Raw genomic sequence first — 51,150 nt, forward strand, 5'->3', positions numbered from 1 at the left:
GGCGATCGGCCTGCTCGAGGCGGCGCCGCCGGTGCGCGAGTGCGCGGAGGAGGCGTGCACCCGGCTGTTCGTCGACCGCTCCCGGGCCGGCAACCGCGCCTGGTGCGGCATGGAGGAGTGCGGCAACAAGGCCAAGGCCCGCTCGTACCGCGCCCGCCGCCGGCTCAGCAGTCCTTGAGCCGCTGCCCGCAGCGGGCCGCCGCGGCCGGCGCGGCGCTCGCGGCCAGGCCAGCCGGGCTGGTGCCGATGGCGGTGTCGTTGAGCCAGATGACGTAGTCGTGGCGGCGCACGGCGATGATGTCGGCGCCCACGCTGATGCCGATGTCGGTCGTGCCGGTCATCCGCAGCCCGGCGGCGTCGTCGCCGAGCCCGGCCGGCGGGTCCGCCGCCGCCACGGTGAACCTGACCGTGATGCCGGCCAGTTGCTGCTCGAAGGACCTGCACGACGCCGTGGTGCTGCGCAGCCGCGCCATGGCGTCCTGCGCCCCGCCCGCGGGGAAGCGCACGATCGCGTGCGTCAGGTACGGCCCGACCGCCCCGGCCGCGTAGGTGACCGCGGCCGACGTCGTCTCGTCGGTCGTCATCGGCTCCAGCGCCGGGCACCCCGGGAAGCTGCCGCCCCCGATGCTCACCTTGCCGGTGCGGGTGGACGCCATCGCCACCGGGGTCATCCCGCTCGGCACGTCGGCGTCGCCGAGCAGCGCGGCGCGCAGGTCCTCGTCCGTGGCCGCGGGGCTCGCGGAGACGGCCGGCGCGGCGGTCCCGGCGGCCGGCCGGACGTCGGCCACCCCGTGCCAGCGGGGCGCCGGGCCGGCATTGGCCGCGTAGCCGGTCATCGCGAAGGTCCCGAGGAGCAGCAGTGCCGCCCCGTGTTTGAGCTTCACCGCTCGTCTCCCGTCCGTCGCCGTGGCTGTCAAGGCCGACGCTACGGACCTCGGCCGCCCGATGTGCCGGAAATTCCGGTTTCAGGCCACGTTCGTGCGAAATCCACGCATGCGCCCATCGGCCGCGGCCGGGCATATCCGATCGCCCCGCCCGGCCTGGACGCGGGCCGTCGAGCTGATCCTCGGCCTCGACCACTGGCTGCGCCGCCTCCCGGTCGAGCTGCGCCTGGACGGTTGGGCCCCGGCCGGTGCGGTACGGTCCGGGCATGCATGCGCGCGCGGAGCACACCCTGCGGCGGCTGGCCGAGTTCTACGCCGCCCCGGCCGGCCCGATCGGCGGCGACCCGGCCGCGCGGGCGCTGGAGCTGTTCCGCGAGGTGGCCGGGTCGGTGCCGGCGTACCGGGCGTTCCTGGCCGAGCACGGCGTCGACCCGGCGGCCGTCGACGGGCCGGCGGCGTTCGCCCGGCTGCCGCTGGTCACCAAGGAGTCGTACCTGCGGCGCTACCCGCTCGAGCAGCGCTGCCGGGGCGGGCGCCTCGACGCCAACGACACCGTCGCGGTCTCCTCGGGCTCGTCGGGGCGCCCGACCATCTGGCCGCGGGCGGTGGCCGACGAGCTGGCGGTGGCCCGGCGCTTCGAGGACGCGCTCGTGCACAGCTTCGACGGGCAACGGCGCAGCACCCTCGTCGTGGTCTGCTTCGCCCTCGGCAGCTGGGTCGGCGGCATGTACACCGCGGCCGCCTGCCGGCACCTGGCCGCCAAGGGCTACCCGGTCACGGTCGCCACGCCGGGCAACAGCGTGGAGGAGATCCTCCGCGTCGCCGGCGAGCTCGCGCCCGGCTTCGAGCAGACCGTGCTCGCCGGGTATCCGCCGTTCGTGAAGAACGTGGTCGACGAGGGGGTCCGCCGCGGGGTGGACTGGGCGGCGTACGGCATCCGGCTCCTGCTGGCCGGCGAGGTCTTCAGCGAGCAGTGGCGCGACCTCATGGGGCAGCGGGCCGGGCTCGGCGACCCGGACCGCGGCTCGGTGTCGCTGTACGGCACCGCGGACGCCGGCGTGCTGGGCAACGAGACGCCGCTGAGCGTGCGGATCCGCCGGTTCCTGGCGGCGCACCCGGCCGCGGCCCGCGAGCTGTTCGGCGACGCGCGGCTGCCGACGCTGGTGCAGTACGACCCCATGACCCGGTTCTTCGAGACCGTCGACGGGACGCTGCTGTTCACCGGGGACGGCGGGGTGCCCCTGATCCGCTACCACATCGCCGACGAGGGCGGGATCGTCGCGCACGCCGACCTGGTCGCCTTCTGCCGCCGCCACGGTTTCGACCCCGGCGAGGGCGACGGGCGCCCGTTCGTCTACGTGTTCGGGCGGTCGCTGTTCACGGTGTCGTACTTCGGCGCCAACATCTACCCGGAGCACGTCGCCGCCGCCCTCGACGAGCCCGGCCTGGCCGACGACATCACCGGCCGGTTCGTGATGGAGGTCCGCACCGAGGCCGACGAGGAGCGGCGCTTCGCGGTCACCGTCGAGCGGGCCCCCGGCCGCCCGGCCCCCGACCCGGGCACGCTCGCCGCCGCCGTCCGCGCCACCCTGCTGCGGCTCAACAGCGAGTACGCCAACTACGTCCCGGCCGCCTACCAGGAGCCGCTCGTGCGGCTGCGCGACCCCGGCGACCCGGACTACTTCCCGGCCGGCGTGAAGCACCGCTACAGCCGATGACCCGCGCGGTCGTGTGGGGCGACGAGCCGCTCCCGCCCGGCGCCCGGGTGCTGCTGCGCCTGGCGCTGCTGGCCCAGCGCCTCGACGACCCGGCCACCCTGGCCGCGTGCGCCGCGATCGCCACCGGACCGGCGCCCGGCTACGACATCGTCCGCTGGCGCGACCGCGCGCCGGACCGGTATGCCGGCGACCTCGGCGCGGTGCTGGACCGCCTGCTCGACGCGCCCGGCGCCCATCTGCAGATGCCGGCCCGGGACTGGGGCGCGGCCGAGGTGCGCGCGTGGGAGGCCGGGCATGCCGGCGCCCTGCTGGTCACCGCGGCCGTCCACGGCGGGCGGCTCGTCGCGGCGACGGTGGCCGTGGTGCCCGGCGGCGCCGAGGAGGCCGAGCAGCACGACACCGCGGTCCTGCCGGAGCACCGCGGCCGCGGCCTGGCCCGGCGCGTCAAGGCCGCCCAGGCGCTCTGGCTGCGTGAGCAGTTCCCGGCGGTACGGCAGGTCACCGTCACGGTGAACCAGGAGAACCTGCCGATGCTGGCGGTCAACCGCGCCATCGGCTACCGCACCGTCCGCGAGCGCCTGCTGGTCGAGTGGGACTGACTACAGCGCGCGGCCGCCCAGCGTCTCCGCCAGCAGCTGCTGCATCCTGGTGAGCAGGCGGTCCAGGGCCTCGCTGGTCCAGCCCGGCCGGTGCACCCGCACGATGAGGTCGAGGCTGGTCAGCCCGCGGGCGATGACGTAGAAGCCGGGGCCGGTCACGCGGGCCGGCGGGTACCGCTCGAGGCTCGGGTCGGTGAGCTCGTCGCCGGACGGGAAGCCGGCCGGGGCCAGGATCGGGTTGTAGTAGTAGCCCGGGTCGCCGCCGTCGCGCTCGTGGGCCTCGCGGATGGCCAGGATCGCGTCCGGCGAGCACACGCCGTGCTTGAGGGCGGCGAAGCTGCGCCAGTGCACCCGCCCCAGCCGCTGCGGGAACGGCTCGTCGAGCTCCAGCAGCAGCGGCGCCCACTGGTTGAGGCTGGTGACGACGGCCGCGTGGTCGTCGTCGAAGCGGTTGGCCGACATCGGGTAGAACAGGTGCACGGGCGCGCCGGTCACCTCGCACAGGGCCGTGTAGTAGACGCCGAGGATGAGGCTCGCGAGGGTCACCTCGTGCCGCGCGGCGCCCTCGTTGGCCTGCGGCATCGGGATGCCGGTGTGCAGCGTCGCGCCCAGCGGCGGCCCCTGCGGCGCGTCCGGGGCCAGGCGCGGGGCCGCGGCGAGCGTGCGCCGCCAGTGCTTCTCCGCCGCCCGTAGCCGCCCGGATCCGGCGCCCTCCTGGTCGAGGGCCATCTCGAGGGGCCCCCGCGCGGGCGGCAGCGTCTCGCCGCGCAGCAGCCGCTCGAAGTCCTCCCGCATGAGCAGCATCGCGGCGCCGTCGGCGGCCATGTGGTTCACCACGAGGAGCACCTGCCGCGGGGCGCCGTCCTCGGTGAGGATCCACGCCCGCCACGGCAGTTCGGCCGTGGCGTCGATCTCGCGCTGCAGCTCGGCGGCCTCCATCGCGGCCCGCTCGGCGCAGTCGGCGGTGCCCTGCCGGACCCGGTCGCGGACCTCGGCCGCGGTGTCGGCGGCGAGGCGCTGGCGGGGCATCCCGTCATCGCCGATCACGTAGCTGGTCCGCAGCGATCCGTGTCGCATTCCCAGCCCGCCGATCGCTTCCCAGATGTCGTTTTCCGGCCACTGCCCGGCGGGCAGGTCCCAGACGAAAACGAGGTTGGCCTCCCAGCGCCGCTCGGGCGGCATCTTCTCGATGTCGCGCCAGACGGAAAGCTGACCGACGGTCGCCGGGAAGGTCTCGGCGATCGGTGTCGGAAACATGACGGCCTCCACGGGATTCGGGGCTGCGAAATGGTGCGCGGGCGGCCGGCGCTGATCGCCGGCCGCCCGCCAGTTCCGCACCGTGCGCCGCACGGTGCGGGTTCGCTGGTTCAGCCGGAGACGACGCTGCGACCCGACACGACACGACCCGACACGACGCGGCCCGACACGACGCGACCCGAGACAACGGCCTTCGACATTGTTCACCTCCTGTGTCTGCGAATGCGGGAAGAGACCATTTTCCAACGAGTGGGTTCAATGGCCGCCAAAAGCATTACTCGCACGGCAAAGGACTGTCAACCGCTCGCGAAATTCAGTGGCACCATTCAATGCGTATCGTGCGTAGGCGAGAAATCGGGCAAAAACTCAGATTTAATATGATCAATGCAGAGATCTTTCGGGTGACCGTTTGGCGGGTTAGACTGGCGGCGGCTCCGACCGTCAGTCTCCAAACGAACCAGGCCCGTGACAACCGTCGATGCACCCTTTCCCGGACCCTAGTCCCGGGTGGCGTGCACCGGAGGGTAGCCGGTCGGGCCGAACGACACGTTGTCGCCCGGCGTGACGGTGACCGCGTCGCCGTCGAAGTGGCAGCGGTACGTGCGCACGAACGGCCCGTCGGTGTGGGCGACCTTGAAGGTGTACTCGCCGGGCCCGGTCCACGCCCCGGTGCTGGCCCGCCACCCGTCGCCGTGCCACTCGCCCGGCCGGCACACGTGCTCGTGTGTCCCGGTCTCGTCCACGATGCTCACCCGTTCGGGTCCAAACGTGATCGACCGGATCGTCGGCGGCTGCTCGTAGCTGGGCCGCCAGTCCCCGGGCCGCGAGCGGCGCGGCCGCGCGACCACGAAGGTGCCCAGCTCCTCCCGGGCCGGCTCGCCCTGCACCCCGGGCATCGCCAGGTCCGGCAGGTCCACCGGCTCGAGCTCGCCCAGCAGGTGCTCCCACACCAGGTCGAGCACGGCCGCCAGGTCGGCGGTGCCGGAGGTCAGCGCGAGCACCGTGTCCTGCTCCGGCATGACGACGCAGAACTGCCCGAACGCCCCGTCGCCGCGGAACGTGCCGTGGCGGCCGCGCCAGAACTGGAAGCCGTAGCCCTCCTGCCAGTCCGGATTCTGTGCGGCCGCGCGGTTGTCGACCTGGGCCCGGGTCGCCTGCTCGGCCCAGCCGTCGGGCAGGATGCCGCGCTCGTCGCGGAGGTACAGCTGGCCGAACCTCGCGATCTCCGTGGTCCGCGCGCTCATCCCGAACCCGCCCACGTCGAGGCCGGCCGGGCACTGCTCCCACGTCACCTCGCCGAAGCCGAGCGGGTCGAACAGCCGCGGGCGCAGGTAGTCGACCAGCCGCCGGCCGGTGACCCGCTGCACGATCGCCGCGGCCATGTAGGTGGCGCCGGTGTTGTACACGAAATGCGTGCCCGGCTCGCGTTCGACCGGCAGGTCCAGGAACCCGGCGGCCCAGTCCTCGCCGCGGCTCATGGGCGACATCGTGTCCTCGACGTGCCCGGTGGTCATCGTGAGCAGGTGCCGCACGAGCAGCCGCGGGTCGCCGTGGCCGCCGAAGTACCCGGCGACCGGGTCGTCCAGCCCGACCAGCCCCTCCGCCACCGCGAACCCGACCGCTGTGCTGGTGAAGCTCTTGCTGAGCGAGAACAACTGGTGCGGCGCGTCCTTGCGGTACGGCCGCCAGTATCCCTCGGCGACGGTCTCGCCGCCGCGCAGCAGGACCATCCCGTGCAGGGCGTCGATGTCCCGCCCCGCCGCCTCCACGAACGAACGCACGCTCACGAACGATCAGCTTAGCGGGCCGCTACCATGTCGGGATTATGGCGAGAATTCTGGTCACCGGCTCAACCGACGGGATCGGTCTGGAGACGGCGCGGACGCTGCAGGCCCAGGGGCACGAGGTGGCCTTCCACGCGCGCAGCGCCGAGCGCGCCGCGGGGCTCGGCGGCGAGGAGGTCCTGGTCGGCGACCTCGCGTCGCTGGAGCAGACCAAGGCGCTCGCCGCGGCGGCCGGGAAGTTCGACGTGGTCGTGCACAACGCCGGGATCGGCGGGCAGGACGAGCGGGCGATGACCGGCGACGGGATCGAGCGGACCTTCCAGGTCAACGTGCTCGCCCCCTACGTGCTGACCGCGCTCATGCCGCGGCCGCAGCGCCTGGTCTACCTCACCTCGGGGCTGGAGTCGGTCGGGGTGGCCGACCTCGCGGACCTGCAGTACGAGCGCAAGCCCTGGCACGGGATGCAGGCGTACAGCGACTCGAAGCTGCACGACGTGGCGCTCGCCTTCGCCGTGGCGCGGCTGTGGCCGGAGGTGTACAGCAACGCCGTCGACCCCGGCTGGATCAAGACGAAGCTCGGCGGGGCCAACGCGACCGACGAGCTGCCGATCGGCGCCGCCACGCAGGTGTGGCTGGCCACCGGCGCCGGCGACGCGCTCGTCACCGGCCGGTACTTCAAGTGGCGCCAGCAGCTGCGGCCCAACCCCGCGGTCAACGACCGCGCCTACCAGGACGGGCTGCTGCGCGCCTGCGCCGACCTGTCCGGCGTCGAACTGCCGTTGTGAGCCGCTGGGGCAGCGGGCGGTAACAAGCGGGCGACCGCGGGGCAACACCGCGTCGCCAGCATGGCAGGGGTCACCTGACGAAGGGAACCCGCCGTGCGCAGCACCCCCCGTTTCCTGCAAGGCGTCTTCAGCTTCGAGGGCAAGGGCCTCGACCGGCCGGTGCCGCTGGACCCCGCGCTCGCCTACGTGGTGCCCGGCGGCGCGGTCACCCAGCCGGTGTACTTCCGCGGCTGATCCTCGCCTCCAGCACCGCGGCGAGACCTACGGCCTGGTCGCCCCGCTGTGGGAGCAGGCCAAGGTCCTCGCCGGCCACGTCACCGGGGCCGACCCGGCCGCGGCCTACCACGGCACCCGCACCGCCACCCGGCTCAAGGTGGCCGGCGTCGACGTCGCCTCGATGGGCCTGCGCGAGGCCGAGCGCGACGGCGACGAGACCGTCGTCTTCGCCGAGCCGGCCCGCGGGGTCTACCGCAGCGCCGTGGTCCGCGACGGCCGCCTGGCCGGCGCCACCCTCGTCGGCGACGTGCGCCGGGCCGCGCTGCTCACGCGCCTGTACCACGAGGGCGTCGCACTGCCCGACGACCGGGCCGCCCTCCTCTTCGACGCGCCGGGGGACGAGGACGACCCCGCGGCGCTCCCCGGCGACCTCCAGGTGTGCAACTGCAACGGCGTGACCAAGGCCGCCCTGACCGAGGCCGTCCACAGTGGATGCCGGACCGTGGGCGCCGCGATGGAGGCCACCCGGGCGGGCAAGGGCTGCGGCTCGTGCAAGCCCCTGGTGACCCGGATCGTCGAGCGGGCCGCCGGCGGCAAGGCCGACGAGGACCCCGCGGCGGACTGGTACGTGCCCGGCGTACCGATGACCAAGCAGCAGCTCATGGAGGCGGTCCGGCGCCTCGGACTGCGGTCCGTCTCGGCCGTCTTCGCCGCGCTGGCCCCCGCCGGCCGCGAGGACGCGAGGAGCAAGATGGGCCTGGCGTCGCTGCTGCGGATGATGTGGGGCGGCGAGTACGTTGACGAACGCGACGCCCGCTTCATCAACGACCGCGTCCACGCCAACATCCAGAAGGACGGAACCTTCTCGGTGGTACCGCAGCTGAAGGGCGGCGTCACCACCCCGGCCCAGCTGCGGCGCATCGCCGACGTGGCCGACAAGTACGAGGTGCCGATGGTGAAGCTGACCGGCGGCCAGCGCATCGACCTGCTCGGCGTGCGCAAGGAGGACCTCCCCGCGATGTGGGCCGACCTGGGCATGCCGTCGGGCTGGGCCTACGGCAAGTCGTTCCGCACCGTGAAGACCTGCGTCGGCGCCGACTTCTGCCGCTTCGGCCTCGGCGACTCGACCGCCCTGGGCATCGCGCTGGAGGAGCGCTACCAGGGCATCGAGGGCCCCGGCAAGATGAAGCTCGCCGTGACCGGCTGCCCCCGCAACTGCGCCGAGGCCTACGTGAAGGACCTCGGCGTGGTCGCCATCGAGGGCGGCCGCTGGGAACTGTACGTCGGCGGCGCGGCCGGCGCCCACGTGCGCAAGGGCGACCTGCTCGCCACGGTGTCCACTTCGGACGAGGTCGTCGTGCTGACGGGGCGCTTCCTGCAGTACTACCGGGAGACCGCGAACTGGCTGGAGCGCACCTACGCGTGGGTGCCGCGCCTGGGCATCGACCACATCCGCGCGGTCGTGGTCGACGACTCGGAGGACATCGCCGCCCGCTTGGACGCGTCCATGGCGGCCTCGGTCGCCGCGTACCGCGACCCGTGGCTGGAACGCGTCGAGGCCGCCACCCCCGGCCAGTTCCGCGCCTCCCTTCCGGGGCAGCCATGATCGTGCAGACCATCCTCGGCCCGCTCACCGACATCCCGATGGGCGAGGGCCGCGCCTACCTTGTCGACGGGCATCCGGTCGCGGTCTTCCACCTGCGCGACGGCTCGGTGCGCGCGGTCTCCGCCGTCTGCCCGCACGCGGGCGGACCCATCGCCGACGGCCTGACCGACCTGTCGTGCGTGGTGTGCCCGCTGCACCAGCACGCCTTCGACCTGGCGACGGGCCGCTCGACCACGGGCGCCTACACCCTGACCGTCTACCCCGCCACCGTCTCGACCGAGGGCCAGGTGATCATCGGCACCCCACTATGACCAGGCCAACTCCCGCAACCGCTCGAACGCCACGGCATCCTTCCCTTCGAACATCTCCTGGGCGCGCGATGCGACATATCCGGCCACCAGCGAGGATTCGAACTCCCCGCGATCTTCGAGGATTTGGGCCGCGGCCAGCATCGTCGTGGGACGGACCTGGGACCAGGCAAGACTGCCGAACCCGGCGAGACCCACGAGGACCTGCTGGACCAGTGACGGCATCTCGTGCATGTGGGCGAGCATCGAGGGCGTAACAAGCGGGCCGAAGCCGAGCGGTGCCTCTGTGGAAAGACCTGCTCGTAGCCTGTCCGCGTACGCCGCAAGATCGCCGTTGGCGTCGGCCAGCGACGCGGTACTGTAGACGAAGAACTGATAGTCCTTCGGCAAGCTCTTGACCAGTGCTGGGAACCGGTCGAGCAGCCAGGGCGCTCGCACAGCGAGTAGCGCAGAAAGTGGCTGGACGGCGAGGATGTCGTTGGTATTGACGAGGATCTGGACCAGCGTCTCCAACAATGCCGGTTCCAGCTCGTCTGCGTCACGGACGAGACACAAGGCGAGCAGTTTTGCGGTCGCCCAATGCAGGCGTGCCCCCGTCTCCATGACGGAATCTGCCCAGCGCCGGTAGTTGCGCTCGTCGTAGGGCATCATGCGGCCCGGCACGGGCGTTGGCCAGCGGTCTAGGAAGTGGTCGAGGAGCTCGGCGTGCCGCTGGCCGTCGAGGGCGGTCGCGTCGTCGGGAATGAGGGCCCCCCAGGTGCGACGGCCGGCGCTCAAGGCTGCCTCGGTGAAGGTGTCGCCGGCGAGGTTGGCCTCGCGTTCGGGCAGCCAGGTGTCGCCGACCTCCACGGCGGCGATCCGGCCCTCCCGGCGCTGCAGGTTGCCGAACAGGCCGTTCTGGGCTCCTGCGTCGAGGCCGCTTCGCCAGAGTCGCACCGTTGACTCGAAGGAGGGGGCGTCGGGCGCGCCGCACAGGGCGTCCACCGAGACGCCGTCCTCGTCACACAACGCGGCCAGCAGGACCAGGTTCGCCGTGTAGGCGGCCAGCCGGTTGACCGCGTCGAAAGGGGTGGGGCGGTAGTCGCCGTCGTTGACGCGCTTCCTGGCGGTGCGGAACACGTCGAGCAGCGTCACCTGCAGGTTCTCGCGAGCCGCGACGGGCATGCGGTCGATCAGGGCGGTCAGGAAAGGGACGATCTGCTCGCCGTTGGTCAGGGGCTGGTGGGAGAGCAGGTTGCGCAGGGCGGTGTCGTCGACGCCGGTGCCGTAGGCGCGCCGGCGGGGTCGGCGGTGGTCCTCGGCGATCTCTTCGAGGAGCTCGACGGTGTGCTCGGCCACGAGGTACTCGGCGAAGGTGGCGTGCAGGAACTCGTACGTGCGGCGGCCGGGGGAGCGGGCGTCGTCGTCGGCCTGGGCGACGTGGACGAAGAAGAAGGCGGCGACGGTGCTCTTGGCGCGGGTCAGCGGCTCGCCGAGGCGGGGCTCCGGGGCGTCGGCCAGCGGGCGCAGGGCGTCCAGGTCGCGGCCGAGGTCGTCCTCGCGCACGTGCTGCAGGCCGCGGTTGAACATGGCGAAGGCGGCCACCGCCAGGTTGTGCCGGGCCTCGACCTCCAGCTCGGCCAGCCTCGGCTCGGCGAGGTCGTCCGCGCCCTTCTCGCGGACCTGGCGGCGGATGAACGTGTCGAGGAGGCGCCGGTACAGCTCGTGGGCGGCCAGGTCCTCGCGGTCGAGCCGGGCGCTGCTCTCGGCCGCGTACACGGCCAGCATCAGCAGCAACAACGGCTGGCCGGCCAGCTCCTCGTGGGGGAGCAGCTCGGCGGCGGTCAGCGGGCGGAACTTCGGGTCGTGGGCGTTGGCGGCGTTCCAGGCGGCCGTCCAGCGGCCGATCTGCTCGTCGTCGAAGGGTTCGAGCTTCATCACGACGGTGCCGTCCGGGACGACCGTGCGGTCCATGACCAGGGTGCGGGAGGTGACGATGACGACCACGGGCCGGCCGTTGACCCACTCGTCCTGCTGGAAGCTCGCGATGCGCTCGATGTAGTGGGACTGGGCGATGCCGGTGGCCTGGACCAGCTCGTCGAAGCCGTCGAGCAGGATGACCTTGGTGGTGTCCGAGGCGCGGCACAGCTGGCCCCAGGAGATCGGCTCCTTGACGAGCCGCTCGACGGTGGCCTCGACCTGCTTGTGGATCTGCGCGTCGGGGTCGACGCTGCGCAGCGGCACCCGGATCGTGGTGAAGGCCTCCGTGGGCAGGCGCGCGGCGAGGACCTCGGTGAGCAGCGACTTGCCGGCGCCCGGGTGGCCGAGGACGACCAGCGGCCGTTCGGTGAAGATCGGGTCGCTGAGGCAGGCGGCGAGGAACTCGGAGAGGTCGCTGCGCTCCGGCGTGCCCTCCCACCAGGACTCGTCGCCGAGCGGTGCGGCGTTGGCGGCGCGCACGATGCGGAAGCGCGGGCTGACGAAGCCCTGCGCGACGGTCGGGAACGACAGGTCGCCGGCCTCGGTCGTGCGCCACAGCGGCCGGTCCAGGACCCGGCGGGCCTGGGCGGCCAGGCGCTGCTCGGCCTCGGCGGCCGGGTCGCCGGCCTGCACGACCGTGGACAGGAGGTCGGCGAGGCGGGTCAGGGTCTCGGTCTGGCCGCGTACGGTGGTCCGGGTGGCGGCGTGCTCGTTGAGCTGGGCCCAGATCAGGAACTCGGGGACGTCGGCGGCCAGTCGGGCGTAGCGCTCCGCGTACAGATCGAGCGCCCGCCGGACCACGGCGTCGGCCGGTGGCAGGATCTGGCGGCGGGCCACCGTCAGCCCGGCGGCGAAGTCGATCAGGGAGGCGTGGATGCCCCGCATGACCGGGTCCATGGCCGCAAGGGTCTCGGCGGCGCCCCGGGTCGCGCCCGGCAGCGGCGGGGCCCCGAGGTTGAGCGGGCCGTAGTCGGCGATGCGGCGCCGTTCGTCGTCGGTGAGGTCCAGGGACTGGGCCAGGGGCGCCGCCAGCTCGGTCAGGGCGTCGAAGTACGACGAGATGACCAGGACGGTGTGGGCGGCCTCGATCAGCTCGTAGTGTGACCTGCCGCGGCTGGCCCTGATCCGGCCGGGTGCGCGGTCCAGCAGGCCGCGCAGCAGGGCGTTGGCCTCGCCCTTGGCGTCGACCAGCGACAGCGCGACGCCGGCGGCGAAGGGGGCGGCCAGCAGCAGGACGCCGCCGGCCAGGCGGTTCAGGAGGTCGAGCTTGTCCGGGCCGCCGTTGAGGAGCTTGACGGCCTCGGCGTAGGTCAGGCGGGATCGGGCCACGCACGCACAGTAACGGAGCGCATCAACGCTCGTGGACCAGTGCGCCGTCGATGAAGACCAGGTCGGCCTTGACGTCGTGCAGCGGGATGTCCGGGGTGAAGGGGTCGCGGTCCAGGACGACCAGGTCCGCCGCCTTGCCCGGGGCCAGGGTGCCGATCTCGTGGTCGAGGTGGCTCACGTAGGCCGAGCCGGCCGTGTACGCCGTCAGGGCCTGCCGCAGGGTCAGGGCCTGCTCCGGCAGCATCGGGGTCCGGGCGGCCGGCCACGAGGACTCGGCCGAGTCCGGGGGCTCGGTGCGGTGCACGGCCACGTGGATGGCCTGCCACGGGTCCGGGGTGCTCACCGGCCAGTCGCTGCCCGCCGCCAGCCGGCCGCCCGCGCGGGCGATCGCGCCGAAGGGGTACTGGTGGCCGGATCGTTCGGGGCCGAAGAACGGGACGCACAGGGTGTCGTTCTGCTCGTGGTGGGTGGCCCACAGCGCCTGGATGTTGGCGGTGACGTTCAGGGCGGCGAAGCGCGGGACGTCCGACGGGTCGACCACGTGCAGGTGGGCGATGTGGTGGCGGCCGGTCCGCGGGCCGGCGGCCACGGCGTCCAGGCACTCGCGGACGGCCCGGTCGCCGATGGCGTGGAAGTGCACCGAGAAGCCGGAACGGTCCAATGCGGACACGTAGTCGCGCAGGCGGGCGGGGTCCACGTTGGACGTACCGCAGAAGTCCTTGCCGACATAGGGATCCAGCATGGCGGCGGTGAAGTTCTCGGCCACGCCGTCCTGCATGATCTTCACGATGCCGGCGCGGAAGCGGGGGGAGGACGCGGCCGCGGCGCGGCGGGCCAGCAGGTCGTCGAGCTGCTCGGGGCCCCGGTGGCGGTCCCACCACAGGGCGCCGGCCACGCGGGCCCGCAGGCGGCCCGCCGCGTCGGCGCGCAGGTAGGTGCCGAGCTGGTCGCGGGAGCCCGCGTAGGCGCCGACGATGGCGTCCTGCCAGCCGGTGATGCCCAGCGAGAACAGGTACCGCTGCGCCTCCATCAGCGCCTTGTCGTAGTCCTCGTCGGTGTCCTCCGGCAGCAGGGGAGCGACGAGGTCCATGGCGGACTCGTGCAGTACACCCGTCGGCACACCATCGGCGTCGCGCTCGATGCGGCCGTTCGGCGGGTCCGGGGTGTGCGCGTCGATGCCCGCCAGGGCCAGGGCGGCCGAGCTGACCCACGCCGAGTGGTGGTCGCGGTTGGGCAGGAAGACCGGGCGGCCCGGGGCGGCGGCGTCGAGGTCCTCGCGGCGGGGCAGGCCGCCGGGGAACGCCGACATCGACCAGCCGCCGCCGGTGACCCAGCCGTCACCGGGGTGGGCGGACACGGCGGCCAGGTAGGACCCGCGGTCGTGCAGGTGCGACAGGTCGCAGCGCAGGCGCTCCAGGGCGCCGCTCACCGGGTGCACGTGGGCGTCGTGGAAGCCGGGCATGAGCATCCGCCCGGCCAGGTCGACCACCTCGTATCTCGTGCCCTCCAACGTGGAAGGGGGCACGACGCGGCCGTCGCGCACGGCGAGCGTGTCGGTGCGGGGGCCGGTGCCGGTCCACACCGGGCCACCGGTGAAGAGCAGTGCGCTCATGCCTGCCTCCTGCGGACCATGGCGGCCGCGGCCATCAGGGCCGTCGCGGTCACCGCGAGCAGCCGGGCGGACAGCACGGCCGGGCGGGGCAGCGGCGGCAGGAAGGGCACGATGTGGTCCCGGTCGGCGGGCGCCATCGCGGCTGCCGCGGTGCCCGCCGCGGCGGTGACGGCGGCGGTACCCCAGAACAGCCCCGGCCGCCGGCGAACCACCGGCGCGGGGCCGTGCCACGCCCGGATGCTGCCGCGGCGGGTCATCCGGGCGGTGAGGGCGAGGGCGCCGGCCGCCCCGGCGGCGCTGGAGGCCAGGTGCAGCGGCATCCACGCCGGCACGCCGGGCAGCACCTCGCGGGACAGGACGGGCAGCCCGACCCTGGTGCCGGGGACCGACGCGTGCGTGACGTGGTCCCAGGCGACGTGGCTGGCCGCGCCCAGCAGCGCCGAGCCCGCCGTGACCCACCACGGATGGCGCACCCCGCCCAGCGCGCCGAAGTCGGCGGCGCCCGGCAGGTGCGCGGCGACCTGCGGGGCGGCCCGGCGCACGAGGGCGGTCGCGGCCATCGTGGCCGGCACCGAGGCGAGGACGCCCCACCACGAGTGGCCGTAGGTGTACGGCGGGCGGCATCCGCCCAGCGCGTACGGCAGGTCGGGCGCGGCCGCCCCGATGACGAGCGCCACCCCGTCGAAGGCCCGCGGCCGCCATGCCTTGAGGGGCAGGACGGCCGCGGCGTGCGACGGGAACGTGGCCGGCATGATCGACAGGCTACGGCACCGCGGGCGGCGCCGCGACGGGCTCAGACCCGGCTCAGCTCGCGATCGCGCCAGGCGGCCCGCCACGAGGTGCGGCCGTTGGTGCGCAGCAGCGAGCCCTCGTAGAGCCGCGCACCGGCCAGCAGCGCGCCGGCGGTCGCGGCGGCCAGCAGCACCAGGGCCACGAGCGGCTCCCAGGCGGCGGCGTCGCCGGTGAACACCCGCACGGGCATCGCGGTGGGGGCGGACAGCGGGACGTACGACAGGACCCGCATCACCGCGGCGTTGTCCCGCAGGAACATGACCGCGAAGAACGGCAGCATCACCGCCAGCTGCACCGGCATGCCCGCGTTGCCGACGTCCTCGAGCCGGTTGACCAGGGCACCCACGGCCGCCCACAGCGAGGCCAGCATGACGAAGCCGAGCACGAAGAACGGGATGAACCAGGTCATCGCCGGGCCGATCAGCGGCAGCAGGCTGGTGGCGTCGTCGGTGAACTGGGCGCCGGCCACGCTCACCGCCGAGATCAGCGCGACCTGCGCGAGGGCCAGGATGCCGCCGGCGGCGACCTTGCCGATGAGCAGCGCCCGCACCGGGACCGCGGCGACCAGGATCTCCACCATTCTGGTCTGTTTCTCCTCGGCCACGCTCTGCGCGATCTGGATGCCGAAGGTCAGCGACGTGAAGAAGAAGACCAGCGCGAACATGAACGGCACGAGGAACGACGCCAGTTCGCCGGCCGCAGCAGGATTGAGCAGCCGTACCTCGGGAGCCGTCGACAACGCGTTGACCACGTCGCTCGGGGCGCTCTTCATCGCGAGCACCTCGGGCTTGCCGCCCTTGTCCACGACCGCGGCGTCGGCGTCCCCGTCCCGCACGACCCGCTCCGGGTCGGCGGCGACCTTCACGTGCAGCCCGGCCTCGCGCAGCCGCCCCTCGTACGGGGAGGCCTGGGCCACCGCCACGCTCGACGGCCCGTCCGCGAGCAGGGCCGGCAGCACCGTCGAGACGGCCGCGAAGAGCAGGAAGAACAGGGTGCTGAACAGGAACGTCTTGTCCCGCAGCTTCACCTTCAGCTCGCGCGCGGCGACGAGCCGGACCGCCTCGACCAGGTTCATCGGGTCACCTCTCGGAAGATCTCGGCGAGCGACGGCACGACCGGCCCGAAGGCGCGCACCGGGCCGCGGGACAGGGCGGCGTGCAGGGCCGACTGCTCGTCGGTCGCGGGGTCGAGGTCGAACACGGCGCGGTCCCCGTCGAGGTCGAGCAGCGCGACGCCGTCCTGGTCGCGCAGCCAGCCGGCGTCGCCGTCGACGCGGATCTCGTACCGCGGCTGCGCGAACGAGGCGCGCAGCTCGGACCGCGTGCCGGCGGCCCGGATCTGCCCTGCGGCGATGATGACGAGGTCGTCGCAGAGCCGCTCCACCACGTCGAGCTGGTGGCTGGAGAACAGCACCGGCACCCCCGCCGCGGTGCGCTCCCGCAGCACCCCGACGACCACGTCCACGGCGAGGGGGTCCAGCCCGGAGAACGGCTCGTCGAGCACGAGCAGCACCGGGTCGTGCACCAGCGCGGCGGCGATCTGCGCGCGCTGCTGGTTGCCGAGCGACAGCTGCTGCAACGGGTCGTCCGCCCGCTCCCCGAGCCCGAGCCGATCGAGCAGGTCGGCGGCGTTGCGCCGCACCCGGTCGGCGGACAGGCCGTGCAGCCGGCCGAGGTAGATCAGCTGCTCGCGGACGCTCATCTTGGGGTACAGCCCGCGCTCCTCGGGCATGTAGCCGACCCGCCGCCGGTCGTCCCGGGTCAGCGGGGCCCCGCACCAGCTCACGGTCCCGGAGTCGGCGGCCAGCACCCCGAGGATGATCCGCATGGTGGTCGTCTTGCCGGCCCCGTTGGCCCCGACGAACCCGGTCATCCGCCCGGCCCCGACCTCGAACGTGACATCCGTCAGGACCTGCCGGTCGCCGAAGCGCCGGTTGACCTGCTCAAGTTGCAGCGCGTCGTTCACCCCCTTCACGCTAGGCGGTGTCCGGCGCCCGCGAGTCCGGCGCGAGATCTACCTCCGCCATCCGTCTCGCGACGGACCCGGCGTCACGACCCCCTGCTCATAGGCGTAGACCACGGCGGCCGTGCGGTCGCGCAGCCCCAGCTTGGCGAGGATCCGGCTGACGTGCGTCTTGACCGTAGCCTCGCCGAGGTGCAGCCGCTGCGCGATCTCCGCGTTGGTCGCCCCGCCGGCCAGCTCGACGAGCACCTCCCGCTCCCGCGGCGTGAGCTCCTCCGTCTTCGCGCCCGGGACCGGGGCCTTCGGCCGGGCGAACGCCGCGATGACCCGCCGCGTGATCTCGGGCGCGAGCAGCGCGTCCCCGCGGGCCACCACCCGCACCGCCTCGATCAGCGCCTCGGGCGTGCCGTTCTTGAGCAGGAACCCGCTGGCCCCCGCCTCGAGCGCCGCGAACAGGTAGTCGTCCCGGTCGAACGTGGTGAGGATGAGCACCGCCGGCGCCGGCCCGGCCGCCGTGATCTCCCGCGTCGCCGCCAGCCCGTCGAGCCCGGGCATCTCGACGTCCATCAGCAGCACGTCCGCCTCGGTGCACAGGGCCAGCTCGACCGCCCGCCGCCCGTCGGCCGCCTCCCCGACCACGCGCAGGTCGTCCTCCGTCTCGAGGATGACCCGGAACCCGGTCCGCACGAGCTGATGGTCGTCCGCGAGCAGTACCCGAATCACGGCCCGAGTTTGGCAGACTGGCCCGATGCCCCGACCGCCCGCCCCGCCGTACCGCGGCGAGCCCGAGCACGCCATGTGGCACTACAGCGAGGATCCGTCGCTGTCCCGGTTCGAACCGCACGTCCCCGCCACGAACCCGACCGCCCCGCCGCTCGTCTGGGCCGTCGACACCCGCCACGCCCCGATGTTCTGGTTCCCGCGCGACTGCCCCCGCGGCTGCGTCTGGCCCTCTCCCGCCACGACCCCCGCCGACCGGGAGCGGTTCTTCGGGCAGACGGCCGCCACCCGGCTGCACGTCATGGAGTCGTCGTGGCTGTCCAGGATGCAATCCTGCCGCCTGTACGCGTACGAGCTGCCGCCGGCCACGTTCCGCCCGCACGAGGTCGGCGGCTACTGGGTCTCCGAGGAACCGGTCGAGGCCACCGGCCGCGTGCAGCTCGACGACCTGCTGACCCGGCACGCGGAGGCCGGCTTCGAGCTGCGCGTCACCCCGTCCATCTGGCCCTTCTGGCACCAGGTGACCCGCTCGACCCTGGACTTCAGCGGCTCCCGCCTGCACAACGCCACCCCCGTGCCGGAGCGCCCCGAGCCGTGACGCGTCGCGGCGCCGCTCACGCGGACCGCTGGCGCTGCAGGGGGAAGCGGGCGCGGACGCGGAAGCCCGGGCCCGTGGTGCGGGGTCCGGTCTCCAGCGTGCCGGCGTGGGCGGCGACGCGTTCGCGCATGCCGATCAGGCCGAGGCCGCCGGGCTTGCGGCGGGCCGGGCCGTGGCCGTCGTCGGCGACGTCGAGCTCGAGCTCGTCGGCGTGGTAGCGGATGCGGACGTCGAGCTTGGTGGCGCCGGCGTGTTTCAGGGTGTTGGTCGCGGCCTCCTGGACGATCCGGTAGCCGGCCAGCGAGAGCGACTCGGGGAGGTCGACGGCTTCGCCGTACACCCCGAGGGAAGTTTGCAGACCGGCGTTGCGGACGGAGTCCAGCAGCTCCTGGACCCGCTCCAGGCCGACGGCGGCCTCGGGGGAGTCCTCGGCGCCGCCGGGCTGCAGGCGCAGCAGGCCGAGCATGCGGTGCAGCTCGTCGACGGCGGTGCGGGCGCTCTGCTCGACGGCGGTGAGGGCCTCGCGGGCGCGGGCCGGGTCGCGGTCCAGGACGCGGCGGGCGGCGGAGGCCTGCACCCCCATGACCGACACGTGGTGGGCGACGACGTCGTGCAGCTCGCGGGCGATGCGCAGGCGCTCGTGCAGGACCGTGCGGGCCGACTCCTCCTCCTTGGCCGCCAGCAGCTCCGCGGACTGCTCCTCGACCCGGTGCCGGCGGTACTCGGCGATCCAGGACACCTCGCCGAAGAAGTACGCGAAGCCGAAGATCAGCAGGTTGACCAGGACGCCGTTGACGGCGGCGGCCAGGATCGGGGAGACCGGGCCGTCGGCGCCAGCGAACTCGGCGGCGGACAGGGCGGGCAGGGCGATGAGGTACGACACGCCGAGCCACACGAACATCGCGGCGATGATGCCGCCGCGGATCCAGGCGGCCCGGCGGTGGTCGCGGCCCCACGCGCCGAGGGTGTAGATGGCGGCGAAGAGGGCGCCGGAGGTGAGCTGCTGCTCGGGGGCGTGGCGGATCTGCCCGGCGATGAAGGTGGCCGAGACGAAGATCGCCACGGCGTCGGGCCAGCGGCGGCGCACGCACAGCGGCAGGGTGCCGAGCACGGCCCACATGATCTGCTCGGCCAGCGACGGCGGCCGGCCGAAGGCGAAGTAGCCGAGGCTGCGGGTCAGGGTCAGGCTCAGCAGCGTCACGGCGGTGACGACCACGCCGATGCCGACGTCGATGCGCAGGCGGCGCGCGTCCGGCCTTGCCCGTTGCCAGCCCTCGTGCATGGGGTGGCAGTGTACGGGGTCAGCCGCCGGGCCGGCGCCGGCGCATGTAGTGCTCGATGGCGCCACCTGGATAGGCGTCGGCGACGGCGGACTGCACGGCGTCGCGCAGCCAGTTGGGCAGCACGCCGCCGAGGCTCAGGCCGTTCTCCACCCGCCAGCCCTTCTCGCCGAGCTCGTTGAGCAGGGCGACCTTGCCCGCGATGCGCTGGGAGCGGACGCTGTCGCCGTCGACCACGACGGCGGCCAGGCCGTACTCGAGGGCCCGCTGGTCCCGGTCGGGGTGATTGCGCAGCTTGCGTTGCTCGTCGGACTGGGTGGAGACGAAATAGACGTAGCCGTACTCCCACTGCTCGCTCACTCGCCGAATGCTGCCCGACGGGCGGGGGAGGGGGCGGGCGATGTGCAAGGAAGTCACCCCCGGCGGGTCGGCCGTCCACACGGAAACCGGCGAACGGCCCGACGGGCGAAATATCCGAAATGTAGGGCAATGGGCGCCCGGTATTCCGGTCAAACCGCCGCATAGTGCCGGGCGAACCCGCGGCGACGGCGCGCCGCACCAGGCGGGCCCGCGGCGTGTTTACCAGGCGGGCGCGAGCGCGCGCCAGCACCGCCGCGGCCGTGAGCCCCCGGCGCCTCGCGCTCGCCCTGGCCCCGGGCGCCGTCGCCGTGTGGCGGGGCTACTGGCCGGTGCGACCGGCGCGGCGCGTGGAAACGGACGAATGCCCCGCCCCCTGGAAACCACCGTCGGGCGATAAGTCCGAAAAGTCGTGGCGCGCCAGCGCCCGACTTTTCGCGCCCCGGCGTCACGCTATGCGACGGTCCAGGCGGCTCAGGAGGAGGCGCTGCTGGCGGGCGTAGGCGCGCTGGCCCAGCGCCCGCAGCTGCTCCCGCGTGCGGGCGCCCCGCAGGAAGTGCTCGAGGGGCTCGGTCGAGGTGCCGAGGGCGTCCTCGACCGGCGGGAGCTCCGCGTGCGCCGCCAGCCGGTAGGCGCCGGCCCGTCCGGGCACCGCCTCGATGGGCAGCCCGGCCGCGGTCAGCAGGTCGATGTCCAGGTAGATGGTGCGTACGTCGACGCCGAACCGGCAGGACAGCGCGGCCGCCGAGACCCATGGGCGGGAGCGCAGCTGCAGCAAAATGCCGACGTGGCGGGCGTGCCGGGCGTTCACGCTGTCCTACCTTTACTGGGAAGAGCCGGGACAAGAGCGCAGCAAGCTTGCGCGGTTGCCCTACCTATATTCGGAAGAACCAGGGCAGGAGCGCAGCATGCCCGCCTCCGCTTCGCTCCGGCGGTCATGCTGCTACCAGCAGGGCGGACAGGGCCGAGGCCTGGGTGCGCCAGTCCGGTGGCGAGGCGGGCGAGGCCCACCGGGAGCCGGCCTGGTTCAGCGGATCGCGGATCGCCCACAGGCTCGCGGCCTGCGTGTTGGCGAAGGACTGGAACTGTGTGCCGGCTTCGGCGAGGTACCGCATGAAGATGCCCTTGAATTGTTTCTGGTTGTCGTCGCAGGTCTGCGAGGGGTCGCAGGACTCGGTGAGGACGCCGCCCTGCACGAGCGGCGAGGCGAGCGCGGCGGTGCCGAGACGGCGGGCCGCGTCGGAGTAGGTGGCGTTGCCGGTGGCCCGGTAGAGCTCCATGGCGGCGCCGATGGCCAGGCCCTGGTTGTACGTCCACACGGTCTGCCCGTTGTTCTGGCACGTGCTCGTCAGGCCGTCGTTGACCAGGCCGGACGCGTTGATCAGGCCGCTGGTGCTGAACCAGTTCCAGCCGGTGACCGCCTTGCCCAGCCACGCCGTGTCGCCGGCGATGCGGTTGTGCAGGGCGGCGGTGAGGCGCAGGTACAGCCCGATGGTGACGGCGTTCTTGTAGGTGCGCTCGCGGTCCCACCACACGCCGCCGCCGCAGGTGGACGTGTCCCAGAAGCCGGCGACGTAGTTCGCGATGGTGACGGCCTCGTCGAGGTAGGTCCGGTCGCCGGTGAGGTCGTAGGCGTCGATCCAGGTCAGGCCCCACCAGGCGGTGTCGTCGATCGAGCGGCTGATGAAGTGGCCGTCGACGGCGTCGGAGGAGCGGGCGCCGGCCGGGAAGGCGACCCGGTTGACGTCGAAGGTGCGCCGGACGGCCCAGGCGTACGTCTGGTCGCCCGTCCTGCGCGTGTAGCCGATCAGCGTGCTGAGCGCGACGGCGGAGTTCCACCAGCTGGAGGGCCACCACGACGGGTAGGGGTCGTAGCTGTACATCAGGGCGTCGGCCGCGCCGTGGAGGCGGTCGGCCGACGGGCGGGCCCACGGGGTGCACGCCCCGTTCTGGCCCTCGACGGCCCGGCCGCAGGCGCGCACCGCCCCGCCGTAGAGCAGCGAGGTGGGGTCGGTGGCGTTGAAGCGGGTGGTGCGGCCGCTGGTGGTGCGGCCCAGCGAGGAGCCGCCGGGCCAGCTGGCCCCGCCGTCGAAGGAGCGGTCCAGCCACACCTCGTCGCCGGCCTTGTTGTTCGTGATGGTGCCCCAGGCCAGGCCGGCGGCGTCGAAGTGCAGCGAGATCGAGCGGCCGGACAGGGTCACCGTGCTGACCGGCTGGGCGTCGGTGCCGCCGCTCGCGTTGTCGCAGGTGGCGGTGCAGACCGACGCGCGCACCCAGGCGGTGCAGGCCACGGCGTGGGCGTCGCCGCAGGCGCGGACCATGCCCCGGCGGTGGTGCGAGGGGTCCGAGAGGTTGTACATCAGGGTCCGGGTCCCAGTCCAGGTCGACGGGATGGACGCCTTGCCCAGCAGCCCGTCCCAGGTGGCGCCGCCGTCCCAGGACCGGTCCAGCCACACCGACTCGCCGACCGTGCCGGCGTCGATGCTGCCCCAGGCCATGCCGTCGGCGTCGGACAGGTGCAGCACGATGCGGCGGTTGTTGATGAGCAGGGTGCCGACGGGGAAGGTCTCCTGGCGGGCCAGGGACGGGTCGCGGGTGTCGCAGTACTGGGCGCAGACGGCCGTCGCCGCGGCGGCGGGGGTCGCGCAGACGACGAGTCCGGCGGCGATCAGCAGCAGGGCGGCGAGCAAGCGGTGGATGGCGGCCACGGGAAACTTCCTTTACAGAAAGCGCTCTCACAACGTTGTACGTCGACCCCTGACCCCCGTCAACAGGCAGTCCTCCTGCCAGATGATCCTCAGCCGATCAGTTCGGACTTCGGCTCCGGTCGATGCGGCCGGGGAAGTGGCCGGCGTCGCCGCCGTGCCACTCGCCCCGGCCGATCGTGAACGCGCCGCCGGCGGCCCACGCCGGGCCCGCGGCCACGTCAGCCGTGAGCGCGCCGTCGACGTGGCGCCGAAGCCGTCCGCTGGACGCGTCCCGCACCCCCACGGGACGCGTGCAGCCGTCGGCGCGCGGCGGGAACGGCGACACCGCCCGGGTCGCCGCCGCGTCCGTCTGGCCGGCGGTGGCGGGCGCGGACGCCCGTGCGCCTCCCGCCGCCGCCCACCGTACGGAGGAACTGCTCCGCGGGGCGCCGTCCTGCCCCGCCACCGTGGCGCAGTCCGACGCCACCCGGAGCCGCAGCGGCACCGCGGGACCGGTGCCGCGTTGCCCGCCGCCGGACGACGCGTCGCCGGTGCGTGTCGGCGCCGCGTCGAACTGCGTCGCCGCGACCCGGCTCGTGGCCGGGCCCGCGACGGCGGAGATCCACGGCCCCCGGCCGGGCCGCGAGCCGAGTGAGCGCGCGATCGAGGCCGTGCGGAGTGGGTACTTTCGCGCGTTCACGCCACGTAGCAAACATTTTCCGACGCGAACTGTCAACGACCGTCATGGATTTTCAACGGTACCTGTGTGAAGTTGTTCGTTCCGCGAAAGTTCCACGAGACTTCTGCCAACCATTGACAGATTCAACTTTCGCACAACTCGATGCCTCTGTCTCCTGCCGCGGCGGCTGCTCGGTGCGTCCGGCATCTCCGCGCCCGGGGTAGTGCCGCATGGCCGGGAACCCGCCGGTGGCGCCGCGCTTGTCCTCGTCGTGACCGTCGGTGACGCCGCCGGCCGACCGGCAAGGGGCACCTCCGGGCGTCAACGCCGCCGGGGCGGCCGCACGAGGGGTGTCGCGGACGGCCGGGGCGGCGTGCGCGACCGCGATCGTGATCGATGTCGAGGCCGCTGTGGCGGTGCCGCGGAGAGGTCAGGCCCCTGACCTGCGGTCGTATTGACAAATGTTGACCAAACGTGGATCAGGGACTATGAATGTCCATCGAGAGCGCTCTCCCGTCCTCACCGCCACCGAACGGGAGACACCATGTCCCGACCCCGAAAGGTCGACCGGCTGCTCGCCGGCGCGGGGGCCGCCCTGCTGGGCAGCACCCTCGCGGTCGTGCAGTTCGCGGCCCCCGCCCAGGCCGCCGACCTCAACCTGACCCAATACGTGAACCCCCTCATCGGCACGGACGACAGCAACTCGCCCAACCCGGTCGGCGGCGGCGCCGGCGGTAGCACCTTCCCGGGTGCCACCGTGCCCTTCGGCATGCTCCAGTTCAGCCCGGACACGCCGACCGCGTCCCCGTCGGGCTACCGCGACTCCGACCGCACGATCGAGGAGTTCAGCCTCACCCACTTCAACGGGGCGGGCTGCGGCAACAACGAGGACATCGGGCTGCTGCCGGTCACCGGCGCGCTCGGCTCCTCGCCGGGCTCCTCGTGGTCGAGCTACTCCTCGGCGTACACGAAGACCAACGAGGTGGCCCAGGCCGGCTACTACAAGAACCGGCTCGACAAGTACTCCACCAACGTCGAGGTCACCTCGACCACCCGCACCGGGGTCATGCGGCTGACGTTCCCGTCGTCCACGCAGTCCCGGCTGCTCATCAACACCAGCAAGAGCGCGACGGGCAACCGCAGCGGCAGTATCAGCATCTCCGGCAGCAACGTGACCGGCAACGTCACCGCCGGCGGGTTCTGCGGCTCGTCGAAGACGTACCCGATCTACTTCTCCATCCACTTCGACCGGGCCCCGTCGTCGTTCGGCACCTGGAGCGGCTCGACCATCTCCAACGGCTCGGCGAGCACCAGCGGCACCAACACCGGCGGCTTCGTCACCTGGGACACCTCGTCCAACGCGACCGTCAACGCCCAGATCGGCGTGTCGTTCGTGAGCGTCGCGAACGCCACGGCCAACCTCAACGCCGAGACCGCGGCCTTCGACACCGCGCGGACCAACGCCAACAACGCCTGGAACAGCGCCCTGAACCGCATCCAGGCCACCGGCGGCAGCGCCACCGACCTGCAGAAGTTCTACACGGCGCTGTACCACGTGATGGAGAACCCCAACATCTCCAGCGACGTCAACGGCCAGTACCGCGGCTTCGACAACGCGATCCACACCGCGACGCACAACGTGTACCAGAACTACTCGGGCTGGGACATCTACCGCTCGTGGGCCGCGCTCGTCGCGTTCATCGCCCCGGACATCACCTCCGACATCATGAAGTCGATGGTCCTCGACGGCCAGCAGGGCGGCCTGCTGCCCAAGTGGTCGCAGCAGACCAACGAGGACTTCGTGATGACCGGCGACCCGGGCCCGATCATCGTGGACGAGGCGTACCAGTTCGGCGCGCGCGACTTCGACACGGCCGCCGCGCTGCAGCTGATGAAGAACGCGATCGCCGGCGCCGGCGCGCAGGGCTCGCCGATCCGCGGCCGCGAGGCCGAGTACGAGTCGAAGAAGTACATTCCGGGCGCGCCGTCGGACTCGATGGAGTACTCGGCGTCGGACTTCGCCGTGGCCCAGTTCGCCAAGTCGCTCGGTGACACGACGACGTACAACTCGGCGATGACCCGGGCCCAGTACTGGCGCAACACGTTCAACACCGAGTCGGGCTACATCCACCCGCGCAACAGCGACGGGACGTGGCCGTGGCCGCTCAACCCGGCCCAGGAGAGCCCGTTCACCGAGGGCAACGCCGCGCAGTACACCTGGATGGTCACCTACAACTTCGCCGCGCTCATCAACCTCATGGGCGGCCCGCAGACGGCCAAGCAGCGGCTCGACCACCACTTCACCGAGCTCAACGCCGGCCTGTCCCGCCCGTACTTCTACCTCGGCAACGAGCCCGAGCACGGCGTGCCGTGGGCGTACAACTTCGCCCAGTACCCGGCCGGCGCCTCCTCGGCGGTGCGGCGCGTCATGACCGAGCAGTTCACCACGGGCGCCGGCGGCCTGCCCGGCAACGACGACCTCGGCGCCACCTCGGCGTGGTACGTCTGGTCCGCGATGGGCATGTACCCGGCCACCCCGGGCGCGGACACCCTCGCGATCAACGGCCCGTCGTTCCCGTCGATCCTCGTCCAGCGCTCGGCCGGCAACATCCAGATCAACGGCGGCAGCGCCTCGTCGCAGTACGTGCAGGGCCTGACCCTCAACGGCTCCTCGGTGTCGCACAACTACCTGCGCTACCCGGACCTGGCCGCGGGCGGCACCCTGCAGTACACGATGGGCACCAGCCCGTCGTCCTGGGGCACCGGCGCCGGTGACGTCCCGCCGTCCTTCACCGACGGCGCGACCCAGCCGGCCGCCCCGCCGAACCTGGGCACCAACCTCGCCCAGGGCAAGACCGCCACGGGCTCGGCCAGCTGCGCCGCCGCCGAGTCGGCCGACAAGGCCGTCGACGGCACCCTGATGAACAACAGCAAGTTCTGCACGCAGGCGGCGACCAAGTTCCTGCAGGTCGACCTCGGCTCCAACCAGAGCGTCGGCGCGGTCGTGCTCAAGCACGCCGGCCTCGGCGGCGAGCAGACCGGCTGGAACACCGGCGCGTACACCATCTCGACCAGCACCGACGGCACCAACTGGAGCGTGGCGGCGACGGTCACGGGCAACCGGTCCAGCCGCACCCTCAACCAGTTCACGGCGCGGACCGCCCGCTACGTGAAGCTCGACATCAGCACGCCGGCCAACGACGGCAACGGCGCGGCCCGCATCTACGAGTTCGAGGTGTACGGCGCCGCCACCGGCGGCAACCTCCTGCTCAACAAGCCCGCCACCGCCGACTCCTCCTGCGCCACCACCGAGGGCCCGGAGAAGGCGGTCAACGGCAGCGTCTCCGGCGGCAACTCCGACAAGTGGTGCTCCGGCGGGGCCAGCAAGTGGCTGCAGGTCGACATGGGCGGCTCGAACCACCTGAGCTCCATCGTCGTGCGCCACGCGGGCGCCGGCGGCGAGTCGGCGTCGTGGGACACCCGCGACTTCGACCTGCAGGTGTCCGCCGACGCCAGCACCTGGACCACCGTGGCGTCGGTGCGCGGCAACACCGCGGACGTGACCACCTCGGCGGTCAACGCGACCGGGCGGTACGTGCGGCTGAACGTCATCACGCCGACGCAGACCACGGACACCGCGGCCCGCATCTACGAGATCGAGGCGTACGCCTAACTGGTTCGCCGAAGGGGGCGGCACGGTTCGCCGTGCCGCCCCCTGCGCATCGCGTAGGCGTCACCTGCCGGTAGGAGGCTGCACGCGCCCGTTCGAATATCGAGGAGCGCGTATGTCCCCTGTGAGTCGGCGTACCCTGCTGGGCGCCGCGGCGGCCGGTGGGGCCGCCGCCGGTTCCGGCCTGCTCGGCGCGGCCCAGCTGGCCGCCGCCGCACCCGCGTCCGGTGGGAGCCTGGACCAGGTTCGGCACGTCATCATCTTCATGCAGGAGAACCGGTCGTTCGATCACTACTTCGGCATGCTCCGGGGCGTGCGCGGGTTCGGCGACACGAGCCCGCTGCGGTTCCCGTCCTCCTCCGACGTCTGGCACCAGAAGCGGCTGCTCGGCTCCGTGCTGCTGCCGTGGCGCCTGGACACCACGAAGACCGACGCGCAGCGGGTGACCGACCTGGACCACTCGTGGTCGGGCACGCACAGCGCCTGGAACAGCGGGAAGTACGACAACTGGATCCCCGCGAAGACCGACAAGACGATGGGGTACTACACCCGCGCGGACATCCCGTGGCAGTACGCCCTCGCCGACGCGTTCACGGTGTGCGACCAGTACTTCTGTTCCGTGCAGGGGCCGACGAACCCGAACCGGCTGTACCAGTGGACCGGCACGATCGACCCGAACGGCACCGGCGGTGGGCCGGTGACCGACAACAGCGAGAAGGGGTACAGCTGGACGACGTACCCCGAGCGGCTGCAGGCGGCCGGCGTGAGCTGGAAGGTGTACCAGGAGCAGGACAACTACGACGACAACCCGCTCGCCTGGTTCAACCAGTTCAAGAGCGCGGCCCACGACTCGCAGCTGTGGCTGCGCGGCATGGTCCGGGCCGCCTCCGCGCTCGACGCGTTCAAGGCCGACCTGACGGCGGGCACGCTGCCGCAGGTGTCGTGGATCGTGGCGCCGGCGGCGAAGTCGGAGCACCCGTCGTACCCGCCCGCGTACGGCGCGGACTTCGCCGGGGGCTTCCTGTCCGCGCTCGCCGCGCACCCCGACGTGTGGGCGGGCACCGTGCTGTTCCTGAACTTCGACGAGAACGACGGGTTCTTCGACCACGTCGCGCCGCCGGTGCCGCCGAGCGGCACCGCCGACGAGTTCGTGGGCGGCAAGCCGATCGGCCTCGGCCCGCGGGTGCCGATGACGGTCGTGTCGCCGTGGAGCACCGGCGGGCGGGTGTGCTCGGAGGTGTTCGACCACACGTCGCCGATCCGCTTCGTCGAGCTGTGGACCGGCGTGCGGGAGCCGAACATCTCGGCCTGGCGGCGCACGGTGTGCGGCGACCTCACGTCCGCGCTGAACTTCGCCTCGACGGTGACCACGTTCCCGGGCCTGCCCGACACGAAGGCCCTCGTGGCCGCGGCCGACGGCCAGGACGGGCTGCCGAACGCGAGCGCCCCGTCGAGCTCGACGATGCCGGCGCCGGAGCCGGGCGACCGCCCGGCGAACCCGATCGGGTACCGCTTCGACACGACGTCGTGGACCGATACCAGCACGAACCGCATCTGGTTCAAGGTCGTCAACGCGGGCACCCTCGGCGCCGGCTTCACCGCCTACACGGTGAACTACCGCAGCTACCAGGCGTGGCAGTACACGTGCCCGGCCGGCGGCAGCGCGTCGGACTACTTCAGCGCCCTGACCTACGGCGGCGGCCCGTACGACATCGACCTGCACGGCCCCGACGGCTACCTGCGCGGCTTCACCGGCGACGTGCGCACCTGGACGAACGCGTCGAAGGCGCACCCGGAGGCGTCCGCCGCCGACAACGGCGGCCTGACATTGCGGCTGACCCTGACCAACCAGGGCTCGGCGCCGGCCGTCTTCACCATCGGCCGCAACCTGGCCACCGGCGCCTCGGGCGGCTCGGCCGCCACGGTGACGTCCGCGGCCGGCGGCACCTGGACCGGCACCCTGGCGGCGACCGCGGCGGGTCGCTACGACTACACGGTGACCGCCAACGTCGGCGACGGCTTCGGCCGCCGCTTCGCCGGTCGCCTGTACTCCTGACCGTCCCGGCCCGGCACCGGCGCTCAGCCGTTGGTGCCGGGCCAGTGGCGGCTGCCCAGGGCGATCAGGCGCAGCTGGCGGGTGGCCAGGTCCAGGGTGTCGGCCGCGGCGCCGGGGTCGTCCGCCGGGGCCTCCAACAGGGCGGCGGCGGTCAGCACCATGTGGTTCACGATCAGCTCGGCGAGCATGCGCAGGTCCTGCGGTTGCCAGGCGTCGAGGCGGGCGGCGTGCGGCAGCCGGTAGGTCAGCAGGTCGGTGGCCAGCTCGGCGGCGGACAGGTCGAGCTGCTCGCGGATCGCCCGGCGCACCGCGGCCACGCCGCCGTGGCGTTCCCTGGCGATGAAGCGGAACTGGTCGCGGTGGGTGTGGACCTGGCGGGCCAGGACCTCGAGGGAGCGGCCGATGACGGCGTCGCTGTCGGCGATGCCGTCGCGCACGGCCCGGACCGCCTCGCGCAGGCCGCCCAGGCACTGCTCGACGAGGGCCACGCCGAGGCTCGGCACGTCCGGGAAGTGCCGGTAGAAGGCCGTCGGGACGATGCCCACCTCGCGGGTGATCTCGCGCAGCGGCAGGCTGTCGAGGCTGCGCTCCTCGAGCAGGCGCAGGGCGGTGTCGAGCAGGGCCTGGCGGGTCTGCGCCTTCTGCTGCTGGCGGATATGGGCCACGTCACTCAGTAAACACCTGTGCACCGAGTTGCCGCTCGCCGTACCCTCCGAATGAGTGCACAACTGTCCACTGAAATGAGGGTTGGCTATGGCCATGCTGATCGGGGCGGTGCTGGTCGCGCTGCTCGTCGTCGGGCCGGCCGCGTTGACCGGCCAGCCGGTGCTCCTGGTCGCCGGGGTCGTCGCGGCCGCGGTGGTGCTGCTGCTCGCCCGCCGCTGGGCGGCCCGCCGGCTGGGGGACCGGTGAAGGGGGCCGCCGTGGTCGGTTCCCGCCGGCGGCCCGACGACCGGATCGTCGCGTCGCTGGCGTTCGGGGCGGCGGGGCTGTTCTTCTTCAACGTCGTGTTCGGGCCGCTCGCCGTCGTGCTCGGGTTGTGGGCGCTGCGCCGGCCCGCCGTCACGGGGCGCGGCCGGTTCTTCGCCGGGCTCGGGGTCGTGCTGGGCCTGGCCGACCTCGTCGTGCTCGCCGTCCTGGTGGTCGCGAGCGCGCGCGGCGGTGGCCTGCTCCACGTCCGGGCAGCCTGAAACGCCGTTCCAGCAAACTGTCCACCGCGTCCGGGCGGCCTGAAACACCGTTCTAGCAAAGTGCCCACCGCAGGTCAAGGCCATGTTCGGCATGCGGAGGGATGCCTGTTCGCATTGACGCCCGTCGTCGTCCTGTGCGACCTTGCTTGGGTCCGAAACCACCAGGAGACGGGGGGTAGCGCGGATGATCGGCAGACACCGGCTCTCGCGACGCTCACTCATCGCACGCTCGGCCGTCGTGGCCGCGGGCGCCGCCGGGGCGGCGGCGCTCGTCAACGAAACCGCGGCGCAGGCGGCCCCCAGCGGCGGCAAGGCCCGCGTCGCGCGGGTCGTGCGCCAGACCGGCACCACCGCCGAAGTCAGCGTCGAAGGGACCACCCGGACGGCGCCGCTCTTCGGCTTCCCGGACGGCTGGCGGATGCGCGAGGGCGACCGCGTCCTGCTCACCGCGACCGCCGGCGGCGCGCTCGTCATGCCGCTGGTCGAGCCGATCCGGGGCCGCCTCGAGGGCGGCAGCCAGAGCTCGGCCCGCATCGCCGGCCGGGCCGTCGTGGCCCGTTCGGCCGGGACCATCGAGCAGGGCGCGGACGCCGGCGACTCGGTCGCCTTCTGCGTGCGCAACGACGCCGACGGCACGCTGTCCGCGGTGGCCGTGCGCCCGGCCTCGTCCTTCGCGGTCAACCCCGAGTAGAGGGACGCCGCCCAGCCCACACCGAACGGGGTGCCCATGACCGTGTCCGAACTCGCGCCAACGCTCAGCACCACGACGGCGCCCCGCCGGGGCGTCATGCGGTTCCTCGGCCGCGGCGGCGTGGCGATGGTGGCCGGCCTCGCCGGCATCCTCGCCACCGCCCGCCCGGCCGCCGCCGGACTCGCCTCGCCCTGCTGCCACCTGGCCAGCAACACCAAGTGCGGCGGCAGCTGCGAGAACTACACCTGCCCGTCGGGCAAGTACAAGCGGTACTGGTGGTGCCAGGCCGGCCTCCGCATCATCGGCTGCGGCGAATGCCAGAGCGGCAGCGGTGACTGCTGGTCCGGCGGGACCTACGCCTGCTCCATCTGGTGGGACGACGGTGCCTGCTGAGCGATGGTGATCCTGTCCTGGCTCATCGCCTGTGCCGTGGCGGCGGTCTTCGTCGTCGGCGGGGTCGAGAAGCTCCGGGTGAGGTCCGCGTTCGCGCGGACCTTGTCCGAGCTCGGACTGCCCGCCCCGCTGGTGCCCGTCCTGTCCCTCCTGGTGCCGATCGCCGAACTGGCCACGTCGGCCGGCCTCATGCTCGCCCCGGCCGCCGCCTGGCCGGCCGCCGGCGTGGCCGCCCTCGGCGCCGCGTTCGCGCTCGCCGGGCTGCTCGGGCTGCGCGCCCGCCAGCCGGTCGCCTGCTCGTGCCTGGGCGCGGCCACCAACGCCTACCTGGGCCGCCGCCAGCTCGTGCTGCTGCCCGGCTGGCTCGCCGCGGCCGCGGTGCTGCGCCTCGCCCCGCCGCGCTGGAGCGTGCTGGAGGGGCTGCAACTGCTCGCGCTCGTCGTCGTCGCCTCGTCCTCGCTGCACGCCGTCAAGGTCGTCAAGGCCTGGCGGACGGACTCGGCGTACCGGCGGGCGATCGAGGAATCGTCCGAGGTGCGCGCCGACATGGTCGTCGGCCTGCACACGATCAAGGGGACGTCATGACCATCGCCCTGTCCGCGGCCGTGATCGTGCTCGGCGTGCTCCTGCTGCTCCTGCTGGGTTCGCAGGTCGAGATGTACCGCACGGTCGAGCAACTGCGTGAGTACAGCGGCCTGATCGACCAGCCGGTGCCGCTCGACCTGCCGTCCGAGCGCCTGCCCAGCCGGGTCGGCCTGCCGGCCGCGCTCGACGACGCCGTGCGCGGCGCGGTGCTGCTGCTGTCCGATCGCTGCGGCACGTGCCGCTCGCTCGCCGCCGCGCTCGACGGGGCCGTCAACCCCGACCTGGTGCTCGTGGTGGAGCCGGGGCATGGGGCCGACGGGGCGGGGGAGCTGGCCCTGACGTACCGCCTGGACCCCGACCGCACCGTGGTCGACCGCGACGGCCGGATCGCGAGCGCCCTGGGCATCCGCGTCACGCCCGCCGCGCTCGTCATCGAGCACGGGCGCATCGCCCGGGCCACGACGGTCCCGTCCACCCGCCAGCTCGACATGATTCTCAGCAACCTGCGCGCGGGGCGCTCCCGGGGCGCCCGGGTCGGCAGCGAGGCCGTATGAGCACGGCGCTGGTCCTGCTGGCGCTGACCGCCGGGTTCGCCCAGCTCTTCAGCCCTTGAGGCGTGTCCTTCGTGGGCATGCTGCGGCCGCTGGCCGTCGGTGGCCTGTCCCGCCCTCCTGGTCAGGGGGGTCTCGCCCTCACCGCCCGGGTCCGCGGCGCGGGAGTCCCGACCGCGGCGCTGTGCGGCGGGTTCCTGTTCTCGGCGACCCTCGTCTTCGGCGTGGCCGCGTTCGCCGGGCGGGCGCTCGGGGTGACGCTGCTGCCGCAGCCAGTGCGGCTGGCGGCCGCCCTGGCCTGCTTCGCCGTCCTGCTCGCGCTGGACGTCCTCGCGCTGCGGCGCAAGACGATGTGCCCCGTGACGTTGCGGCGCCAGACGCCGAAGAACCTGGTCCTGCGCTACGGCGAGACCCGCGGCGCGCTGATCTGGGGCCTGGACACGGGGCTGGGCATCACCACGTTCCGGGTCTCGGCGGCGACGTGGGCGCTGCTGGCCCTCGGGCTGTTCGGCGTCGCACCGTGGTGGCAGGGGGCGGCGTACGGCATCGGCTTCACCGCCCCGATCGCCGCGGCCATCCTGCTCGTCCCGCGCCGGCCCGACGGCCCGGACGGCGCCACCCGCGAGCCGCACTGGATCTCGCGGACGCTCACCCGCTACCGCTGGGTCGCCCAGATCTGTGCCCTGATCACGGCCGTGGCCGCCACCACGGCCGCCGTTACGGCCCTCGCGCCGTAACGGCGAAGGCCGGCCGCCCGGATGGGCGGCCGGCCTGGCCAGGGGCTGACCGCTAGCAACGCGCTGCCGGCACGGCTCAGCCGGCCGCGGTGCCCAGGTGGCCCTCGCCGCCGTGGTACTCGGTGCCCTCGGCGAAGGCGGCGTCGAAGCGCTGCTGCAGCGCGTCGAGCTCGCCGAACGAGGCCTGGTGCGCGTTCTCGCTGCCCTCGGCGGCGAAGACGTGGTCGTCGACCGAGCCGCTGTGGCTGTAGCTGGTCTGGTCGTCGGCCTCGTAGTGCACGGCCGGCGCCTGGTCGTACTCGACGTGGGTGCCGTGCTCGTAGTTGGTCGCGGTGTCGGCGTGGTGGTCGTTCTCGTAGACGGACTGCTGGTTGTTGTAGTCCGCCTCGGAGCCGTGGGCCTGGTGCAGCTGGTCCAGGGCGTCGTGCTGCTGGCCGGCCTCGTAGTGGCCGTAGTCCACGTCGCCGTGGCCGCCGTCGTAGCCGCTGCCGTCGGTGACGAATTCGTCGCTCATCTGGCTGTTCTCCCCCTCGGTCGGTGCTGACAAGGAATACGGTACGGGGCCCGCTACCTCCTTGAATCCCCGAAACGTGCCACCGGCGAGGCCCGCACCACGGCTCGGACCAGGTCCTCGAGCCCGGCCCGCGACCGCAGGCCGGGGAAGGCGTCGAGCAGGTCGACCAGCACGTCCAGCACGATCTCGTCCTCCAGCGCGGCCGGGTCGTCCGGCCCGGCCTTGGAGCGGGCGCTCGCCACCCGCGGCGGGTTGACCAGCGCCGCGGCCAGGGCGGGGACGTCGGCCGCGGCGACGTGCGGCGACCACGGCCGGGACTCGCCGAACCGGGTCTCGTCGAACTCGGCGATCTTGTGCTTGACGATGGGGCGGCCGGCGAGGGGCAGGCGGGCGTCGGGCCGCAGGACGACCCCCTCGGCGAGGTTGCCGTCGAGCTCCGGCAGGCCGTGCAGCGCCGGCACCCGGGTCGCGAAGCGCACCGGCACGGCGTCGACCTCCCGGCGCGGGCCCCTGGCCAGCAGCGGTACGACATCCACCCCACCGGCGGCGGCCAGCCCGGCGATCTCGGCGTAGGGGCACAGCACCCCGGGGTCGCCCAGCAGCACGTCGAAGAGCGCGAACCGGATGTCCGGGGCGTACCAGACGCCGGTCTGCACCGCGCTCGCGCCGGGGACCGCCGGGACGTCCGGGTGCGGGTAGTGGCCGCCGTACAGCTCGCCGTACAGGCGCACGACCGGCCCGCCGAGCCGCAGGGCGGCGCGGGCGGTGCGCTCCAGGGCCGGGCGCAGCAGCTGCCAGCCGAAGAAGGGCTCGTCGTCGCGCAGCCACGCCTTGCGCTTGCCGACTCGCAGCGCCGCGCCGTCGTGGGCGATCACCAGCTGCGCGCCGTGCACCTTCTCGGTCGCGATCCACGGGCCGGCGGCGTGCGCCCCGGCGAGCACGGCCGGGATCTTCGGGTACGGCAGGTGATCCACCCGGACATTCTGCCGCGCGCCCGGACGTTGCTCCCGGGCGCGCGGCCGGCCGGCTCAGGCGAAGTCGGGAACCGCCCGGCGGGCGTCCGCGACCCGGTCCTTCGGCTCCTCCCACTCCTCCTGCCGCCCCAGCGCGGTGAGATCGAGCAGCGCATAGGCGCCGCCGAAGTCGTTGCCGCGGGCGTACGTCGAGTAGGTGTGGAAGACGTCGTCGCCGTCGGCCAGGAAGCAGCTCATCCCCGGCAGCTCCGGCGACTCGATCACCGGCAGCGACCGGTAGTTGTACACCGGCGGCTTCACCGACTCGTCGAACGACACGTCGTAGTCGAAGTTGAAGTCGTCGCCGTAGGACGAGTACCACGGCACGAACCAGCCCTTGCGCTGCTGGTAGTCGGCGATCTTGGCGTACGGCGCCCGGGACACCAGCGCGAACGTCGTGTTGCGCGCCTCCAGGTGCCGCAGCAGCGCCGGGGCGACCTCGTCGATCGACGCGGTGCAGCTCGGGCACGCGTCGTCCCAGCTCGGGTCGAACATCACGTGCTGCACGATGAGCTGCTGACGCCCCTCGAACAGCGCGTCCAGCCCCACGTCCCCGGACGGCCCGTGGAACCGGTACGGCTTGTCGACGCGCACCATCGGCAGCCGCCGCCGCTGCGCGTTGAGCCGGTCGAGCAGCCGCCGCGCCTCCTTCTCCTGCGCCAGCAGCTCCCGCCGCGCCTCGAGCCACTCCTCGCGCCCCACGATCTCGGGCAGTGCCATCCCGGCCTCCTCACGTCGTCACAGACAGCTTTCCCCAACAACGACGTTTCAGACGGGCGAAACCAGACGGTCGACGCCGGACGAGTTTTCGTGGCTCCCGCCGCCCCGGCCGGTCATCCGGCCAGGGCGGTCATGATGCGGCCGAACGTCAGGGTCATGCCGCGGCCAGGGCGGCGTAGTGCGGGTTGTACATGACGCCGAGCAGGTTGCCGAAGGGGTCGACGACCGTGGCGGTGACGAAGCCGTGGCCGCGGTCCTGGGCCGGCTCGTGGACGGTCGCGCCCATCGACACCAGGCGGTCGAGGACCTCGGAGACGGAGTCGACGTGCCAGTACAGGACGGCGCCGACCGGCCCCGCCGGGGTGCCCGCGGGGCGGAAGCGGGCGTCGATCAGGCCCAGCTCGGCCTCGCGGTCGCCGAGGCGCCACTCGGCGTAGCCATCGCGCAGGAAGTAGGGCTCGATGCCGGTCAGCTCGGTGTACCAGGCCTTGGCGGCGGCCCAGTCGGCGGCGAAGTAGTTCACGGTGGCCATGCCTCGCAATGTCATGACCGCCACGCTAGAAGCAATTGCGGCACGTTACATTCCTCAAATGCTCGAGACTTCGGTACGCCTGCTCCGGCTCCTCGCCGTGCTGCAGCAGCGCCGGGAGTGGGGCGGGGCCGCGCTGGCCGAGCGCCTCGAGGTGAGTGCGCGGACCGTGCGCAACGACGTCGACCGGCTGCGCAGGCTCGGGTACCGCATCGAGTCCGTGCCGGGGCCAGGCGGCGGGTACCGGCTCGGGCCCGGCAACGCCCTCCCGCCGCTGCTGCTCGACGACGACGAGGCCGTGGCCGTGGCGGTCGGGCTGCGGGCGGCGGCGGCCGGCAGCGTGGCCGGGATCGAGGACGCCTCGCTGCGGGCGCTGACCAAGCTGGAGCGGACCCTGCCGGGGCGGCTGCGGCCGCGGGTCGACGCGCTGCGGTCGGCGACGGTCTCGGCCGCCGGCGGCGGTCCGGCCGTCGACCTGGAGACGCTCACCCGGATCGCGTCGGCCGCCCACGCCCACGAGCGGCTGCGGTTCACCTACGCGGCGCACGACGGGCAGGGCAGCGAGCGCGACGTCGAGCCGCACACCCTCGTCTACACCGGCCGCCGCTGGTACCTGCTCGCCTGGGACACCGGCCGGGACGACTGGCGCACCTTCCGGGCCGACCGGATCAGGCCGCACCCGCCCGGCGCCCATGCGCCCCGGTTCCTGCCGCGGGAGCCGCCCGGCGGCGACGTGGCCGCCCACGTGCTGCGGGGCGTGACCGCGGCCCCCTTCCGCTACAAGGTGCGGATCCGGTTCGCCGCCCCGGCCGCGGTCATCGCCGAGCGCAGCACCCCGACGTCGGGCCGGATCACCGACCTCGGCGCCGAGGGCTGCGAGCTGGCCACGGGTAGCGACTCGCTGCACGACCTGGCGATCTACCTGAGCAAGTTCGACGTGCCCTTCACCGTGCTCGACCCGCCGGAGCTGCGCGAGTTCCTGCACGGGCTGGCCCGGCGCTACCTCAGGGCCTGAACGCCGGGCCGTGGCCGGGGACGATCAGGTCGGCGACGGCCAGCACCCGGGCCCGGCCGGCGTGCAGGGCGTCGATGTCGGCCGCGAGCGGGTCGCCCTCGGAGTCCTCCTTCCACCACAGGTGCGTCAGGGCCACGACCCCCTCGGCCGTGCCGACCAGGGTGGTGATGTCCTCGGCGGTGTGGCCCGGGGTACGGATGAGGCGGATCGACGGCGTCAGCTCGAAGCCCTCCGCCTCGCGGTCCTCCCACACGTCGCCCTGGTAGATCGCCCAGTGGTCGTGGAAGCGGGCATTGGGGAACAGTGCGGCGTTGAGCGTGTGGTCGGGGTGGTGGTGGCTGAACACGACGTCGGTCACCGCCTCCGGCGCCACGCCGAGCTCGCGCAGCGGGCCGAGGATGAGCTCCCGGTCGCGGACCATGCCCGGGTCGGTGACGAGCACGACGTCGCCGTCGCGGACGAGGGCCACGGTGCTGGCGACGGTGTCGCCGACGTAGCCGGCGTGCAGGAGATCGAAGGTGGCCGTTGCGGCGGCCGGGTGGTCGGTCGGCATGGTCTCGTACACTCCATCGGCATGCGGGGACGGTTGGACAATCTTCGGCGCATCGAGCGTATGGATCCACGGCGGGATGCTCTGCACATTCACCAGCTGACCGTGTGCGAGGAGTTCGCCTGGGACATGCGGATGGCGTTCAACCTCGCGTTCAACCGCTCGTTCGCGCTGCCCCGGGTGGCCCGGCTGCTCGTGCGGACCGGCGAGATCCTGCGCGACCCGCGCAAGCGCGCCGACGACACCGGCATCATCATGTACGAGATCCTGCTCAACGGGGCCGACTCCGAGCGCGGCCGGGTCGCCCTGCGCCGGCTCAACGAGGCCCACCGCCGGTTCGAGCTGGACAACGGCGACAGCGTCTACGTCATCGCCGCCCTGGTCGTCATCCCGATGCGGTGGCTGGCGCGGTACGGCTGGCGGCGTCCCCACGAGCACGAGCGGGCCGCCGCCGCGGTCTTCTACCGCGAGGTCGGCCGGCGCATGGGCGTGCGGGACCTGCCCGAGGACTACGACGCCTTCGCCGCCTACCTCGACGCATACGACGCCGCGCACCTGCGCCACACCCCGGAAGCGGAGCGGATCGAACGGGCCACCCGCGGGCTGCTGCGCGGGCGCATCCCCGGACCGCTGCGCGGCGCCGCCGACGCCCTCATCGCCGCCCTCTACGACCCGCCGCTGCGCGCCGCCTACGCCGTGCCGGCCCCGCCGTGGTGGGCCCGCGCCGCGCTGCACCTGACCCTGCGGGTGCGCGCGCTCGTGCTGCGCCTCGGCCGGCCGCGCCAGGAGCCGCTGTTCGCCGCCGGGATCCGCACCACGACCTACCCGGACGGCTACGACCTGGCCCGGGTCGGGCCGGGCTACACCGGGCGGTCGACCCGGTAGACGTGGTGGCGGCGGTCGTCGACCGGGTTGTCCGGCTCGATCTCCCCGCTGGCCGCCCGGGACAGGCCGGCCTTCTCCAGCGCCCGCCACGACGGCACGTTGTCCGCGTGCACCGCGACGAGCACGCACTCGGCGTCGGCGAACTCGGCCCAGATGCGCCCCAGCGCGGAGCGGATCATGGCCGGGCCGAGCCCGCGCCCGACGTCGCCGGGGTCCCCGATGAGATAGTCGATGGTCATGGCCCGCAGCGGTACGTCGACCAGCGGCGCGAGGTCCGCGACGTACTCGGGGTAGTCGTGCACGAACGAGCGCTGCAGCAGCCCCAGCGGCGCCCCGTCGAGGTGGGCCAGGAGGTCCTCGTTCGGCTCCTCGCGCCGCAGCGACGGCCCGAAGTCGCGGGCCACCGCCTCCGCCGAGCACTCGTGGTTCCACCAGCGGGCCACGTGCGGCTCGGCCAGCCAGCGGGCCAGCAGCGGGAAGTCGTCCTCGGTGACGTGCCGCCAGGTCAGCATGCCGCGAACGGTAACCGCCCGGGCACACCCGGTCCACCGCGTTACGCGCCCACCCCGGTCGGCGCGTCCAGGTTCAGGGCGGCCTCGACCACGACCGCCTCGACGCCGCGCAGCAGCGCCTCCGCGTCGGCCGGGGCGACGACGTGGGTGTCCATGAACACGATCGCCTGGGTGCCGCCCTCGACCTCGTCGACGTGCACGATGAGCGGCTCGAAGGGCACGTCCTGGCGGATCGTCCAGGTGAACTCGCCGCGGCCGGCCGCCGCGGTGATCGCCTCGGGCGAGGGCACCGGCGTGTTCGCCACGGCCGCGTCGTCGCGGCGGTCGTTGAAGTAGCTCGGCAGCTGCAGGCCGGGCCGCTCCTCGACGACCCGGGCGAGCAGCTCGTCGAGGGCGGCCGGGTCGTAGTAGGCGTGCTTGTAGGTGCTCATCGCGGCCCGCCGGGCCCGGTCGAGCACCTCGGCGAAGGTCACGCCGGCGACGTCGAGGCGGGTCAGGCCGTACTGCGCGAGCATGCACACGACCCGCTCCAGCCCCGGCCGGAAGCGGTTGTTCACCATCGTGCGCAGCACCGTGGTGCCCTCCCCGGTCATCCGCGCGAGGGCCACGGCGTAGAGGCCGAGCAGCACGGTCGAGGAGGCGATCCCGGTGGCGGCCGACAGCGAGCGCAGCGCCAGCGACAGGGCGGGGGAGCGGAACTGTCCCCGCCAGTGCCGCGGCTGCCGCGGGTCGCGCGACGGGGCGTACCGGTGCAGCGGGGCCTGGCGCAGGATGGAGTCCCAGTGCCGCATGGCGGTCGCGTGCTGCCGCACGCCGCTGGGCGAGGCCTGCCAGCGGGCCTGTTCCAGGGGCTGCAGGTCGGGCACCGGCGTCTCCGGCCGCTTGTCCAGGTCCTCCACCATGATCATCGCGCCGAGCCCGTCGGCGACCAGGTGGCACAGCACCACGACGAGGTGGCTGAGCTCGCCGCCGTGGCGGACCGCGGCCATGCGCACCGGCCAGTCCCGCTCGTAGTCGTAGGGCTCGTCCTGCAGGCGCACCCGGACCTTGTCGGCCACCGCGGCCGGGTCCTCGTCGCCGGCCTCGACGATCTCCAGTACGGTCTCGCCCCCGGCCGCCACGACCTGCCGCACCTCGCCGGCCGGGCCGAAGCGCAGCCGGGTGCGGGCGGTGGGGAAGCGGCTCATGAGGTACCGCAGCCGGTCCGTCACGTCGTCGACCGTCGTGCCCGGGGGCAGCGGCCCCCAGGCGCCGTTGGGCAGCCACGTCTGCTGGCGGACCATCGCCAGCCAGATGTCGCGCTGCCCCCAGGACAGCTCGCCCTCGCCCGCCCCGTCCCCGGCGAACGCCACCACGACCCGCTCGGCCACCAGCTTCCCCCAGCCCTGTCAGTCGGTGCCGGTCGATGGTACGGCGTGCGCGATCTTGACCACATCGGTTCGCCGACCGATTTTCTTCCTGTGCATGCGGACCGCCGCTCACCAGTCCCCGGCCCGCTCCAGCAGGTCGTCGAGGATGTCGCCGAAGCGGGCCAGCAGCGAGATGTGCCCGTGCTCCGCCAGCAGCCGGGCGCGGGCCCCGGGCACGCCGCGGGCCAGCCACTGCCCGTGCGCGAAGGGGACCATCCGGTCGTGGCCGCCCTGCCACACGGTGACCGGCGCCTGCACCGCGGCGACCGGGAAGCCCCACGGCCGGACGAAGGCGAGGTCGTCGTCGCGCCAGCCCGCCACCCCGGCCGACACGGCGTGCCGGAACGACGCGGCCATGCTCTCGGCGAGCTCGCCGGTGAGCGCGGCCCGGTCGACCTCGTCGATGAGCCCGCCCAGCGCCGCCGCGACCTGCCCGCCGGTGACCCCGGCCAGCTCGGCCTGCCGCGCCTGCACGAACCCGGTCAGGTCCGCCGGCCCGCGCACGGCGGCGGCGAACTCCTCGACGTTCTCCGGGCCCATCCCGGCCAGCCAGTCCAGGCCCTCGGCGTCGAACGGCGCCACGCCGGCCAGGGTGGCCGCGGCGGCGCACGCCCCGGGCAGGGCGGCCGCGCAGGCCAGCGCGTGCGGGCCGCCGCCGGACCAGCCGGCCGTCACGAACCGGTCGTGGCCCAGGTGCTCGAGGATCGCCCGGACGTCCCCGGCGGCGTCGAGCACCGTGCGGCCCGGGTGCGGGGTGGAGCCCCCGTAGCCGGGCCGGGCGTAGCTGATCGTGCGCAGGCCGCGCTCGGCCGCGGGCCCGGCGATGCCGCCGCGCTCGGCCAGCCCGGCCGGGGTGCCGGGGTGCAGGACGAACGCCCGCCCGCCGGCCGGCCCCTCGACGCTCACCTCGAGCACGCGCCCGTCGGCGGTGCGCACCTGCCGCAAGTCCACCGGCCCATGATGCCGCCTGCTGTCCACGTGAGCGCCGCTGCGAAGGTGAGTGAACGCCGTCCATGGCCGCGCTGCTCATGGCTCGGGCTCGGTGACGTCCCCGGCCATGTACGGCCGAACTCCTGCCCGATGTAGTCGGTGAGATCCACGCCGTAGTAGATGATGTCGGTCTGCCACATCGACAGCACGGGATGGCCGAACGTTCCTCGCCCTGCGGGTAGGGAGGCCTGGGTCGATCGCGCACACCGACCTGAGCCGAAGCCGGCGCATGGCCTCCTGCCCGAGACGACGGCCATCTCCACCGTGCGGATCAAGGTCTCTGCCCACGCCGGTGGACTCCAGCCTCGCGGGCTTGTCACAGCCCACCATTTCCGCGCGCGGTCGGCGGCATCAGCGTGCACCTGCGAGGCGCGTCTCCGATACGGTTGGCGGATGCGGCGAGTCACCGATGCAGCGGTTCTGGCAGTCGGCAGGCTGACGTTGGCTGCGACAGAGCTCGAGTATGTGCTGGCGTGGATCGGAGCTGATCAGGCGGGCGGCGACCAGGCGGCGGTGTTCGCCGCTCCCGGGGAGCCATTGCGAGCCGCGCGCGGGTCGGTCCAGTTCGCGTCACCGCACAACAGGGACGAGTTCATCGGACTGGTTGACGCTGCGGGATCGTACTTGGCGCAGAGTCAGGCCGCGGTGCGGGCGATGTGGTTCGACAACAGCACGGTCGATGCGGCGACCTTCGATGAGATCGCCGGGCTGTTGCTGCGCTGCCGGGATCGGCTGCAGGTGCTCCTCGACGAAGCGGGGCGCGCACCCAGCGTGTAGCCCATGGCCCGGAGCACGCGGTCGGGCAGTCGCGCCTCCCAGACGCGTGGACACCGGCAGAGTCGAGCGCGCTGGCTCCGTGCTGGAGGCCAGGTAGACGGCCAGGATGTAGTTGGGGTGCCGTAGTCGATCGCGAGTTGTGCGCCTACCGGAGCAGCGTATTGATCGACCGCGCCGCGGCCCTCCCACAGACGGACGGGGATGAGCGCGACGCTACGGTCGAAACGGGCGCGGGGCCTACACGTCTGTTCCGGTGGTGAACATCGCGGCCATGGCGGCGAACATCCGGGTGTGCGCTTGTTCGGCTTCGGTGGCCACGAGCCGCCGCAGCGGCCATGGTGCGTGGATAGTCAGCGTTTCCCGGATGGTGGTCGCGTCGCCGGTCGGGACGAACGTCACCTGCCCGACCAGCCTGATTCGCGGCGCCTGACGCGCGAGCGTGGCGATCGGACCGTCGGGTGGCGCGGACATCCGTACCCGGTAGGTGAAGCGGATCCGCAGGCCCGCCACGACCATCCGGTCGGTGACAAGGTAATCGGTGATCACCGTACCGTCCGCTGCGAGGGCGGTGCCGACCTGGCGCACTGCGACGATCAGCGGGTGGACCCGGCGCAGGTTGGTCAGGTCCAGGTACCAGGCGCGGACCGCCGCCGGCCGGCCCGGGATGGTGGCGGTGATGACACGAGACACGATGCGCGACATGGCGCTTACACTGCCATCGAGGGCGTGGCGGTGGAACGGTGCAGCGACCAGCTCATGATCGCACACGCTCATCGGCTTCTCCGGACGCCGGGCAGGCGCCCCAACTGGGACTGAAACCTACGCTGAGCGACCGTCTGCGGTCGGGCCGGCGCGCACGGACAGCGGCTCGAGCGGATGCCGGGTAGCGTCCCCGCCATGCCTTCAGCTCCCGATTCGATAGTCCTTGAAGGCCGCTCTGTACGTCTTGAGCCGCTCGCCGAGTCGCACGTGCCTGCCCTGTTCGGCGCAGGCGGCCGGGACGACGAAGTGTGGCGCTGGCTGAGCGCACCCACTCCGCGTACCGAAGCGGAACTCCGGGAGATCGTGTCCAGACGCATCAAGGACGTCAACGACGGGAAGCGGGTCGCGTTCGCCGTGCTGGCTCGCGACGAGGGAACAGCGATCGGCACCACGAATCTGCACAGCTGGCATCGTGCCGACGGACGCATCGAGATCGGCGGCACGTGGTTCGGCAGGAGGTGGTGGCGTACCGCGGCGAATACCGAGACGAAGCTCCTGACGATGACCTATGCCTTCGACACGCTCGGCTACGCAGCCGTCGTATGGCGCATCAGACCGGAGAACGTCCGCTCCCAGGAAGCGATCACCCGCATCGGTGCCAACCTCGACGGCCGCGAACCGCAGGTCATCGGCGAGCCGGGCCTGCTGGTCTACACGATGCTCCGAACCGAATGGCCGGCGGCGAAGGCGCGTCTGTCCGAACGCCTGGCGAGGGCTTAGACACCCTCCCGGTGTCCGCTCAGGTCGGCCCGATGTCTCACACAACGGCGTTGGACGCGCGCCCGGGCGCTTGAGGCCGCCGCTTAGACTCCTGCGCACGGACGTCGATGGAGGTGATCGGTTGGTGCGGCGGGGCATCTGCGCGGCGGTGCCGATCGTGCTCGCCCCGGTCGCCGTGCTGCTGCTGGGCCACGCGGACCTGGGCCAGACCTGGTTCGAGGTCTGGGGCTGGGTGATCGGGCTCGCCGGCGTCAGCACGCTGCTGTTCGGCACCGTCATGTACATGGAGGACGACGCCAGCGACAGCCCCGGGCCGTGGGCGGCGATCGGCACCGTCCTCGCGGCCGGCCTGCTGGTCATGCTGGCCACCGGGCCGGCCTCCGTCGAGGCGAGCACCTGGACGTGGGTGCCGGCGACCGTGCAGGAGACGCGGTGCCCACGCGGCGACGACGGCGGGCGGTGCGACCCGCCGTACCACCTCACCGCCGTCGCCACCGAGCAGGACCTCGGCTGGCTCGGCTGCTCTGGCACCGACGAGACGGCCCCCGCCTACCGGCCGGGCGACACGGTCCGGGTGCACGTCAGCCCGTCCGGGGCGCGGATGAAGATCGAGCCGTGCGCGGCGACGAGCCGGTGGAAGTACGCCGCCTGGTTCTGGTCCCTGACCGGGCTGTTCGGCGTGGCCCTGGCGTGGGTCGCGGGGACCACCGTGGCCCGCCGCCGGGGCATCCGCGGGAGGCTGGGCGAGTGGCTGGTCCGCTGACCCGCGGCGCGATCGCGCCGGCCCGCCCAGGCCGAGCCTGAGCGGGCCGGCTGAGGCTCACGCCCCGGAGGTGTAGAGGTCGCGGATCTCCGCGGCGCTCAGCGCCCGGTCGTACAGGTGCACCTGGTCGACCGTGCCGCGGAGGTAGTCCACGGGGTTGCCGCCGTACTTGCCGCGGCCGATGACCGTGTGCCCGGTCGGCCCGCCCTGCGGCATGCAGGCGCTCGCGGTGCCGGCCAGCTCGCCGTCGACGTACAGGCGCAGCTCGCCCTTCACCGTGTCCCGGACCCCGACCAGGTGGTACCACTGGCCCGGGTTCGGCTTGACCGGCGCGAGGGCGCGCACGCCCGCGAAGCTCATCGCGAAGCGCTGGTCGGCGCCGGAGTACTGCAGGAAGAAGTCGCTGTTCGTCGGCCCGTCCTGGCTGACCACGGTCTGGAACGCCCCGTCGGCCCGGTCCAGCTTGACCCACGCGGCGGCGGTGTAGTCCGTCGCCGTGTTCAGCACCGGGGCGCCCGCGTCGAGGTAGCCGGTGCCGTCGAACTGCACGCCGTCGCCGTTCTTGCCGGCGACGAACGCGGCGCCGCCGACCAGGGAGGCGTCGTGGCTGCCGGCGGCGTCCGCGGCCGTGCCGTCCAGGGGCCAGAACGCCACGCCGGTGAGGCCCGGCGTGCCGGGCGGCGGCTGCGGGAGGTTCGCCGCCGAGCCGTCGGCCTGCGCGATGATCTTCTGGTTGATCGCCTTGACCTGCTTGAGGTCCATCTTGGCGACCTGCCGGTCATAGGTGTAGAAGCCGTTGAGCTCGCCCTCGACGTCGGTGATCTGGGTGTAGATCGAGGCGCTGATCCCGCACGCCTTGGCCGAGGTGATGACGTCCTGCTGGTTCTGCACGTACTTGGCGGTGAGCGTCGCCTTGTCCGGCTCCATCTCGTAGGCCTGGCCGTCGCCGAACCACATGTGGTTGGACGTCTTGAGCCCGAAGCCGCCGTGCTCGCCGTCGATCGCCACCCGGTCGCCGCTCGGGGCGGGGGAGGCCGGGCCGAGGTACTGGTGGAAGTCGATCACGTCGCCGCGGCCGGAGTCGCCGTGGGAGTTGCAGCAGTTGACGCCGCTGTGCGCGTCGACGAGCCGGGTCGGGTCCTGGGCCTTGACGTCGTCGGCGATGCGCCCGGTCGCGGCGCGGTCCCACTCGCCCCAGCCCTCGTTGAACGGCACCCACGCCACGATCGAGGTGAAGCTGCTGTGCTCGCGGATCATCTCGTGCAGCTCGGCCTCGAACTGCCCGCGCCACGCCTCCGGGATCGGCCCGGTGTTGGCGGCCGGCATGTCCTGCCACACCATGAGGCCGAGCTTGTCGGCCCAGTAGTACCAGCGGTCCGGCTCCACCTTGATGTGCTTGCGCACCGCGTTGAAGCCCATCGCCTTGTCCTGCTCGAGGTCGAACTTCAGCGCGTTGTCGGTCGGCGCCGTGTTGAGCCCGTCGGGCCAGAAGCCCTGGTCGAGGTTGGCCAGGTTGAACAGGATCTTGCCGTTGAGCGCGATGCGCAGCTTGCCGTCGGCGCCGCGGGCGGTGCCGATCTGGCGCATGCCGAAGTAGGAGCCGACGCTGTCCACGGTCTTGGTGCCGTCCAGCAGGCTGACCTGCAGGTCGTAGAGGTACGGCGAGTCCGGCGACCACAGCTTCGCGTCGGGCACCGGCACCCGCAGCTCGGTCCCGGCCGTGCCCGTCGCCTGTCCGACCACCTTGTTGCCGGCCTTGGCGACCGCCTTCACGGTCAGGCCCGCGCCCCCGGCGACGGTGACCTTGACGACCCCGGCGGCGACGTCGGGCGTGGTCGTGAGGCCGTCGATGGAGGCGGTGGGCACCGGCTCCATCCACACCGTGCGCCAGATGCCGGAGCTGCCCTGGTAGAAGATGCCGTGGTCGGAGGTGCGCCGCTGCTTGCCGATCGGCTGGCCGGTGGCGTCGGTGAGGTCCTCGGCCCACACGATGAGCTCCTGCGGCCCGGTGCCGCTCAGCGCGTCGGTGACGTCGGCGTCGAAGCCGTCGTAGCCGCCGCGGTGCGTGGCCACGAGCGTGCCGTTGACGTACACCTTGGCGTCGTAGTCGACCGCGCCGAAGTGCAGCTGCAGCCGCTGGCCCGACCCGACGCCCCAGTTCTTGGGGACGGTGAAGGTCCGGCGGTACCACATCCGGTCCTCGTGCCGCTGGATGCCCGACAGTGCCGACTCGATCGGGTAGGGCACCAGCACGCGCTCGGCGAGGCTCGTCCCGGCGGGCACGGCCTGGCCGGCGGAGGCGCGGGCGAACTCCCAGACGCCGTTGAGGTTCTGCCACTTGTCCCGGGTGAGCTGGGGGCGCGGGTACTCCGGCAGCGCGTTGTCCGGCCCGACGTTGCCCGTCCATTTGGTGGCCAGTGGCGGGATTCCGACGTGCCAGGCGGGTGCGTCGGCCGGTGGCGGTGCGGCCGCGCTCGGCCCGGTCGCCCCGACGAGCGCGGCCAGGACCGCGGCCCCCGAGGCGACGAGCATCCGCCTGAGTCTGGTGTGTGTTCGCATCCGTGCATCCTTTTCTGCGTAGCGGAACCGCAAGAGCGCACTCATCTCAACAAATGCGATCACCAAGCGTCAAGAGAAGTACACAAATATGAACAGGCTTCGTTTCCTGGTGCACACAAAACGAACCCCCCGCGCCTCGGCGCAGGGGGTTCGTGACGGTGCTCGTTGTCCGGCCGTCAGTCGGTCGGCCGCCGCGCCTCGGCGCGGGGGTTCGTGCGGTCAGTCGGTCGGCCGCCGCGCCTCGGGCGCAGGGGGTTCGTGCGGTCAGTCGGTCGGCGGGTCGGCGAGGGGCCAGCCGCCGGCGGCGAGGTGCGCGGACACCCGCACGATGTCCTCCGGGCTGGCGTCCTGCAGCATCGAGTCGCTGATCAGCGCCTCGATGTCCTCGGTGGTGATGGGGTCCCCGCCGCCGTCGGACTGCGCGGCCAGGTCGCGGGCGATCCCGCGGATCTCGTCCTCGGTCAGCTTGCGCCGCAGCAGTCCCAGCAGGGCGACGTAGTCCTGCCGGGGGACGCCCTTCGGGTAGCCGGCGCGCAGCCAGTCGATGCTGCGGGTGAGGAAGTTGGACCGGGACTCGCTCACTGCTCCCCCTACTTCTTGTTGACGATCGTCGGGTAGACGTGCTCGAAGCTCAGTACCTTGCCGAAGCCGCTGGCCACGATGAAGGTGATGCCCAGAGCCACGCCGAGCAGCACCACGACGAAGCACACCCAGCCGAGCACGGTGCCGAACGGCTGCGCCTTCGGGCCCGGGGTGCCGTCCGCGTGGACCTCGGCCTCGCCGCCGGTGCCCCAGGCGAGGGAGCGTACGCCGAGCGCGAACAGGGCCGGAAGACCCGCGCCGAGCACGAGCCCGACGAGGAGCACCTTCCACGCCGCCTGCAGGGCCAGTGACAGGTTGTGCGACATCAGCGGACCGCCTCGACCGGCTCGGGAGTGGCGCCTGCCCACTCGTCGTTGACGTTGTTGTGGTCGACCGGGGCCTTGCGCGAGTGCCAGTACATGTACCCGGCCAGCGCGAGCAGGACGAGGAAGACCACGATGGCGCCGGCCAGGCCGCCGACGAGGTGGCCGATCCACCACATGAGGGCGCCCACCACGGCCGCCGCCGGCAGCGTGATCAGCCAGGCCAGCACCATGCGGCCGGCCACGCCCCAGCGCACCTGCGCGCCGGGCTTGCCGATGCCGGTGCCGAGGATCGAGCCGGTGGCCACGTGGGTGGTCGACAGCGCGAAGCCGAGGTGGCTGGAGGCCAGGATGACCGCGGCCGAAGCCGACTCGGCGGCCATGCCCTGCGGCGGCGCGATCTCGACGAGGCCCTTGCCCAGCGTGCGGATGATCCGCCAGCCGCCGAGGTAGGTGCCCAGCGCGATCGCGAGGGCGCAGGCGGCCTTCACCCAGAACGGAATGCTCTTGGTGTCGGTCCAGTCGCCGGTCGCGATGAGGGCCAGGGTGATGACGCCCATCGTCTTCTGCGCGTCGTTCGTGCCGTGGGCCAGCGACACCAGCGACGCGGAGCCGATCTGGCCCCAGCGGAACCCGTTGTCGGTGAACCGCTGCGCGACCCCGATGACCACCTTGTAGATCAGCCAGGTGCCGGCCGCGGAGATGACCGCCGCGATCACCGGCGACATGACCGCCGGCAGCAGGACCTTGCCGACCAGGCCGTCGAGCTTCGTGCCGTTGCCGTTCCAGTTGACCCCGGCCCAGCCCAGCCCGGCGATGGTCGACCCGACGAGGCCGCCGAACAGCGCGTGCGATGAGCTGGAGGGCAGGCCGAGCAGCCAGGTGACCAGGTTCCACACGATCCCGCCGACGAGGCCGGCGAGCACGATGAGCAGGAGGGCGAATCCGCCGCCTTCGAGCAGCTCCGCCTTCGGTGTGCCGTTGGAGTTCTGGATCTTGACCACGGCGTTGGTCACCGTGAGCGCGACCTCGACGGAGAGGAACGCACCGATGAGGTTCAGCAGTCCCGACAGCGCCACAGCGACCTTGGGCCGCAGCGCCTTCGTCGCGATGGAGGTGGCCATCGCGTTGGCCGTGTCGTGGAAGCCGTTGGTGAAATCGAACCCGAGGGCGGTCACGATCACCAGGACGAGCACGACGGTCGTTTCTGTCACAAGTGGATCGTCGCGCGTCTGTGCGGGTCCCTCCACGACAGAGACCACACCCGCGCAATGTTCGCCCGTTGTTCACCTGCTGTACGCCTGTTTCGCGGCGGGGTCGCGCCGGGTGGCCCTGTACCGGTACAACAGGGAGATGACGTACACCCCGCGGGAGGCGGTCGAGCGGACCGGCTTCAGCCTGGACACGCTGCGCTACTACGAGCGCATCGGCCTGCTCGACAGCGTCGGGCGCAACGCCGGCGGCCAGCGGGTGTTCACCGACGACGACCTGACCTGGCTGGGCATTCTGCGCTGCCTGCGCGACACCGGCATGCCGATCCAGCGGATGCTGCGCTACGCCGAGCTCGCCCGCGGCGGCGACGCCACCTTCGCCGAGCGCGTCGACCTGCTCGCCGAGCACGACCGCGAGATCGAGCTGAAGATCGCCGCCCTGCGCAGCGAGCAGGCGAGGATCCGCGAGAAGATCGCCTGGTACCAGCTCCAGCTCGACCCGCGCCCGGTCCCGTAACCGCGCTGCCGACGGCCCTCGGCCGGATCGCGTGGGGCGAGCTGCACGGCATCGACGGCCCCTCGGACCCGGGTGCCCGGACGCGGTCCGGGGACCGAGCGCGGACCTCGCAGTTCACGTGCACTGCCAGGAGCAATCGCCGGTGAGCGCCGCCGTGGTGCCCTTCTCGCCGAGCTGCAGCCGGAGTTCGAAACAGACCTCAGGCCGCGGCGTTCTGGCTGACGGCCAGGCGGATGATGCGGTCGGTGGAGGGGCGGGGCTCGGAGTACTGGGCCAGCCACTGCAGCAGCCGGGCGCCCTTCATCCACGTCACGCTCTGGTAGGTGATGCCGGCGTTGTCGGGCCCCCAGTGGAATCCGTAGCCGCCGGTCAGCGACGACGGCACGGTGAAGGGCTGGTAGCGGTCGGCGCGGCTCTGCTGGTCGAAGTACTGCAGGATCGCCTGTGCGTTGGAGGCCGTGTCGAACTGCAGGACGGCGCCGACCAGGACCGTCGTGTCGGGGATGGCCGTGCTGCCGGCGTCGAAGGTCGGCTCCGGGGACCTCCAGGCCTGCAGGTAGCCGCCGGCGAACCCGTGGTGCAGGACGGCGGCGGCGTCGCCCGGGTGGTCGGCGAAGACCCGGGCGGCGTCGGAGCGGCCGACCGGGCCGGACAGGCCGTCGCCGCGCACGGCGACGTACCCGTCCGGCCGGATCAGCACGCCCGACAGGTCGGGGGTGGACGCCGTCGTGGCGGGGGCCGCGGTGGTGGCGGGGGCTGTGGCGGTGGTGGGGACGGCGGCGGCCGGCTGGTCGCGGGCCGGGCGGGCGCAGGCGGCCAGGGGGACGGACGCCGCCGCGAGCAGCGACGACAGCACGGTGCGACGGTGCATCAGGATCCTTCCATCGGCAGGCCGGGGCAGACGCGCGGCCGCTGGCCCGACCCGTAGGCCCGCCACTCCGCGTCGGTGAGGTTGCGCCGCACCACGTCGCAGACCCAGGCGGTGACGCGCTGCGGGTCGGCGCTCCAGCGGGTCAGCGTGGGGCCCGACGCCAGCAGCGTGCCGCCGTCGGCGGTGAAGGCCAGGAACAGCACCGGGACCGGGGGGAAGAGGATGCCGTCGAGGCGGTGGCCGCTGTCGAGGTTCCACAGCTCGACGGCGCCGCCTTCGGTGGTGGCGGCGACCAGGCCCGGGCCCGGGGCGGCGGCCAGCCGGGCGAGCGGGCCGGAGCCCGGGTCGGAGGCGCCGAGGGCCAGCGACCGGCCCGACGGCAGGTCCCACCGGACGACCTGCCGGCCGTCGGTCGTCACCAGCGTGTGCGGGCCGGCCCAGGCGACGGCCCGGGCGGCGCCGGGCAGCGACCGCAGCCGCGTCCCGGTGGCCGCGTCCCACAGCTGGGTGTCGATCTCGGTGGCGACGGCGAGGGTGTGGCCGTCCGGGGCGAACGCGACGTCGCGGGCCGACGCGCCGACGGGGAGGCGCACCTCGTCGGCGGATGGGTCGGGGAGGTGCACGAGCCCGGTGGCGCCGTCGGGGTGGACGAGCGCCAGGCGGCTGCCGTCCGGGGCGAACGCGAGCCCGGAGGCGGGCGCGTCGATCGGCGTGCCGACCGGGAAGGTGGCGTCGCGGGCGGTGCCGTCGGCCGTCGTCCACACGGTCAGCCGGCGGCCGTCGAGGGCGGCGAGCAGGGCGCCGTCCGGGCTCTGGGCCAGGGCGGCCGGGGACTGCACGCCCGGCCGCAGCGGCGGGCCGGCCGTCCGGCCGGTGGCCGCGTCCACCCGCGACACCCGGCCGTCGGCGCCGGTGACCGCGCT

Annotated in this window: 53 protein-coding genes; 23 read left to right on the plus strand and 30 right to left on the minus strand. The window is 73.0% G+C overall.

The window, feature by feature from the left end:
- The first annotated feature begins 31 nt into the window (after nucleotides 1–31).
- A complete protein-coding gene (locus tag ABD352_RS57565) occupies nucleotides 32–178 on the plus strand; it encodes a CGNR zinc finger domain-containing protein (RefSeq protein ID WP_425553517.1) in 147 nt (48 codons plus the stop codon).
- Here ABD352_RS57565 and ABD352_RS10205 read toward each other — a convergent pair.
- Nucleotides 165–884: a hypothetical protein gene (locus tag ABD352_RS10205; protein WP_344612021.1), complete on the minus strand. Its 720-nt coding sequence runs from the start codon at nucleotides 882–884 to the stop codon at nucleotides 165–167. The two genes, ABD352_RS57565 and ABD352_RS10205, sit on opposite strands and share 14 nt — an antisense overlap.
- 266 nt (nucleotides 885–1,150) lie before the next feature.
- On the opposite strand from ABD352_RS10205, the gene ABD352_RS10210 reads away from it, so the two are divergent.
- Nucleotides 1,151–2,602: a phenylacetate--CoA ligase family protein gene (locus ABD352_RS10210; protein ID WP_344612022.1), complete on the plus strand. Its 1,452-nt coding sequence runs from the start codon at nucleotides 1,151–1,153 to the stop codon at nucleotides 2,600–2,602.
- Nucleotides 2,599–3,201, plus strand: a complete 603-nt coding sequence (locus tag ABD352_RS10215; protein ID WP_344612023.1) for a GNAT family N-acetyltransferase — start codon at nucleotides 2,599–2,601, stop codon at nucleotides 3,199–3,201. Before ABD352_RS10210 ends, ABD352_RS10215 begins: the two co-directional genes overlap by 4 nt.
- Here the strand turns inward: ABD352_RS10215 and ABD352_RS10220 are convergent, their stop codons facing one another.
- The gene (locus ABD352_RS10220) at nucleotides 3,202–4,458 is read right to left on the minus strand and encodes a condensation domain-containing protein (RefSeq protein WP_344612024.1); all 1,257 of its coding nucleotides are present in this window, start codon (nucleotides 4,456–4,458) and stop codon (nucleotides 3,202–3,204) included.
- A gap of 497 nt (nucleotides 4,459–4,955) precedes the next feature.
- Nucleotides 4,956–6,245, minus strand: coding sequence for a serine hydrolase domain-containing protein (locus tag ABD352_RS10225; protein WP_344612025.1), 1,290 nt, complete (start codon nucleotides 6,243–6,245; stop codon nucleotides 4,956–4,958).
- A 38-nt stretch (nucleotides 6,246–6,283) separates the two neighbouring features.
- Here ABD352_RS10225 and ABD352_RS10230 point away from each other — a divergent pair, with 38 nt between their 5' ends.
- The 4 genes from ABD352_RS10230 (at nucleotide 6,284) to ABD352_RS10245 (ending at nucleotide 9,160) form a co-directional block, all read left to right on the plus strand.
- A complete protein-coding gene (locus tag ABD352_RS10230; protein WP_344612026.1) occupies nucleotides 6,284–7,027 on the plus strand; it encodes an SDR family NAD(P)-dependent oxidoreductase in 744 nt (247 codons plus the stop codon).
- Nucleotides 7,028–7,120: 93 nt separating this feature from the next.
- Nucleotides 7,121–7,261, plus strand: coding sequence for a hypothetical protein (locus ABD352_RS10235; protein ID WP_344612027.1), 141 nt, complete (start codon nucleotides 7,121–7,123; stop codon nucleotides 7,259–7,261).
- Between the two features lie 46 nt (nucleotides 7,262–7,307).
- The gene (locus ABD352_RS10240; protein ID WP_344612074.1) at nucleotides 7,308–8,849 is read left to right on the plus strand and encodes a (2Fe-2S)-binding protein; all 1,542 of its coding nucleotides are present in this window, start codon (nucleotides 7,308–7,310) and stop codon (nucleotides 8,847–8,849) included.
- Nucleotides 8,846–9,160, plus strand: coding sequence for a Rieske (2Fe-2S) protein (locus ABD352_RS10245; RefSeq protein WP_344612028.1), 315 nt, complete (start codon nucleotides 8,846–8,848; stop codon nucleotides 9,158–9,160). The genes ABD352_RS10240 and ABD352_RS10245 overlap by 4 nt, the downstream gene beginning before the upstream one ends.
- Here ABD352_RS10245 and ABD352_RS10250 read toward each other — a convergent pair.
- From ABD352_RS10250 to ABD352_RS10275, 6 genes are read right to left on the minus strand one after another with little or no spacing between them, the layout of a single operon-like run.
- Entirely contained in the window at nucleotides 9,155–12,445 is a 3,291-nt protein-coding gene (locus ABD352_RS10250) for an NACHT domain-containing protein (RefSeq protein WP_344612029.1), read from the minus strand. The two genes, ABD352_RS10245 and ABD352_RS10250, sit on opposite strands and share 6 nt — an antisense overlap.
- 22 nt (nucleotides 12,446–12,467) lie before the next feature.
- Entirely contained in the window at nucleotides 12,468–14,057 is a 1,590-nt protein-coding gene (locus ABD352_RS10255) for an amidohydrolase (protein ID WP_344612030.1), read from the minus strand.
- A complete protein-coding gene (locus ABD352_RS10260) occupies nucleotides 14,054–14,809 on the minus strand; it encodes a DUF4184 family protein (RefSeq protein ID WP_344612031.1) in 756 nt (251 codons plus the stop codon). Before ABD352_RS10260 ends, ABD352_RS10255 begins: the two co-directional genes overlap by 4 nt.
- A 41-nt stretch (nucleotides 14,810–14,850) precedes the next feature.
- The gene (locus ABD352_RS10265) at nucleotides 14,851–15,924 is read right to left on the minus strand and encodes an ABC transporter permease (RefSeq protein WP_344612032.1); all 1,074 of its coding nucleotides are present in this window, start codon (nucleotides 15,922–15,924) and stop codon (nucleotides 14,851–14,853) included.
- Nucleotides 15,921–16,814, minus strand: coding sequence for an ABC transporter ATP-binding protein (locus ABD352_RS10270; protein ID WP_344612033.1), 894 nt, complete (start codon nucleotides 16,812–16,814; stop codon nucleotides 15,921–15,923). Before ABD352_RS10270 ends, ABD352_RS10265 begins: the two co-directional genes overlap by 4 nt.
- Nucleotides 16,815–16,862: 48 nt before the next feature.
- On the minus strand, nucleotides 16,863–17,561 hold the full coding sequence (locus tag ABD352_RS10275) for a response regulator (RefSeq protein WP_425553518.1): 699 nt from the start codon (nucleotides 17,559–17,561) through the stop codon (nucleotides 16,863–16,865).
- Here ABD352_RS10275 and ABD352_RS10280 point away from each other — a divergent pair.
- The gene (locus tag ABD352_RS10280; RefSeq protein WP_344612035.1) at nucleotides 17,560–18,129 is read left to right on the plus strand and encodes a DUF6886 family protein; all 570 of its coding nucleotides are present in this window, start codon (nucleotides 17,560–17,562) and stop codon (nucleotides 18,127–18,129) included. The two genes, ABD352_RS10275 and ABD352_RS10280, sit on opposite strands and share 2 nt — an antisense overlap.
- 16 nt (nucleotides 18,130–18,145) lie before the next feature.
- Here ABD352_RS10280 and ABD352_RS10285 read toward each other — a convergent pair whose 3' ends face one another.
- From ABD352_RS10285 to ABD352_RS10305, 5 genes are all read right to left on the minus strand, one after another.
- Nucleotides 18,146–19,411: a sensor histidine kinase gene (locus ABD352_RS10285; RefSeq protein ID WP_344612036.1), complete on the minus strand. Its 1,266-nt coding sequence runs from the start codon at nucleotides 19,409–19,411 to the stop codon at nucleotides 18,146–18,148.
- Between the two features lie 19 nt (nucleotides 19,412–19,430).
- Nucleotides 19,431–19,769, minus strand: coding sequence for a hypothetical protein (locus ABD352_RS10290; RefSeq protein WP_344612037.1), 339 nt, complete (start codon nucleotides 19,767–19,769; stop codon nucleotides 19,431–19,433).
- Between the two features lie 445 nt (nucleotides 19,770–20,214).
- Nucleotides 20,215–20,577 (minus strand): helix-turn-helix transcriptional regulator, encoded by a 363-nt coding sequence (locus tag ABD352_RS10295; protein ID WP_344612038.1) that lies wholly within the window; start codon nucleotides 20,575–20,577, stop codon nucleotides 20,215–20,217.
- 124 nt (nucleotides 20,578–20,701) lie between these two features.
- Nucleotides 20,702–22,474: a glycoside hydrolase family 76 protein gene (locus ABD352_RS10300; protein ID WP_344612039.1), complete on the minus strand. Its 1,773-nt coding sequence runs from the start codon at nucleotides 22,472–22,474 to the stop codon at nucleotides 20,702–20,704.
- A 97-nt stretch (nucleotides 22,475–22,571) separates the two neighbouring features.
- Nucleotides 22,572–23,153, minus strand: a complete 582-nt coding sequence (locus ABD352_RS10305; RefSeq protein ID WP_344612040.1) for a hypothetical protein — start codon at nucleotides 23,151–23,153, stop codon at nucleotides 22,572–22,574.
- 523 nt (nucleotides 23,154–23,676) lie between these two features.
- On the opposite strand from ABD352_RS10305, the gene ABD352_RS10310 reads away from it, so the two are divergent.
- A complete protein-coding gene (locus ABD352_RS10310) occupies nucleotides 23,677–26,805 on the plus strand; it encodes a GH92 family glycosyl hydrolase (protein ID WP_344612041.1) in 3,129 nt (1,042 codons plus the stop codon).
- Between the two features lie 112 nt (nucleotides 26,806–26,917).
- Nucleotides 26,918–28,858 carry a phosphocholine-specific phospholipase C gene (locus ABD352_RS10315; protein ID WP_344612042.1) on the plus strand — a complete coding sequence of 647 codons (1,941 nt, stop codon included), beginning with the start codon at nucleotides 26,918–26,920 and terminating at the stop codon, nucleotides 28,856–28,858.
- Between the two features lie 23 nt (nucleotides 28,859–28,881).
- Here ABD352_RS10315 and ABD352_RS10320 read toward each other — a convergent pair whose 3' ends face one another.
- On the minus strand, nucleotides 28,882–29,523 hold the full coding sequence (locus tag ABD352_RS10320) for a TetR family transcriptional regulator (RefSeq protein ID WP_344612043.1): 642 nt from the start codon (nucleotides 29,521–29,523) through the stop codon (nucleotides 28,882–28,884).
- A gap of 88 nt (nucleotides 29,524–29,611) precedes the next feature.
- Here ABD352_RS10320 and ABD352_RS10325 point away from each other — a divergent pair, with 88 nt between their 5' ends.
- The 7 genes from ABD352_RS10325 (at nucleotide 29,612) to ABD352_RS10355 (ending at nucleotide 33,005) form a co-directional block, all read left to right on the plus strand.
- Nucleotides 29,612–29,770, plus strand: a complete 159-nt coding sequence (locus tag ABD352_RS10325; RefSeq protein ID WP_344612044.1) for a hypothetical protein — start codon at nucleotides 29,612–29,614, stop codon at nucleotides 29,768–29,770.
- An 11-nt stretch (nucleotides 29,771–29,781) separates the two neighbouring features.
- A complete protein-coding gene (locus tag ABD352_RS10330) occupies nucleotides 29,782–30,048 on the plus strand; it encodes a hypothetical protein (RefSeq protein WP_344612045.1) in 267 nt (88 codons plus the stop codon).
- 184 nt (nucleotides 30,049–30,232) lie between these two features.
- Nucleotides 30,233–30,739, plus strand: coding sequence for a hypothetical protein (locus ABD352_RS10335; RefSeq protein WP_344612046.1), 507 nt, complete (start codon nucleotides 30,233–30,235; stop codon nucleotides 30,737–30,739).
- A gap of 36 nt (nucleotides 30,740–30,775) precedes the next feature.
- Nucleotides 30,776–31,132 (plus strand): hypothetical protein, encoded by a 357-nt coding sequence (locus ABD352_RS10340; protein WP_344612047.1) that lies wholly within the window; start codon nucleotides 30,776–30,778, stop codon nucleotides 31,130–31,132.
- A 3-nt stretch (nucleotides 31,133–31,135) separates the two neighbouring features.
- Entirely contained in the window at nucleotides 31,136–31,717 is a 582-nt protein-coding gene (locus tag ABD352_RS10345) for a MauE/DoxX family redox-associated membrane protein (protein WP_344612048.1), read from the plus strand.
- Nucleotides 31,714–32,271 (plus strand): TlpA family protein disulfide reductase, encoded by a 558-nt coding sequence (locus tag ABD352_RS10350; protein ID WP_344612049.1) that lies wholly within the window; start codon nucleotides 31,714–31,716, stop codon nucleotides 32,269–32,271. Before ABD352_RS10345 ends, ABD352_RS10350 begins: the two co-directional genes overlap by 4 nt.
- A gap of 62 nt (nucleotides 32,272–32,333) precedes the next feature.
- Complete coding sequence (locus ABD352_RS10355) at nucleotides 32,334–33,005, plus strand: hypothetical protein (protein ID WP_344612050.1); 672 nt, start codon at nucleotides 32,334–32,336, stop codon at nucleotides 33,003–33,005.
- 76 nt (nucleotides 33,006–33,081) lie between these two features.
- Here the strand turns inward: ABD352_RS10355 and ABD352_RS10360 are convergent, their stop codons facing one another.
- The 4 genes from ABD352_RS10360 to ABD352_RS10375 all read right to left on the minus strand — a co-directional run bounded on the left by ABD352_RS10360 (nucleotide 33,082) and on the right by ABD352_RS10375 (nucleotide 35,799).
- Nucleotides 33,082–33,519 (minus strand): hypothetical protein, encoded by a 438-nt coding sequence (locus tag ABD352_RS10360; protein ID WP_344612051.1) that lies wholly within the window; start codon nucleotides 33,517–33,519, stop codon nucleotides 33,082–33,084.
- A gap of 53 nt (nucleotides 33,520–33,572) precedes the next feature.
- On the minus strand, nucleotides 33,573–34,493 hold the full coding sequence (locus tag ABD352_RS10365; RefSeq protein WP_344612052.1) for an RNA ligase family protein: 921 nt from the start codon (nucleotides 34,491–34,493) through the stop codon (nucleotides 33,573–33,575).
- 54 nt (nucleotides 34,494–34,547) lie between these two features.
- On the minus strand, nucleotides 34,548–35,252 hold the full coding sequence (locus ABD352_RS10370; RefSeq protein WP_344612053.1) for a DUF899 domain-containing protein: 705 nt from the start codon (nucleotides 35,250–35,252) through the stop codon (nucleotides 34,548–34,550).
- A 154-nt stretch (nucleotides 35,253–35,406) separates the two neighbouring features.
- Nucleotides 35,407–35,799 carry a VOC family protein gene (locus ABD352_RS10375; protein ID WP_344612054.1) on the minus strand — a complete coding sequence of 131 codons (393 nt, stop codon included), beginning with the start codon at nucleotides 35,797–35,799 and terminating at the stop codon, nucleotides 35,407–35,409.
- A gap of 43 nt (nucleotides 35,800–35,842) precedes the next feature.
- Between ABD352_RS10375 and ABD352_RS10380 the strand changes: the two genes are divergently transcribed.
- On the plus strand, nucleotides 35,843–36,796 hold the full coding sequence (locus tag ABD352_RS10380; protein WP_344612055.1) for a helix-turn-helix transcriptional regulator: 954 nt from the start codon (nucleotides 35,843–35,845) through the stop codon (nucleotides 36,794–36,796).
- On the opposite strand, the gene ABD352_RS10385 is transcribed toward ABD352_RS10380, so the two are convergent.
- A complete protein-coding gene (locus ABD352_RS10385; RefSeq protein WP_344612056.1) occupies nucleotides 36,786–37,349 on the minus strand; it encodes an MBL fold metallo-hydrolase in 564 nt (187 codons plus the stop codon). The genes ABD352_RS10380 and ABD352_RS10385 overlap by 11 nt on opposite strands.
- Nucleotides 37,350–37,370: 21 nt before the next feature.
- Here ABD352_RS10385 and ABD352_RS10390 point away from each other — a divergent pair, with 21 nt between their 5' ends.
- The gene (locus ABD352_RS10390) at nucleotides 37,371–38,231 is read left to right on the plus strand and encodes an oxygenase MpaB family protein (RefSeq protein WP_344612057.1); all 861 of its coding nucleotides are present in this window, start codon (nucleotides 37,371–37,373) and stop codon (nucleotides 38,229–38,231) included.
- Here the strand turns inward: ABD352_RS10390 and ABD352_RS10395 are convergent.
- The 3 genes from ABD352_RS10395 to ABD352_RS10405 form a co-directional block, all read right to left on the minus strand.
- On the minus strand, nucleotides 38,207–38,743 hold the full coding sequence (locus tag ABD352_RS10395; RefSeq protein ID WP_344612058.1) for a GNAT family N-acetyltransferase: 537 nt from the start codon (nucleotides 38,741–38,743) through the stop codon (nucleotides 38,207–38,209). The two genes, ABD352_RS10390 and ABD352_RS10395, sit on opposite strands and share 25 nt — an antisense overlap.
- 41 nt (nucleotides 38,744–38,784) lie before the next feature.
- The gene (locus ABD352_RS10400; RefSeq protein WP_344612059.1) at nucleotides 38,785–40,113 is read right to left on the minus strand and encodes a condensation domain-containing protein; all 1,329 of its coding nucleotides are present in this window, start codon (nucleotides 40,111–40,113) and stop codon (nucleotides 38,785–38,787) included.
- A 108-nt stretch (nucleotides 40,114–40,221) separates the two neighbouring features.
- Nucleotides 40,222–41,103: an alpha/beta fold hydrolase gene (locus ABD352_RS10405; protein WP_344612060.1), complete on the minus strand. Its 882-nt coding sequence runs from the start codon at nucleotides 41,101–41,103 to the stop codon at nucleotides 40,222–40,224.
- 432 nt (nucleotides 41,104–41,535) lie between these two features.
- Between ABD352_RS10405 and ABD352_RS10410 the strand changes: the two genes are divergently transcribed.
- Nucleotides 41,536–41,919, plus strand: a complete 384-nt coding sequence (locus ABD352_RS10410; protein ID WP_344612061.1) for a hypothetical protein — start codon at nucleotides 41,536–41,538, stop codon at nucleotides 41,917–41,919.
- A 237-nt stretch (nucleotides 41,920–42,156) separates the two neighbouring features.
- Here ABD352_RS10410 and ABD352_RS10415 read toward each other — a convergent pair whose 3' ends face one another.
- Nucleotides 42,157–42,693: an SRPBCC family protein gene (locus ABD352_RS10415; RefSeq protein ID WP_344612062.1), complete on the minus strand. Its 537-nt coding sequence runs from the start codon at nucleotides 42,691–42,693 to the stop codon at nucleotides 42,157–42,159.
- 123 nt (nucleotides 42,694–42,816) lie between these two features.
- Here ABD352_RS10415 and ABD352_RS10420 point away from each other — a divergent pair, with 123 nt between their 5' ends.
- Entirely contained in the window at nucleotides 42,817–43,401 is a 585-nt protein-coding gene (locus tag ABD352_RS10420) for a GNAT family N-acetyltransferase (protein WP_344612063.1), read from the plus strand.
- A gap of 124 nt (nucleotides 43,402–43,525) precedes the next feature.
- Nucleotides 43,526–44,164 (plus strand): DUF3592 domain-containing protein, encoded by a 639-nt coding sequence (locus tag ABD352_RS10425; RefSeq protein WP_344612064.1) that lies wholly within the window; start codon nucleotides 43,526–43,528, stop codon nucleotides 44,162–44,164.
- A 57-nt stretch (nucleotides 44,165–44,221) separates the two neighbouring features.
- On the opposite strand, the gene ABD352_RS10430 is transcribed toward ABD352_RS10425, so the two are convergent.
- The 4 genes from ABD352_RS10430 to ABD352_RS10445 all read right to left on the minus strand — a co-directional run bounded on the left by ABD352_RS10430 (nucleotide 44,222) and on the right by ABD352_RS10445 (nucleotide 48,842).
- Nucleotides 44,222–46,723: a LamG-like jellyroll fold domain-containing protein gene (locus tag ABD352_RS10430; RefSeq protein WP_344612065.1), complete on the minus strand. Its 2,502-nt coding sequence runs from the start codon at nucleotides 46,721–46,723 to the stop codon at nucleotides 44,222–44,224.
- Nucleotides 46,724–46,987: 264 nt separating this feature from the next.
- Entirely contained in the window at nucleotides 46,988–47,305 is a 318-nt protein-coding gene (locus ABD352_RS10435) for a DUF3349 domain-containing protein (RefSeq protein ID WP_344612066.1), read from the minus strand.
- Nucleotides 47,306–47,313: 8 nt separating this feature from the next.
- Nucleotides 47,314–47,631 (minus strand): hypothetical protein, encoded by a 318-nt coding sequence (locus tag ABD352_RS10440; RefSeq protein WP_344612067.1) that lies wholly within the window; start codon nucleotides 47,629–47,631, stop codon nucleotides 47,314–47,316.
- The gene (locus ABD352_RS10445) at nucleotides 47,631–48,842 is read right to left on the minus strand and encodes an inorganic phosphate transporter (protein WP_344612068.1); all 1,212 of its coding nucleotides are present in this window, start codon (nucleotides 48,840–48,842) and stop codon (nucleotides 47,631–47,633) included. The genes ABD352_RS10440 and ABD352_RS10445 overlap by 1 nt, the downstream gene beginning before the upstream one ends.
- 139 nt (nucleotides 48,843–48,981) lie before the next feature.
- On the opposite strand from ABD352_RS10445, the gene ABD352_RS10450 reads away from it, so the two are divergent.
- Nucleotides 48,982–49,356, plus strand: coding sequence for a MerR family transcriptional regulator (locus ABD352_RS10450; RefSeq protein ID WP_344612069.1), 375 nt, complete (start codon nucleotides 48,982–48,984; stop codon nucleotides 49,354–49,356).
- Nucleotides 49,357–49,555: 199 nt separating this feature from the next.
- On the opposite strand, the gene ABD352_RS10455 is transcribed toward ABD352_RS10450, so the two are convergent.
- Nucleotides 49,556–50,227, minus strand: coding sequence for a hypothetical protein (locus ABD352_RS10455; protein ID WP_344612070.1), 672 nt, complete (start codon nucleotides 50,225–50,227; stop codon nucleotides 49,556–49,558).
- A partial coding sequence (locus ABD352_RS10460; protein ID WP_425553515.1) for a WD40 repeat domain-containing protein occupies nucleotides 50,227–51,150 on the minus strand: 924 nt, incomplete at its 5' end. The genes ABD352_RS10460 and ABD352_RS10455, both read right to left, overlap by 1 nt.

Origin of the sequence: Dactylosporangium salmoneum (assembly GCF_039532525.1) — a bacterium.
Classification (GTDB): domain Bacteria; phylum Actinomycetota; class Actinomycetes; order Mycobacteriales; family Micromonosporaceae; genus Dactylosporangium; species Dactylosporangium salmoneum.

Excerpts from the sequence above, each read along its gene's own strand:
- ABD352_RS10210 (WP_344612022.1), top strand. The coding sequence starts at position 1,151 with ATGCATGCGCGCGCGGAGCACACCCTGCGGCGGCTGGCCGAGTTCTAC.
- ABD352_RS10215 (WP_344612023.1), top strand. The coding sequence starts at position 2,599 with ATGACCCGCGCGGTCGTGTGGGGCGACGAGCCGCTCCCGCCCGGCGCC.
- ABD352_RS10220 (WP_344612024.1), bottom strand. The coding sequence starts at position 4,458 with ATGTTTCCGACACCGATCGCCGAGACCTTCCCGGCGACCGTCGGTCAG.
- ABD352_RS10230 (WP_344612026.1), top strand. The coding sequence starts at position 6,284 with ATGGCGAGAATTCTGGTCACCGGCTCAACCGACGGGATCGGTCTGGAG.
- ABD352_RS10245 (WP_344612028.1), top strand. The coding sequence starts at position 8,846 with ATGATCGTGCAGACCATCCTCGGCCCGCTCACCGACATCCCGATGGGC.
- ABD352_RS10255 (WP_344612030.1), bottom strand. The coding sequence starts at position 14,057 with ATGAGCGCACTGCTCTTCACCGGTGGCCCGGTGTGGACCGGCACCGGC.
- ABD352_RS10260 (WP_344612031.1), bottom strand. The coding sequence starts at position 14,809 with ATGCCGGCCACGTTCCCGTCGCACGCCGCGGCCGTCCTGCCCCTCAAG.
- ABD352_RS10265 (WP_344612032.1), bottom strand. The coding sequence starts at position 15,924 with ATGAACCTGGTCGAGGCGGTCCGGCTCGTCGCCGCGCGCGAGCTGAAG.
- ABD352_RS10280 (WP_344612035.1), top strand. The coding sequence starts at position 17,560 with ATGCCCCGACCGCCCGCCCCGCCGTACCGCGGCGAGCCCGAGCACGCC.
- ABD352_RS10285 (WP_344612036.1), bottom strand. The coding sequence starts at position 19,411 with ATGCACGAGGGCTGGCAACGGGCAAGGCCGGACGCGCGCCGCCTGCGC.
- ABD352_RS10310 (WP_344612041.1), top strand. The coding sequence starts at position 23,677 with ATGTCCCGACCCCGAAAGGTCGACCGGCTGCTCGCCGGCGCGGGGGCC.
- ABD352_RS10315 (WP_344612042.1), top strand. The coding sequence starts at position 26,918 with ATGTCCCCTGTGAGTCGGCGTACCCTGCTGGGCGCCGCGGCGGCCGGT.
- ABD352_RS10325 (WP_344612044.1), top strand. The coding sequence starts at position 29,612 with ATGGCCATGCTGATCGGGGCGGTGCTGGTCGCGCTGCTCGTCGTCGGG.
- ABD352_RS10335 (WP_344612046.1), top strand. The coding sequence starts at position 30,233 with ATGATCGGCAGACACCGGCTCTCGCGACGCTCACTCATCGCACGCTCG.
- ABD352_RS10340 (WP_344612047.1), top strand. The coding sequence starts at position 30,776 with ATGACCGTGTCCGAACTCGCGCCAACGCTCAGCACCACGACGGCGCCC.
- ABD352_RS10345 (WP_344612048.1), top strand. The coding sequence starts at position 31,136 with ATGGTGATCCTGTCCTGGCTCATCGCCTGTGCCGTGGCGGCGGTCTTC.
- ABD352_RS10350 (WP_344612049.1), top strand. The coding sequence starts at position 31,714 with ATGACCATCGCCCTGTCCGCGGCCGTGATCGTGCTCGGCGTGCTCCTG.
- ABD352_RS10360 (WP_344612051.1), bottom strand. The coding sequence starts at position 33,519 with ATGAGCGACGAATTCGTCACCGACGGCAGCGGCTACGACGGCGGCCAC.
- ABD352_RS10370 (WP_344612053.1), bottom strand. The coding sequence starts at position 35,252 with ATGGCACTGCCCGAGATCGTGGGGCGCGAGGAGTGGCTCGAGGCGCGG.
- ABD352_RS10375 (WP_344612054.1), bottom strand. The coding sequence starts at position 35,799 with ATGACATTGCGAGGCATGGCCACCGTGAACTACTTCGCCGCCGACTGG.
- ABD352_RS10380 (WP_344612055.1), top strand. The coding sequence starts at position 35,843 with ATGCTCGAGACTTCGGTACGCCTGCTCCGGCTCCTCGCCGTGCTGCAG.
- ABD352_RS10385 (WP_344612056.1), bottom strand. The coding sequence starts at position 37,349 with ATGCCGACCGACCACCCGGCCGCCGCAACGGCCACCTTCGATCTCCTG.
- ABD352_RS10390 (WP_344612057.1), top strand. The coding sequence starts at position 37,371 with ATGCGGGGACGGTTGGACAATCTTCGGCGCATCGAGCGTATGGATCCA.
- ABD352_RS10395 (WP_344612058.1), bottom strand. The coding sequence starts at position 38,743 with ATGCTGACCTGGCGGCACGTCACCGAGGACGACTTCCCGCTGCTGGCC.
- ABD352_RS10410 (WP_344612061.1), top strand. The coding sequence starts at position 41,536 with ATGCGGCGAGTCACCGATGCAGCGGTTCTGGCAGTCGGCAGGCTGACG.
- ABD352_RS10415 (WP_344612062.1), bottom strand. The coding sequence starts at position 42,693 with ATGAGCGTGTGCGATCATGAGCTGGTCGCTGCACCGTTCCACCGCCAC.
- ABD352_RS10420 (WP_344612063.1), top strand. The coding sequence starts at position 42,817 with ATGCCTTCAGCTCCCGATTCGATAGTCCTTGAAGGCCGCTCTGTACGT.
- ABD352_RS10430 (WP_344612065.1), bottom strand. The coding sequence starts at position 46,723 with ATGCGAACACACACCAGACTCAGGCGGATGCTCGTCGCCTCGGGGGCC.
- ABD352_RS10440 (WP_344612067.1), bottom strand. The coding sequence starts at position 47,631 with ATGTCGCACAACCTGTCACTGGCCCTGCAGGCGGCGTGGAAGGTGCTC.
- ABD352_RS10450 (WP_344612069.1), top strand. The coding sequence starts at position 48,982 with ATGACGTACACCCCGCGGGAGGCGGTCGAGCGGACCGGCTTCAGCCTG.
- ABD352_RS10455 (WP_344612070.1), bottom strand. The coding sequence starts at position 50,227 with ATGCACCGTCGCACCGTGCTGTCGTCGCTGCTCGCGGCGGCGTCCGTC.